Raw genomic sequence first — 45,551 nt, forward strand, 5'->3', positions numbered from 1 at the left:
TTCTAAATAAATGCCGGTTAACTTGACCGTAATGGGCATCAGAATAGCAAAGATCAGATAAAAACCACTACCGCGCATAAACGCAGGTTTTAACCAAACTAATAGCAACATCGCAGTGGTAATGAGTGCCAAAGGCCAAACGTCTGCCCAAGTCGCCCATAACAGTTGCCCATTAAGAATGCCTTGAATAAAGTCTCCGCCGTGTGGGTCTTTACTCACCAGCAGGATCGCCAGCGATGCAGACACAACAAACAAGCTGCCAATCATGGGCTCTAAATGCTGCTGGTATCGTTTCTCCATTAAAGCAATCAAACCGCAAAGCATCAAAGACATCACCCAAGGGCCAATCATTTCGCCAAAGAATGAACCTGAGAACAGCGCGTATTGGCTCAACCAGTAGTGGCTTAGTGCTGCCCCCAATGCCGCGACTTGCGCCACCGCCAAATCAATAAAGATGATCTGACGATTAAGAACTTGCTGCCCCAGTACGATGTTGCCAACCAACGCAATTAAACCACAAAAAACCGCAGGTAAAAGCCATGCATAATCCGCCATGACTTAGATCTTCACAGGAACGGGTGGCACTAACACATCCAGTAAATCATCAATGACCTGATCGTACATCTCATCTAAGCTTTCACCCTCAGAAACGGTCAATGGCAGTTGAATCACAGGTTTGTCAGTATGATCTTGCAACCAGTTCGCTGGACGCTGATCCTGATGAGAAGAGTAAACAATCGCATCAAAACTGTCAGCATCTAACTTGGTAAGTGATTGCAGGTGAGATGTGGTCGGTGAAATGCCCGGTTTAGGTTCGAGATCGGCAATCTGCTTCATTCCGAGCCAATCGTACAAATAACGATACGTCGCGTGATAACCGACAACTTGCTTACCCTTTAAAGCAGCCCCTTTCTCATTCCATTCTTTAAGCTTTTTACGCCAATGAGCACGAAACTTCATACCATTCACTTGGTAACTTGGTGCGTTGTCGGGATCAATCGCTTTTAGGCGCTCCGTGACTTTACGAGATAATGGAATCATGTCATTTGCCGCAAATTGAACATGTGGGTTACCGTGAGCGTGTATATCTCCCATGCTACGGTCAACGTGAGCATGAGTATCTAACATGCGCACGAAGTCCGTCGCGTAGATCATGCTCGGCGCACCATTTTGCACCGCCGCATTGCTGCTACGAACTTGCAGCATAGGTAACCACCCCACCTCTAGCTCTGCGCCCGAACACATTGCCATGTCCGCTTGGCGCATCTTCGCAATCAAAGAAGGACGAGCTTGTACGTAATGTGGGTCTTGCTTAGCCGTTGTCGCTGAATAAATACTGGCATCTGGCGCGTGGCTTTCAAGAAAGGCTTTCCATTCTGGCTCACAAACGAAAATGTTTAGAGCCGAAGCAGGCGAAGCAATGATGGCAGCTCCTGCCGCCATCATCACCAAACTGCATTTATTTAATGTCAGCTTAGAACGCATGAGCACCGTGCGCTCCAAATGTCATCACGTATTGCAGAGTGAACACGTTGTCTGTCTCACTGTCTTGGTTATCAATGCGAGTGTATTGCGCACGGATAGTACCGAAGTGAGAAGAATCCCATGCGATCATCGCATCCATTTCTTTATCATTCAGCTCAGTAAAATGCATGTGGTCGCCATGTGCATGACCATCGTAGCTTTCTGCTTCGCCGTAACGTAGACCTGCTGACCAGCTTGGGTTGAAGCGATAAACACCCGAAACATAGTAAGCGCTTAAGTTGTCTGGTGACTCTGCATCGTTTTTATATTTGCTATCTACCACACCGTCTAACAGCATGTATTCAGCCGATAGCGTGAAGTTGCTGTATTTGTAATTACCGTCTGGTGCCCATTTCCAAACAAAATCAGCACCGTAAAGGTTCGCACCTGTCACTGCTGCGCCATGATGGTGATCGTGCTCATGCTCTTCTTCATGACCGTGGTCGTGATCTTCGAATTCTTTAACCTTGCCGTTTTCGTTACGCAGGTAACTTAAACCAAACTGCCAACTTGAAGATTCGGAGAAGTCACTACCAAGCTTCAGCGTCGTGGTGTACACGCCAACTTCAGAACCATCTTCGACAGAAGACATTTTGCTACCACTGAGCGCTTCTACACCAAGTTTTACATAAAGGTCGGTTGGCAACACGATGTTTGCACGTACACCATCATCGTAGTAGTGCGAGCCAAGGAAAGTACGATAAGCAATTGGACGCTCAACAAAGCTATCGGTGTGCATGTGTTGGTTGTTCAGGTAACCAAAGTCAGATAGGAATCGGCCAGCGCGCACGTTTACACCATATGGCAATGCCAAAGTTTCGATGAATGCCTCTTCAAGCTCTAATTCTGTCTCATCACCATGACTTTCAAGAACCGCGGTCAATGCGCCGTAAAACTTGTCGTCGATATTTGATGAGAAGTTTAATTCCGTATGGCCTAGACCAAAGCCTTCTTCGCGCTCAGAATTATGACGTTGGCCATCTTGGTAGTAGCCATCAACAACAACACCAATCTGTGGGTTCGATAGTGTGTCGGCAAAAACAGGGGATGCAAAAATGCTACCGATCACGAGAGACACCAATTTCTTATTCACTACTATTTCCTTTTTGTTATGTTATAACATTTAATTTTGCGATGTTATAATATAACAATTCTCATTACACAAGCAGAAATTTAAATTAGGCTCCGATTTCATGTTCGTACTCAATCCATGAATTGGGCTATCAACAAATGAATCAATTGATGTTTTTTATACGTATACTAATGAGAATTAGTAATTAAATAAGTAACGGAATTTCAATATGTTGAATATGGATTTTTCAAAAAGAATCGTGATAGATACTGCTCAACAGGAGTGGATCGCCAGCCCTTCCAAAGGTGTGTGGCGCAAACCTTTGGAACGAGAAGCCAAAGAATCAGGGCATACCACCAGCGTCGTTAAGTACGAGCCAAATTCGCAGTTTTCGACTCATCCTCACCCTCAAGGAGAAGAAATATTGGTGCTCGAGGGGGTATTCTCTGACGAATACGGTGACTATCCTGCCGGCACTTACCTTCGTAACCCTCCAGGAAGTCAACACGCACCATTTAGCAAAGAAGGCTGTGTGATTTTAGTTAAACTAAATCAGTTCGAATCTGAGGATCTTGAAACAGTTCGCATTAATACAAACCAAGCGAGCTGGCAGAGTGGTGTCGGTGGGTTGCAAGTCATGCCGCTGCATAATTTTGAGCACGAACATGTCGCATTGGTTAAATGGCCAAAAGGTAAGAAGTTTCAACCACACCGTCACTTTGGTGGTGAAGAAATTTTCGTATTGTCAGGAGAGTTTAGAGACGAGCTAGGTACCTATCCCGCTCTCTCTTGGATTCGAAGCCCACATATGAGTGAGCATTTTCCTTTTGTAGAGCAAGATACGATCATTTGGGTAAAAACTGGTCACCTGCCGCTCCAAGCTCCTGCTCAGCACTCCTAGTGTTTGCACACTTGGCATCGTCCATTGGAACTAAAATCGGCCCGCAATTTACGAGCCGATGATCATTTCGTCACTAAGAACCCATTATTCGCGAGTGGAGCCAGTCTTTGAGCTCAGCCCGGTTATGTTTTAACACGTTCATTTCGTGATCATCAATCGGGCTTCCTTGAAGTTCTAGTACGCGGATTTCCTTATCTAAAGCATTGTAGTTTTTAACGGTTTCAGCAAATGATGCATCGTTTTCGGTAAGCTGAGTAATGGTATCCAAATGTTCTGGGAATTCATGAGTTAATGAGTGATTTTCACCTAACATAGAGACCTCTTGGCTATTATTTGAGTACAAAATAGTGCCTAATTTTTGAGCACCACATGTATAACCGTAGCATCTAATGAGACGTTAATTCGTCGCACCGTCCACAAAAAGAACAACAAAGTTATTTTCAATTTTTCCTAGAAAGTGTTTTCTTTTTAGTCTCAATAGTCGAATGCAAAAGATGCCACTATGATCGTTCTATATTAACCTTCAACAATGAGAGCGATCATGCGAAAGACAATTCTAGTTACTGGATCTACTGACGGTATTGGTTTAGAAACCGCGAAAATGTTAATTAACCGTGAACAACACGTAATAATCCATGGCCGGAATATAGAGAAAGTTCAACAAGTTGAGCAAAGTTTGAGGGAGATGAAAAGTGGTAAAGTTGAAAGCCTTGTTGCTGATTTATCCTCTCCCAATGCGGTAAAACAGATAGTGATGGAGATAACAGAACGGTTCAATCATTTAGACGTCATCATTAACAATGCTGGTGTGTACGCAACACCAAATCCAAGAACTAAAGAGGGTCTTGATGTACGCTTCGCAGTCAACACCATTGCTCCCTACTTACTCACTAGAGAGCTATTGCCGTTGCTCGGAGATACGGGTCGTGTGGTTAATTTGTCTTCAGCTGCACAAACAACAGTAAACACTAGCGCTTTACTCGGTAACAAACCATTGTCAGATGGCGAAGCATATGCCCAAAGCAAATTGGCATTAACGATGTGGTCACGAGCAATCGGACTAAAGCTTAAGAACACTGGCCCTATGTTGGTATCAGTAAACCCAAAATCATTCCTAGGTAGTAAGATGGTTAAAGATGCTTATGGGGTTGCTGGTGGTGATATCCGCTTAGGAGCAGATATTCTAACTCGCGCTGCGCTATCAGAAGAGTTTGCTCAAGCGCATGGTATGTACTTCGATAATGACATTGAAGCATTCGCGCCCCCACACCCTGATGCATTAGATCAAAGCAAAACACAGCAGATAATTGATACTATTGAATTAATCTTAAGCAAACTCTATTAATAACAATTAAGAATTATCTTGAGGTTCGTTTTTATTCGGACCTTAAAAACAATGTATTCGATAAGTGAAACTTGTTATCACTTTTCCGCAAACTCCCAATAAGGTGGCGTGCCATAGTATTCAGCAAAGTAATCAATAAAGGCACGCACCTTAGGCGCAATTAAACGAGAGCTTGGGTACACAGCCCAAATCCCAGCATCCATCGCTAAAGGGTGATCTTCGAGTACTTCCACTAGCTGACCACTTTGTAATTCTTGATAAACACTCCAAACCGAGTTGATAGAAATACCTAACCCGTTTACCGTCGCGTCTCTCATCGCATCACCATTATCGGTTTTAAAACGACCAGAAGTTCTTACATTGACCATTCCATCTTTTGTATTGAATGACCAATTATTCATTCCAACTAAGTTAATACATTGATGATTCGTCAAGTCTTGGGGCTTGTTAGGTCTCCCAAATTGTTCAATATAATCTGGTGATGCAACGATAATACGACGATCTGGCGCAAGCTTTCTTGCGACCAATGAAGAATCTTTCAACTCAGCGACACGAATGGCGACATCGAAACCTCCCTCAACCAGATCAATAATGGAATCAGAAAATCGGCAGTCCACGGTTAACCCTGGGTAACGCGCCATAAAACCTTTTAATGCGGGCACAATATGCAAGCGACCAAAAGTTGCAGAGGCGGTTATACGTAATACTCCCGTTGGCGCGCTCTGCCCTGAGCCAACAGCTCCCCTTGCTGCCTCCACTGTTGCAAGGACCTCCTCCGCGTGAGGTAAAAATGCCTGCCCCTCTTCAGTTAAGGAAACTTTGCGTGTGGTGCGATGAACTAAACGAACTCCTAAGCTGTCCTCAAGTTTATTGATGTGTGCGCTAGCGACAGCAGGAGAAAGTCCAAGCTCCTGACCAGCCATGCTGATGTTGTGTGTCGAAGCCAAACGGACAAATAGCTTTACATGATCGATGTTCATTTAATTTTCAATTATTTGTAAAAAATCACCATATAGAGCTTAGCATTTTCTTCCTTACGGATAGTAAATAAATACTCCAGTTAGAAAAAGCTGATGGGCAGATAGAAGTCCAGCTCAAACGCCTCATCATGGCTGAGGAAATGGTTTTTATGATAGTGAACATAAGCGGGAGTAGAACGCTGCTTAAAGCCTGAATTCGGCAACCACTTCTCTAACACCATACTCAATTGAGGAAGAAGCTCTCCATATACCCCTGTTAAGCGAAAAACAGCATGCAAACCACCCGGAATCGTCATTTGATTCACGACACCGCGTACTTTAAGCGGCTTATCAATCGCCATACAAGCCACATAGCGACACTTATCGAGCTCGACCCAAGCGGGGTTGGAGTGATGCAAACCGTATTGAACCGAAAAGTCCCGATTCTCAGAGCTTGCCCACGCCTTCAAAATCAGCCACGCATTGCGAATGGAACGGCTATAACCCTCATGCCGCACATAAGCCGCAAAGCGTTGTGGAACCTCCATAATTTTAGGTTCTGGCAACTCGCGTTTCGCAACCCGATGATAACCCGCAGCCACTTCCGGATCTTTTAGATACGGCTTTTCTGCGACTTGTAAATCATGCTTTCGCCACGCACCAGGAGACATAGCGAACGTTGCTTTAAACGCTCGGCTAAAAGAAGATACCGAGCTAAAGCCGCACTTGTTAGCAATGTCTAACACCGATGAGCTGGTATCAAACATCAGTTGATTGGCGGCGTATTCCATTCTTGTGCGACGGATATATTGATGGACAGACTCCCCTACCACATCTTTAAAAATACGATGGAAGTGCTGTTCAGAATAGGCTGCTACATCTGCTAGCTCTTTAGCCGATAAATCTCTGCTAATGTCCTGGTGAATGTAAAACAGCACGTCATTGATTCTGGAAACTTGTTGATGGCTCACGGAGTAAACTTTCGCTTAAATAGCATAAATGGACATATTTAACAGCATAAATGGACACACCAAGCTTGGCAATTTACCTATACTATTTCTGACATAAAAAAAGACAATTACGAGAAGCACAGCACATGGAAATCGCACAGTCATTACAACAAACTAAGTCATCCTACATCCGAGAGATCCTCGCAGCAGCGAGCGATAAGAACGTCATTTCTCTTGCAGGTGGCTTGCCGGACGAAAAAACCTTCCCGATCGACTTAATGAAACCGACGCTCGAAAACCTCGCTAATATGCCAGAGGTGTTTCAATATGGCGCAACAGCAGGCTACGCCCCGCTACTTAACTTTTTGACCGATTATTACCAGCTGCCGGAATCTCATTTGGCGATGATCACAACGGGCTCTCAGCAAGGGCTAGATTTGATTGCGCGTGCGTACGTAAATCCGGGCGATAAAGTGGTGATGGAAGCACCGAGCTACCTTGGTGCTATGCAAGTATTCGGTCTAGTGCAAGCCAACATCGTGACCGTTTCACAAACCGAGTGTGGCCCAAACCTTGAAGAACTCGAACAGTGCTTTGCCACGCAGCAACCAAAAATGTTCTACGCCGTACCCGATTTTCACAACCCAACGGGCGTATGCTGGGCGCTAGAGACTCGCCAAAAAGTTGCCGAGCTTTGTATACAATACGACGTGGCGTTCATTGAAGACGCACCATACCGCGAGCTGCGTTTTTCTGGTGAAGCGCTTCCACTGGTTTCGGACTTCTGCCCACAGCACTCCATCGTATTGCGCTCTTTCTCCAAAATAGCTTCACCAGGCTTGCGTATTGGTGTAGTTACGGGCAAGAGTAGCTACCTTGAGCCACTCATCAAAATTAAACAAGGTGCCGATCTGCACTCTAGTATTCCTATGCAAGCTTTGCTGCATGGTCTACTTCAACATGACAACTTCGAAACGCACATTTCAACCATCTGTGCGCTTTACAAATCACGTTACGATGTCATGTTTGCTGAACTGCAAAAACAGCTGCCAGAAAGTTGCGTACTCAAACCCGTCGATGGTGGTATGTTCGTTTGGGTCGAGATTCCAGAATGCGACACCTTCGAACTGGCGAAAAACCTTCTCGCAAACTGGGTTGCTGTAGTGCCTAGCCCGGTCTTTTATCCAGAAGGTTCAAAGGTAAAAGCCGCTCTGCGTCTTAACTTTACCAATGCTACACCAGAAGAACTGACGACAGCTGTCTCTCGACTCGCGGATGTCCTCAACACGTTGTAATTGAACGCGAGTGTAAGAACCTGCCTTTGAGATTCAAAAAAAAGTCTCAAAGGCAGCATCAAAAAAGTTCCCAAAAAAATTTATATTTTTCCTTCAAATCAACTCTCTACAGTAAGTGCCTGTTTTCTCTTGAACCTCTCACTCATATAAAAATGAGAACTCAATCACGTATTTGATGGTTAGAAAAGTTACGTCTATCTTTCAGTCAAAGACATCAACTTCGCAGCGTTAATGCTCTCAATTTCAGACACTTTATCAATCGTGGCTTAGCGGTTGATAAACGACTAAATAAGCATCTGTGGGCATACCCACTACGAAGGGTTGACCAGAACCATTCTGAATGTCGCGAGCCAATCTTTTGATTGGCTATTACGTCAGTGAATCGCACCAAATGACAGAGGGGTTATCAGGATGAATACTCGAACCACGACAGGACTCGTCACCATCGGCTGGTCCGTTACACTTTCACTTTTTACCGCATTCGCCGTGTATGCCAATACGTCGCCAAACTGTAGTGACGTATTAGCGGGCAACACAACCGCCGCATCGCAAAAAATGATGGTTTTATTGGGCGAAGACATCACCAAATCCAACCGTATCACTACGGTGATTCCTGCCGAAAACAATCCATTTGTGACCGAAGAACTGGTTTCGGTTTCTAACGACGTATCGCCAAACGGTCGTCTTTCACAAAAGAGTTTGGAAGAGATTCGGAAAGTCCGCTCAAATCTAGAGAAAGCAGCACAGGAAGTAAGCCGATTACAGGGCACTTTTGAAGTGGCTTTAATCAGTTTGATTGATGGTTACTGCCAATTTTCTAATCATAAACGTACTCAACATGCCAAAATCGACTTTGACCATTTGGAAGGCCTCACTTTGTATTCAATCCCCGCTTTAATAGCAATGGTCGATCAGTCGTACTACATGGCAAAGAATCGAATCGCTAATGAGCAGAAACAGTTAAGCGACATTGAAAAAGAGAAACAGAGGCAGAAACAGCAAGCAACTGCGGCGGCAGCCGCTCGTTACCAAGACAGTAACGTACTTGTAAGAGTCGAGAACTTTGATGGCGCTAATGTGACATTTTCCGTTACTAACATTGGTTCACAAGGATCATTGCAACCAAATTTCAACTCGTTTAATGCATATCGCACAGAAAGTGGAGAATTAATCTACAAGTCAGAGTCTTTATTACACCTGGCGGATACTGCAGGTAACACACTTGAAACAATGGGTATCGCTGAGCTCTCATCACAAGGTGGAAGTGACATATCGATCTCTCCTGGAGAAACCCGAAAATTCGTTACTAGCATTGCTTCAGAAGTCGCGCCACATACGCAGTTGAGCTTAGAGTTTCCAGCCAAAGTGCTTAATACCGAGCGAGACTTTACATTGTCGTTTTCTGATACATCAGCGGTGGCGACAGCAAACGTTAATTAACGCAAAGTCTCCAGTATTTGTAGAACGCATCAAAGACAGGCGAGCAGCGCCTGTCTTTCAATTATGAGCAAGAAAATCGCTACTGTTTGCACTTGTAAGCATTTGCAAACATCGTCACTGACGTAGAAAAGCTCAACGGTTGATACAAGTACAAGGTATCTGCGCCTAAATCCACCGCCTTGATGCGCATTTGGTTTAGCGTCCCCCAAACCATGTCTTTATCTGCGTGAAACCAGTAATCGTAAAAGTGTCCTTCTGAGCCGATCACGGTACCCATTAGTTCACAGTTTTCAATCGCATTCACATTGTCCCAAAGCACCTGTACTTGCTCAGATTCTTGAGTTGGGAACGTCACACATCCCGTTAATGATGCCGCTAACGCGAGAGTCATCACTCGCTTTTTCATACTTATATCGCCAAAATTTTTCATAGATGGCAGATTTTATGAATGGCTGATGTGATGACTAGCAAAAACTTTTTATCGCGTGTTCAAGCAGAATTAATGGACAACGGAAAAGATCCAAAAGGTGATCATGCAGCTAGCGAGCAAAAGCCTAATCACTCAGACCTAGCAATAAAGCTGTATCTGAGATACAACAGTAACGATTAAATAGCCGCGAGGGATAGAGTTTGGTTGCTAAAAATAAGCTAATTCGCTACACAGCTACGGAAGTCGCTGATGCATTTGACAAAGAAGATGAGCTCATTAAACAAGTTCAGTCCAACCAACTCTCGCAAGTGCTATTGCTTTGGCAAGTAAAAAGTCCAACGCTCGTGCTTCCCGCGGGTAAGAAATGGCCAGTGTCTAATGAGTTAGAACATGCGTTAAATACGTCTGGCTGGAAGCTCTTTTCTCGTAAAACCGGTGGTGCCCCAGTCCCTCAGGTGCCAGGTATTATCAATCTATCCCACATTTACCACTGGCCAGAAGGCGAGCCTTACAACATCAAAAAAGCGTATCTCGATTTATGTGCGATATTAACGGTTTTCTTTAAACAGCTCGGCGTGAAAGTGGATGTTCATGCTACGCCTTATTCCTACTGCGATGGCGAGTACAACCTCAACATTGGCGGGCAAAAAGTCGTGGGAACCGCGCAGCGTGTTTTACTTAAAAAAGGCGGCGGACAAGTGGTATTGTCACAAGCATGCATTCTGATTGATGCCGACGTCGAGAAGATTGTCGAACCAGTACGAATGTGTAATCAGCTTTGCGGTCACAGCGATGATATTCGTGGTGATGTCCACACACCGCTCTTCCATCATGTATCCGACCGCCCATCGGTAGATTCGCTCTTTCAGCAATTGACGAGTGCGTTTTTAACGCATGCAAAAGCGGAGTAATGAAAGGAGCAAGCCTCCCCCACACTCCGAACAGCATTTGATAAACTAAAACTGCATACCGTGATAGCGATGTAAGAATGGGCATCGCCAACGTAAAACCATTCAATCGATCGACCAAACCAGTTATCAGTTTTGCCTGCCAAAAAGAAATGAGATCCAGTTCAAATATTTATCCATGACGGAATTAGTTGAAGCCTGCGCGTAAAAGCCTCAGAATGTCGCACTTTTCGCACCGATTTGTTTTCGGCGCGTTGTTATCTAACTCTACAATTGAGAATCATACATATGGGTTTTACCTCGTTAGGTCTATCTGCTCCAATCCTTAAAGCTATTCAAGAGAAAGGCTACGACACCCCTTCGCCAGTTCAGGCAAAAGCAATTCCTGCTATTTTGGAAGGGAAAGACGTAATGGCAGCAGCGCAGACTGGTACAGGTAAAACCGCAGGCTTTACGCTACCGATTCTTGAGCGTTTATCGAACGGCCCTCGCGTTCGTGCTAACCAAGTTCGTGCACTTATCCTGACGCCAACGCGTGAACTGGCGGCTCAGGTGCAAGAAAACGTGTTTATGTACGGCCGTCATCTTCCACTAAGCAGTGCGGTTGTTTTTGGTGGTGTGAAGATCAACCCGCAAATGCTGCGTCTTCGCAAAGGTGCGGATGTGTTGGTTGCGACACCAGGCCGCCTGATGGATTTGTACAACCAAAATGCAGTGAAGTTCGACCAACTAGAAGTTCTGGTACTGGATGAAGCAGACCGCATGTTGGATATGGGCTTTATCCGTGACATTCGTAAGATCCTAGCTCTGCTACCAAAACAGCGTCAGAACCTACTGTTCTCGGCGACTTTCTCGGATGAGATCCGCGATCTTGCGAAAGGCTTGGTGAACAACCCAGTTGAGATTTCAGTGAATCCGGCAAACTCGACAGCGAGAACGGTTGAGCAAAGCATCTACCCAGCAGACGTTAAGAAGAAAGCACCGATGTTGGTTAAATTGATCAAAGACGGCGATTGGAAGCAAGTGCTGGTGTTTACGAAAACGAAACACGGCGCAAACCGTCTGGCGAAGTTCCTGATCGAACAAAACCTACCGGCTGCTGCCATCCACGGCAACAAGAGCCAAGGTGCGCGTACCAAAGCACTGGCGGATTTTAAATCGGGTGAAATTCGTGTGTTGGTCGCGACGGACATTGCTGCGCGCGGTATCGATATTCCGCAATTACCGCAAGTGGTGAACTTTGAGCTACCGAAAGTGGCAGAAGACTACGTTCACCGTATTGGTCGTACTGGCCGCGCGGGCGAAGTAGGTAAAGCGATTTCACTGGTGTGTGCGCTAGAAGCATCTGAGTTGTTTGCGATTGAACGTTTGATTCGAGAAGTACTACCACGTAAAGAGTTGGAAGGTTTTGCGCCAACCAATGTGGTGCCAGAATCTAAACTGGATACGCGCCCAATCAAACCGAAAAAACCTAAGAAGCCGAAAAAACCAAAAGCGCCAAATGCTGCAAGTGAAAACGCCCCAGCAGCCGAAAAGAAAGCAGGCAATGGTGCAAACAAACCTAAACGTCTCTTCAACGGTGGTAACAACGGCAACAAAAACAGCACCAACCAAGGCGGTGCAGACAAGCCTAAAGGTAACCGTGAAAACCAAGGCCGTGCACACAGCAAACCAGATGACCGCAAACCTAACGGCAACAAGCCAAATGGCAATAAACCGAATGGAAATAAACCAAACGGTAATAAGAGTGGCAACGCTGGTAAACCGTCTGGTAACCGCAAGCCAAACAATGCTAAGCCTGCAGGAAACAAACCATCAGGCCAACGCCGTAAGCCTCGTCCGCAAGCTGCAAACTAACCTGTAAACGGCCCCCGATAGCAAATACAACAAAGCCGCTGATAATCTCAGCGGCTTTGTTTTTCTTAGAACACAGTTTTTTATAACACAGCTTTGTTAAAACAGCCTACATTAAAGGTGTGATTCGAATATCTGCGATTTGCGCTTCGTTCTTTTCACCCTCAATACCACCAGCGTAGATGTAGGTTTCATTCGATGTGAGGTAACTCATATTGAAGTGGTCCTTCAGCGCGATCTGATAGGTTTTCCCCTGCTCCAACGCTACTTCAATTGGCGTCGAGTAACGCATACCTTGGTTTTCACCAATATGGCCCATCTGCAAGTAACCTTGGCCAACCACTTTACCTGCATCATCCAATACCTCTAACAATTTCACGGTGTTCGTGATACCAGTATTAAGTTGCCCTAGGTTATTGTTGTACCAAGCATCGAACTGGTAAGTGCCCGTTACAGGAGCTGTAAACGACTCTGCACCTTTTACGACGCCGCTGTCTTTGCCCACCGTAACCACTGAGACATTGTCTTTGAGTGGCTGATATTCGCCATCAAGTTTGATGCGGATCTCTTCACCGACACAAACTGGCTGGCTTGGGTTAGAACGGAAGCCTTTATCGTTAATGCTTTCAGCCAAATAACAAGCAAAACCTGTTGGCGTATCGGAATAAGATTGAGCAATCACGTTCTTTTGAATCAGCTCGCCATTGCGATACAAGTTCACGTTGTACTTGCTCGTCACGTCAATCGAAACCGAATTATCAACGCTTTTTACCACCAATGTTGGCTCTTGCGGAGAATAAACGCGACTGTCTTCACTCACATACGGTTTCACACCAGAAACCAAAGTAATGCTGCTATCTACATTCACAAGCGCACCCAGTGTCACGTGGAAATGCCCCTCTTCGTCCATCGTGACATTTTCAACTGGGTAGTAGCCCGTTTCATCTTTGCTTACTTCAGGCAAATCAATGGTTACCGAGTAGTTCTTTCCTTTGAAGGCAAAGTTTTCCAACTTGATTTGTTCAGACTGAGCCAACAAGTTATTGCGCACCCAACTTGTGATAAATGGCTTCACTTCCAACTTACCCGTTTCGGTATGGATGCCGAATAGGGTCTCTACCACCATGTTCAAGTAGCCACCCACAGACCAAAGCTGACGCTGAGAGTTAATCACTGGGCCATCCAAGCTCGGATCTTCGCCATGATCACTATGGATGATGAATGACTTACCAGAAAGCCACTCTAAGTTTTCCATGTTGGATAAATTGGTTGCCGTACCACGAACCAACGATTGAATGGCATTGTTCGCTGCTGCCACGTTTTGTGTTTGATGCGCGGCACGCAAGCTGTACGCGGTAACAAATGGCCAAATTGCGCGGTTATGGTACACAGGCACGTCTGGTTGTTGAGGGAAATAAACCGGCACGCCAAACTCACTGTGTGGGTAATTGGCCATGATTTGTTTCGCCTGCGCATCACTTGCCACACCACTGATGATCGCAAGTGCTTCGCCCAACATGTCGTATTTGTCGACCGCGATGTCTTTGCCATTATCAAACAAATAGCTTACGTACATACCGCGTTCGGCATTCCAAAACTGCTCGTTGATAGCGTTTTTTAACTGAGCAGCCCATTCAGTGTATTTGACCGCGTTGGTTGAGTCGTACTTCTCTGCCAACTTAGCCGCGAGCTGAATCGCGCGGTAGTGAACCACGTTTGTCGATAACGCTTTGCTGCTACCAATCGCATTGACATCGTTTGGCGTCCACGTTGAATACGTTTGCTCACGCCAATCAAGGAATGATTGCTCACCAGTGTATAAACCAGATTTCGCATCAAAAGCCGCCAGGCGATCGGCTTCAAGTGTATTACTGATCGCTTTGTAAGCGCGCTCGGCAAACTGGTTGTACTCTTCTCCATCCAATGCCGAAAGTAAGCGTTCTGCACCAAGCGCCCAAGTCGTGCGGTCGGTACTAATTGGCCAGCTACCGCCCGTGCCCGTATCTTGCACAATCTGCTCGCCATCGTATTGCTGATCGGTCGTATCGCGGAAAGCGGACAATTTGAAATTCAAACCATTTTGCACGCGAGTTGGATTCATCAATGCAAGCGAAAGGTCTGCTGCGTACGCCAAATCACGCGTCCATACGTAATGCCACTTCGCGCCCGTCTCAAAAACTTCCGCTTTGATTGGGTTGTTGTAGTTGTAATTGCCGTCTTTGATTTCAGAAACGGCAAGCTGGTCTAGCTCTTTCATCGTCAACGCAAACAACGCATCAAACGCGACATCGCCCGACACCACTCGCGGCCCTGTTTGTTCATTAATCACTAAGCCCTGGTCGAGCGCATCACGCAATTCTGTCGTCGTTGAAATACCAAATTCACGCAGCTCAGCTTTAGGATCTTTCACCGAGAAAATCACGGTATCACTCGAGTCATCGTAATTGGCGAACAGTTTCACTTCTTTATTCTGATGCCCTTCATGCACCATTGCAGGGTCGAGAATCGCATCAGAGTAGTATTTTTCCGCTTCTTCTTGCGTTGCTTTCGTCACAGTCATTGTCGCACGACTTTCATCGGCAAAGCTCACAGAAAACTTGTAATACCCTTTGTCTTCAAACGTGATCTCAGAGTTGCAATCATCGTTCATACACGCTTCATTCGTGTCTGGTTTTGGCAGGTACTCTTGAGCTTTATCGAACGCCGCGGGCTCCTCAAAATAGGTGTATTGGATCTGCCAACCCGGATCAGCAATCTTGAACTGATTGCTACCTCGAGCGACGCGCAGTACGGTTTCGTACTCGTTATTACCCAAATAGTTTAGCTTGGCATGCTCTGCCGTGCCCCAATCCCCATTTAAACCACGTAAATATAAGTCGGCTGAAATAATTGGTTTGTCGACCGGCACAGGCGCATCAGAAGAATCTGACCCACACCCAGCAAGACCAATACAAGACGCGACGGCAAGCGCAATAAAACTCGGTTTCATGTTCATCCCTTAGATTGTTGTTTTGGCGACAGTCTAAAGAACACCCTTTTGAGGGGAAAATAGGAAGTCAGGAGCGAGCTATAGATAACATCTATACGTCAGACCCCAACAGTGATGTAGATCTATGAAATGCGCATAATTTCAATCAAATGAGATTCCAGATTTGTGATTTATAAATGAAATTGTGCAAAATACCCCTCGTTCTTAAAGGGGAAAGAAAATGGACAAATCTCTGCAGCAATTTTTACTGGTTGCACGCTGCCAAAGCATCAGCGCTGCGGCAAGAATGGCAGGGTTAAGCCAGCCAACGGTAACAAGCAATTTAAAGAAGCTGGAAGAGAATCTCGGCGTGACGCTGTTTGAACGTCATCCTAATGGCATGGTGTTGACCGAATACGGACGCATCCTCTATCGCCATAGCAACGCGATGCAGCATGAATACAACCAAATGATGCAAAGCATTGATGAACGGAAACAGTACCAAGTCGGAAAAATTAAAATGGGCACTGGCGATGCGTGGTGGCCGCTATTCGTCAAACAAGCACTCAATGAACATCTGACCAAGCAGCCATCGGCATCTACGCACGTCGAATTTGGCAACCACTTAGGCTTGATGGATTCATTAATCAGCGAACAGATTGAATTCTTCATCGGTCACGAGATTGTCGGCTTGTCGTCTAAATGCGATGTTACGTTTATTCCACTATTTCAAACGGTTGATGCCTATTTTGTTTCCCCAAGCCACCCACTTCTAGGGAAAACCGTCACCGAAGAGATGCTGCACGAATACCCCGCTCTTTCGGTCACTTATGACGCTAAGAAATTCGCTCACGTCATCGACAACCCAATCCCGAAACAAAATGAACGCGAAAGGCAGCAACTGGATGACAGACCGACTTACGAAGTGGATTCTCTGCTCGCCAGTATTGATGTACTGAAAGAAAGCGTCGCGGTGATGTCTTATACCCGCCATCTGCAACCGTATTTGGAATCCTTTGGCTTACGATGCTTAACTATGGAAAACGAACCAAACCCTGGCACCGTCGGGATTTATCGCCACCGCCGAGAAACCTCTGAATCGCATCTAGATCTGATTGCTGGCATCACTCAGCGCGCTAAATTGCTCAACTAGAAAGTCCAAAAACAGGCGAACTCTTTTCGGTTGATATTGACGGCTTTGATAAATGACATGCAGATCCGCTTCAGCGCCTTGCGAGAAGGCGCTGAAGTTTTTCATATACCCATCCAAAACCGTTACTAAACGTTGCTGTTTGAGGTCTTGCTGAATATCTAAAATCGATTTCAACGCAATCCCCGCCCCCTCCAACGCCCATTGTCGAATCACTTCACCATCATCAGAAAAGCGCTTTGGCGTGACCGTGATCGTTTGGTGAGACTCTTCATCTTTAAAGTGCCACGTTTTTAATTCTTCATTGCTGCGCACCATGGCTAAGCAGCGATGATCCGCGAGATCTTGTGGACAGTTTGGGACACCTTGCTTCGCCAAATAATCAGGTGACGCGCACAGCACGCGTTGACTCGACGCCAGCCTGCGCGAAATGAGATTACTGTCCGCTAACTCACCGTAACGAATCACTAAATCGAGCCCCGATTCAGCCAAGTTCGATAAATTGTCATTAAGGTAAAGATAAGGCGTCACATCCGGATATTGCTCAGAAAAAGCCGACACCATCGGCGAAATAATTTGTTTGCCAATATCTCGTGGAGCTGAAATTTTCAACGTTCCGCGCACTTGCGAAATACCCGTTTGCAGCAAGTTTTCCGTCTCTTTCACGCTATCAATGATGTTCAGACAAGCTTGATGGTACATTGCCCCTGCGTCCGTAAGTGATACGTGGCGTGTGCTTCGGTTGAGCAGCTTTACGCCATAGCGTTCTTCTATCGCTTGCAGCCTTGCCGTTACCGTCGCCGGAGACAAACCCAACTCCCTTCCCGCCGCTGCCAGACCTTGATGTTTAACGATGCTGACAAACAACGTCATATCCGAAAACTTATCCACCTTCGCGCCCTTATTATTTGGAAAAACTGAATAATCAATTCAGATATAACCCAATTATCAAATTAAGTCGAATCCATATACTGACCCTATCAACATTGTTTAGACCCAGAACGTTATGTGACAGGGCAAAGTTAAACGCCGTAACGCTGTTCAACGCACAACAACACGCCCTGCCCAGCCAGAGATAGGAAACAAAAAATGAAACTGTACATTTATGAACATTGCCCCTTTAGCGCCCGCGTCCGTTTTGTTGCAGGCATACTGAATATTCAGCTCGACGTCATCAACATTGCTTATGACGACGAGAGCACCACCACAAACATCATCGGCGCAAAACAAGTTCCTCTTTTGATCAAAGACGATGGTGAAGCGATGGCGGAAAGCTTAGACATCATCAACTACTTCCTTGAATTGGCATCTTCCAATGAAAGCAGCCAACCCTCAGCACCGGTTTTAGACTGGCAAAAACAAGCGTTTTTACCGCTACAAAAAGTCGGGTATCCGCGTTGGTCAAACATGACGTTACCGGAATTTGCAACAGAAAGCGCTAAACAAGCATGGCGTGCAAAAAAAGAAACCGAAGCGTTAAATTTTGAAGCCTTGATTAACGATACACCAGCGATTGCGAAAGAAGTCGCCGCTTTGATAGAACAAACTAAACCCTTGCTCAACCTAAGTTCAGAAAAGCAAACGTCACTGGTTGATCAAGCCATTATGTTTTCCATTCTACGCGGTTTTTTCAGTGCGCCCGAAGTGCAATGGGATCCAGCCGTACTTCACTGGATGGCAACCGCTCGGAAAGCGACCAACGTGCCAGTACTTATCTAAGGAGCGCAACATGCAACAAAGAACAAATAAGCTGTTTGAACCAGCTCAACTAAAAGCGTTGTCACTACAAAACCGCATTGTCATGGCACCAATGACTCGCGCACGCACCACTCAGCCGGGCAACATCCCGAATGAGATGATGGCAACGTATTATCAACAACGCGCTTCTGCCGGGCTGATCATTTCCGAAGCCACACAAATTTCGGACGATTCTCAAGGCTATTCGTTCACCCCTGGCGTTTACACCGATACGCAAGTGGCGGGCTGGCAGGGTGTGACCCAAGCGGTCAAATCACAAGGCGCAGCGATGTTTTGTCAGCTATGGCATGTGGGCAGAGTGTCTCACCCAACATTCCAAAATGGTGAACAGCCTATCGCGCCATCTGCGCTCGCTCCGGTAGAGACGCAAGTTTGGATTGCAGATGAACAAGGCAACGGCAATATGGTCGATTGTGTTGAGCCACGCGCCATGACACAAGCGGATATCAACCGAGTTGTCGGTGATTTCGCGAACGCAGCCAAACGCGCTATTGAATCGGGTTTTGATGGTGTAGAAATCCACGGCGGGAATGGGTATCTGATCGATCAGTTCTTAAGAACCAACTCAAACCATCGAACAGACAACTACGGCGGTTCACGAGAAAATCGTATCCGTTTTCTTATCGAAGTGGTGGATGCAGTTATCGCCGCTGTTGGTGCGCATCGAGTTGGAGTGAGATTGGCACCATTCATTACGTTTAAAGATATGGACTGCCCAGATATCGTGCAAACGATCCTAGAGGCATCAAAACAGCTACAGGAGCGCGACATTGCCTACTTGCACTTGTCCGAGGCCGATTGGGCCGATGCACCAACGATTCCTGAGACGTTTCGAATCGAACTTAGAAAGCGCTTTCGCAACGCTATTATTGTTGCCGGTCGCTACGATCCTCAACGAGCAAACGAAGTATTAGAGAAAGGCTACGCGGATCTTGTCGCATTCGGACGGCCATTCGTAGCAAACCCAGACTTAGTCTCTCGCTTGCAACATCACCATCCGTTGGCAGAACTCGATGGCTCCACGTTGTTTGGCGGAAACGAACGAGGCTACACCGATTACCCTGCTCTGCAACAGGAATGCGCAGAACAGGCCTAACAAAAAAAGCCCCAACCTAGCTGCTACGGTTGGGGCTGTCACCAAACTAAAATTGGTTTTAGCTAGCTTAATCTGGCTAAGAGTTAAATCACTTCTAACGCGCCGCTGCGCCAAGGTTCGATAACGACTTTGATGTGATCATTTGGCGTCATTAACTTTGTAAATGCGTCTTCGACACCATCGATTCCCACTTTGGCGGTGAGCATTTTCTGCCAAGGCAACTTATGTTCGGCAATCGCTTGTAGGCATTGCTCAAACTCGTGCGGTTGGTAGTAGTAAGAGAATCTCAAGTCGAGCTCTTTTACCGTCGCGTACGCGTAGTTGATGATTGCAGGTGTAGTATGGATACCCGAGATGACGATTCGCGCTCGGGCAGGAGCACGGCGCAGAAAATCGTCAATCAAGGTATGCTTGCCCACACACTCATAAATGACCAGACGTGAGTTCATCGCGTACTGCTCACCAACGGCGATCTCGTCTTCCTTGGTCGGGTTGATCAATCGATTTGCGCCAAACTCACTAGCAAGTTGCAGTTTCTCTTCCTGAAGATCGACCGCAAGAATATTGCTCACGCCACGTTGTTTCAGTGCAGCAATCACCGCCAGCCCTATAGGGCCGCAACCGACAACCAGCGCGGTTTCTTCCGTTTCGATTTCACTGCGATTGACCGCGTGCAAACCGACCGCCAGCGGCTCGGTTAACGCCGCCGCCTCAGACGGCATTTCGTCTGGGACAGGCAGCAATAACGCTTCATCAAGCAGGAAGTACTCAGAGTAAGCACCATAAGTACCCGGAGTAACACCAACGCCTGCGCCATTTTGACTGAGCAACATCGGCACAGAGGTGACTCGGCTACCAACGGACAACGTTTGCTGCGTACCGGCACCGTATTCGACAATTTCCGCACAGAACTCGTGCCCTAACATCACTTGAGCGTGCTCACCGGATTCATCAGGTATCAACCCGAGCTGGTGGAATACATCAAATACCTCATCCGCGTGTCGAGTAATGTGAAGGTCGGAGCCACAAATGCCACAGGCAAGGCTGCGAACCAACACTTGTCCCGCTTCGGGTTGAGGGATTTCGACTTGCTGCAGGCGGACTCGGCCATCCTGCATTACAATACTGTTCATCTGTTGCATGGGGTTACTCCGCTAGCTCATCGCTTAGGCCAGCAATCGCACCCGGTTTGATATAGCGCGCAGTGAAGCCTTGCGCTTTGGCAGCGGCAACCACCACTTGCTCAATCCAACCTGCATCCATAATGTTGATGAAGTTACCCTCTTCGTCAAAGTTAATGTTCGCACCTTGGATCACCATAAAGCCATCAGCACCACCCGACTCTTCTGGACAGTGAAAGGTATGAATCGAACCACCTGGCTCATACAAATAACTACCAGCGGTTTGGACTTGGTCTGGGTATTCAATGTAGTGCCAAGCGCCACTCAGTGTATAGAAATGCACCACACCAGTATGGAAGTGCTTAGGTAAAGTCACGCCCGGTTTGAATTTGGCGCGAATCACCCACGTACCGTTTTCTGGATCAAGAAACAATGGGTAAACATCCACACCCGGTAGCGCGTCTTTGATGATCGACTCTTCATTGGTATTAAGAGTTAATAAGAAATCTTGGTGCTGAATAACTTCTGGTAATGACATAACTTACATCCTCGCTATTGCTGTAATGTGGCGTACTCGCCTATCCCATAAGTGGGTACTTAAAATTCTCGAAACCGTCAGATGCGCTGATGGTACAACCGTTGATACAGTTGGCTTTCTCGCTGACCAGAAACGCCACCACATCAGCAATCTCTTCTGGTTGTGTGAAGTTTTGACGCATCTGTTCTTTGCGGATGTGGTCCCACAGGCCAATCTCTTCGTATTGCCTTAACATCGGAGTATCAACGCGTCCCGGAGCGACAGCGCAAACACGAATACCCAATGGTGCGAGTTCTAATGCGGCGCATTTGGTCATCATATCGACTGCGGCTTTACTGACGTTGTAGGTAAAGGTCATTTCAGACGCCATTTGCGCATAAACCGACGATGTATTAAGAATTACGCCCGGCGTGCCTTGAGCTTGGAATTGTCTTCCAGAGGCAAGAATGCCGTAGTAAACGCCATTTTGGTTGACCTTAGAGATCGGCTCAAAATCGGCAATTGGGTCGTGGTCAAGCAGAGGTTTCGGCGCGCCAATGCCTGCGTTGTTGACCATGATGTCAAGCGAGCCAAACTGTTCAACCGCGCACTTCACCATAGCTTCAACTTGTTGGTAATCGGTGACGTCCGCGACAAAGGTTCCCAACTGCTTTGGGTCAAAACTTGTGTACATTTGCAATGATTGTTCTGAAATATCGACAGCAAGTACTTTCGCGCCTTGTTCCAGCAGTTTGTGAATAATGGCTTGGCCAATTCCACCTGCAGCGCCGGTGACAATCGCGGTTTTATTGATAAGTTCCATACGGCTTCTCGTCTATGTGTTTTTGTTATCAAAATGTAACTTAGATCAACTCGTTGACACTCACTTGACCTTTTGCGAAGTAAATTTGATACATTGCGATTTACAACCTGTTAACACTTAAAAATCGAGACATGTATATCGTACGAAGTGGCGCTGCCGATAAATTTGATAGCTTGGTTTCCGAACTAGGGCAGAATCCGGTTGAGATTATGGCTGCCGTCGGGCTGTCTGCTGCGCAGTTTCGCAATCCCGATACGTATCTCGCCTACCCTAGGTTGGCGGAATTGCTGGAGGAAGCGGCTGCTCGTTGTAAGCAACCGCTGTTTGGTGCGTTGCTCGCCGAGCGCCAAAACCTGCAAAGTTTAGGTGATTTGCCGATGTTGGTTTCCCGCGCAGAAACGGTCGGTGAAGCCTTGGTGCGGGTGAATGATTTTCTCTATCTGCATTCGTCAGGAGTCACTCTCAACATGACGCCACAAGATGATTGGGTACGGTTGTCGCTCAATATTGATGTGCACAGCGAACGCGGTATCGCGCAGTTGATGCAGTTGAGTGTGTCGCACTTAGCCATGTTTGTTACGAGCTTACTTGATATTGAAGCGAGCCACTTCTCTTTACACCTCAACCAACACGCCAGCTTCGAGGCAGAACAGAGCGCATTTGCCCAGCAGAACAAACTGCGTTTCGGTGATAAGTTTGACGGTATCCTACTTAAAGCGAGTCTACTTAACGCTAAGAACCACCAAGATGAAGACGCACTAGAGCGCCATTTTCAGCAACACCTCAAAGAGCTGCAGACCCGTTACCCTAATAATCTCAGTGACCAAGCGGCAAATATGATTGGCCGTCTGCTCTCAACCGGAGAATGCAGCGTTGAGCGCGTTGCAAGAGCATTGGACCTGCATCCGAGAATGCTGCAAAACAAGCTGAAACAACAGGGCACAAATTATCGGCAGCTTTTACAACAAGTGCGTCAGGATTTCGCCGAACAGCGATTGCATGAGAATATTCAGAGTATTACCGATATCGCGTTGCAACTGGGCTATGCAGAAACTGCGGTCTTCAGCCGCCACTTTCGCCGTTGGACGGGGAAATCGCCGAGGCAATGGCGACAAGAAAAAACTCAGTTACAAACGTTTAAGTCCATCAGATAAAAGCATAAATAACCTATCGCTCAAACCAAAAAATGTGAGGTGGGAGGGTTGGTATCGAGAATTTCAGCAATCACAGATAACCCGTGTTTGATGTAGCCTCGGTTTGTTTCTGCTCCCAAGCTGATTCGCACGTAAGGCATTGGCTGATTTGTATCGAGAACAAACGGTTTATATCCAGTGATCTGCACCCCTGAACGCTTTGCCGAAGCAACCAGGTCATCGCTATTCCACTGCTCGGGTAGTCTCAACCAAATGTGTTGTCCATTCGGGTGCGAGCTATAAACATGCCCTTCTAAAGCGGCTTTTGCTATTCGCTGTCGCTTAGCAAACTCATTGACTTGAAAGCGAATAAGTCGATTTAACGTACCGTTTTCGATCCACAAATGAGCGACTTCAAATGGTAATGGAGTCGCAGACCAACTCGTTGCCGCTAAACGACCAATCGCGTGCTGCAAAAAATGACGTGGGACCGTCAGATAGCCAGTGCGCATGCCTGGCGCTACAACTTTGGTTAAACTGGTGACATAGAAAGCTTGTTCGGGTAACAATGTGGCAAGGGGTGGGACACGGTTAGGTTCTAGTGCTCCATACACGTCATCTTCAATGACATAGATGTCGTATTTCTGCGCAATATTCGCTATCGCCTCTCGGCGTTCAATATCCATATGCGCACTAGTCGGGTTAGCCATGCTCGGTGTGCAACACAATACCTTGATTGGTTTGTGTTTACATGCCCATTCAAATGCATCCGGCGTTATACCAAACTCATCCATTTCAAGTGGTTGCAACTTAAATCCAAGCATTCTCGAGCGAGAGATCAAGCCATGATCAACCAAGTGACCACAAGCAACTAAATCACCGTGTTCAACAACTGTGCTTAAAGCCAACGTTAAACCATGGCATGCACCATTTGTGAGTAATATTTGATCGGCACCCACATCCAGCCCTTGGCTACTTAGAAATCGTGCTCCTGACTCAATATGATGAGGCTGACCTGTTACCGGCTTTGCTTTACTGATCAAACCACGATTGTTTGTTTGCCCAGCAATCTCCATTAACGCCTGATTAAAAAGCGTAATGTGGCGATCGGTCACCACCGGATGTGCAATCGACATATCAATTTCATCCGGCGTTTCTTTCATCTCTTGTGTCAGCATGAACTCCGTGTCCGTACTTTCATCCACAAAACCTGATTTGACAAAAGTACCATTCCCAACCCAAGACTCGATCGCCCCTTTTTTCTCTGCATAACCATATGCATGGCTCACCGTTTGTACGCTGACGCCAACTTGTTCTGCAAACTCACGATGTGTGGGTAATCGAGTCCCCGGTTTTAGATAACCACTGCGGACACATTCGACAAGATAGTTACCAATGGAGATGTATTTAGCGGTGCCTGGCCGAATGATCGGGTTCAAAGAAATTGTCATGACACAATATTTTAATTGATTCATTTTTAATGCTCATTGTAACTTCCATTTAACAAATGGCGAACTTTAACTCACAAAACGAGGTGAAATGCACAAAAATAAACCACAATTGTAATGATTGACATGAAATGTATGGGTTAAACAAACATGTTAAACAGCATCGTTTAATCCAAATACAACCCCAGAGGTAAATTGCAATCATTTTTAACGCAGATCTGGCTAGCTGGTAGAAGGTAGAAATACCTCAGCGTCTCCGAAGGCCCATAAGGCGTCGGATTTCTAACAAGGAGAAAATATGAGAGGCGTTGCTTTGCATTTTACACTGGATGAGTTCCAGGATCGGTTAACGAAAGTTCGGCAATCGATGGAAGAAAGAGAATTGGATGTCCTTATCATTCATGACCCTTCTAACATGGCGTGGCTGACAGGCTATGATGGGTGGTCTTTTTACGTGCCACAATGTGTCGTTGTTGGTCCATCTGATGAACCCGTTTGGTTTGGACGCTGCCAAGATGCCAACGGAGCATACAGGACTGCGTATATGTCGGCAGAAAACATCACCTACTATCCAGACCATTATGTAATGAATCCGCCGTTACACCCGATGGATTTCCTGGTCGAAGCCGTACTGGCTCCGCGCCTTTGGGATCGTGGTCGCATCGGCGTAGAAAAAGATAACTATTACTTTAGCGCCACCGCTTACGAATCACTCACTACGCACCTACCGAATGCTCAACTTCTCGATGCAACTGGACTAGTCAACTGGTGCCGCGCCGTTAAATCCGATCAAGAACTGGCGTACATGTACCGTGCCGCTCGCATTGTTGAAAATATGCACCGTGTCGCGTTCGACATGATTGAACCAGGATTACCGAAACACCACCTTGTTGCCGAGATTAACCGCCAAGCCGTGCTCGGGCATGAAGACCACTTTGGCGATTACACCGCGATTGTGCCGCTTTTGCCATCAGGTTCTGATGCTTCCGCACCTCACCTGACTTGGGATGACAGACCCTTCAAGAAAGGCGAAGGGACGTTTTTTGAAATCGCAGGGGCGCACCGCCGTTACCATTGCCCACTCTCACGCACTATTTTTCTTGGCGAGCCTGACGACAAGTTTAAACGAGCCGACGAAGCCCTAACTCTAGGACTTGAAGCGGGCTTGAAAGTGGCAAAGCCCGGAAATACCTGCGCCGACATCGCCAATGCACTAAACCAGGTTCTCGATAAAGCGGGATTCTCACGCGAAGGCGCCCGTTGTGGCTATCCAATAGGTTTGAGCTACCCGCCAGATTGGGGGGAACGAACCATGAGTTTGCGAGACACCGATAAAACCATCTTGAGAGAAGGTATGACATTCCATTTTATGCCGGGGCTGTGGTTCAAAGATTGGGGGTTAGAAACAACGGAAAGTATCGTCATTACCCATGATGGAGCAAAAACATTGTGTGATTTTCCACGCCACTTATTTGTTAAACACTAATTTTTCAAACCTTAAGCTCTGTTGAGCCAGGTCTGAGAACTAAAAGGACTTGATATGCAAAAAAGCTCGATCACAGCCACCATAGACTTTGACCGAGAAGGTGTACAGCACGGCTTCTTAACGCTGCCCTATTCACATGACGACTCCGCTTGGGGCAGTATTATGATACCTATCACCGTGATCAAAAATGGTCACGGACCAACCGCACTGCTTACTGGCGGTAATCACGGAGACGAATACGAAGGCATCACCAGCCTGCTAAAATTGACGAACTCGCTTCAGGCAGATCAAATCCAAGGTCGTGTCATTATTGTACCCATGATGAACTTACCTGCGGTACAAAATGCCTCACGTACGTCGTTTATCGATAAAGGGAATTTAAATCGCAGCTTTCCCGGCAACCCCATAGGCACAGTGACCGAGAAAATTGCGGATTATTTTACTCGTTACCTAGTTCCTAAGTGCGATTTTGCGTTAGACATTCACTCAGGTGGTAAAACGTTAGATATCGTGCCGTTCGCCGCTGCCCATCGTCTCGACAATCTCGATCAAGAAGAAGCCTGCATATTAGGTGCAAAACTGTTTGGCGCACCTTACACCATGATCTTGCTCGAAATGGACGCCACCAGCCTGTATGACACTGCCGTGGAGTCTCAGGGAAAAATCTTTGTTACCACCGAACTAAGAGGAGGCGGAACCAGCACTCCAGAAACCATCGCTTATTCCGACCGTGGCATTCGCAACTTCTTGCGCTTCTCAGGCAACTTGCCCGGTGACTACGAACAACCAACCCAACCAACTAAGTTATTAGATATGCCTGATGCAAGTTGTTATGTGCAAAGCCAACACCACGGCATCACAGAATACTTATGTGATCTTGGCGATACCGTCAAAAAGGGCGATGTATTAGTGAGAATCTTCTCGACCGAGCGCACAGGTACCGCCCCCGTTGAGTACAAGTCACAGCGCAATGGTATTTTCGCGGCGCGTCGTTTTCCTGCTATGGTGAATATCGGTGACACTATCGCAGTTATAGCCGAAGACTGCGGCGAGATAGGCTGATTGAAAAGCCAACTAAAGAAATCAAAACAAATGGCATACCAGAAGCAAACTGGAAAGCACCTTATAACAGCGACCAGTCATCAGCCTTTCATGAAATGATTAGTATTCTACAGGGAGACTCATTATGCGCCTCGATCGCTACGACGTAAAAATTCTACAAATACTTCATGATAATGGTCGTATCACCAAATCTCACCTTGCCGAGGCCATCAACCTATCCGTGAGCCCTTGCTGGGAGCGCGTCAAAAAACTGGAAGAAGCAGGCATCATTGAAGGCTACGGAGCAAGAGTAAATACCGATATTTTGTTCAAACGAACGTCGGTTATGGTTGAAGTTACGCTCAAAGAACACAACGCCCAAGCGTTCAAACGCTTCGAGCAACTGGTTCAACATTCACCAGAAGTCACTGATTGCTATGCCACGGGCGGTGGTGTCGATTACATCCTTAAAATTCAGTCAGAAGATATCGACCAATATCAGCGGCTTATCGACAACTGGTTAGACTCAGATGTGGGCATTGAGCGCTACTTTACTTACATTGTGACAAAAACAATCAAACGTGATGCGGGCACATTCGAAGTAAACCAAAACGCTTTGTTATAAAAGGGAAAATGCGCATCAGACGTGAACAGAAAAAACACCATATTTAACGGCACTAAAAAGAAAGTTCTGACGTTTTAAACCTCGGTATCAGAAATTATTTCGGTCACTTCTCCATTACAGTTTCATTATGGACAACGATGCTGGGAGAAGGACTCATGACAGCACTGCACAGCTTACATGCAGAGGAATTAAAAGCCTCGCACGACATGATGGCGATAATGAAAGACGTACGTTTGGTGAGAGGTTTAGCGTACGTAAATGGCAAATGGGTAAGTGGTGATCAATTTCATCCGGTGGATAATCCAGCAGATGGCACGGTCATCGGTTACATCACTAAGCTTTCTCAGCAACAACTCTATCAAGCGATTGATGAAGCCGACCAAGCCTTTCGTCAATGGCGAAAAATGCAAGCAGAAGAGCGCGCTGAAATTCTCATGCGTTGGCACGACCTGATTCTAGAATCAAAGCAAGATCTTGCTCATTTGATGGTGATGGAGCAAGGAAAAATACTAGGTGATGCTGTAGGTGAGATTGACTACGGCGCATCCTTTGTTCGTTGGTTTGCCGAAGAATCACGCCGCTGTTATGGCGAAACCATCCCAAGTCATATTCCGAATGCGCAGCTATCAACGGTGCGCGAGCCAATTGGTGTCGCAGCACTGATTACGCCATGGAACTTTCCTAATGCCATGATCACACGCAAAGCCGCAGCCGCACTAGCAATAGGCTGTCCGGTGCTCATTAAGCCCGCCAGTGAAACGCCTTTTTCTGCGTTAGCGTTGGCAGAGTTAGCAGACCGAGCTGGCTTTCCACCTGGTGTATTTAACGTGATCACTGGCGATGCGGTGATGGTGTCACAAACCTTGTGTCACTCCGATAAAGTCAAAGCGCTCTCGTTCACAGGCTCAACTCGAGTAGGCAAACTATTGCTACGCGACGCGGCACAAACCGTGAAGAAGTGCAGTATGGAGCTAGGTGGTAACGCCCCTTTCATCGTGCTGCCAGATATGGATGTCGAGCAAGCAACCAAAGCCGCCGTGGATGCGAAGTTTCAAACCGCAGGACAAGACTGCTTGGCCGCAAACCGTATTTTCGTCCCTGACGATAAGTACGAAGCGTTTTTGGAAGCGTTTGCCAAGGAAATGAGCCACATCGTTTTAGGCAATGGCTTAGATGAAAAAACCACCATGGGACCGCTTATTAATCGCACTGCGGTGGATAAAGCGCATGATTTGGTGCGTGACGCGCTCGACAAAGGCGCGCGATTGGTAGCGGGATACCACCAGCCCGTACCAGGCGAAAACTTCTTCGCGCCGACATTGCTAGCCGATGTCACCCCTGAAATGGCGGTGTATCGCGAAGAGAATTTTTGTCCTGTGGCAGGCGTATTGCCTTACCAAGACTTAGATACCGTGATTGAAATGAGCAACGACACTGAGTACGGCTTAGCTGCCTATGTTTATGGTCACGATATTCACCAAATTTGGCACTGCATGCGCGGTTTGGAGTTTGGCATGGTGAGCGTGAACTCCGTCAAAATGACAGGGCACCCTATCCCATTCGGCGGCGTGAAACAGTCTGGTCTTGGACGAGAAGGAAGCCGTCACGGATTTGAAGAATACAGCGAAATCAAATACTGCTGCTTAGGCGCTTTACCAACCGTCAGTGGCAGTTGAGACACGAAATATGGATATCCAATTATTCGAGGAGAAGGATCATGAGTAACAAAACCCAACAACTTTTAGAGATCGATCGTCAGAGAGTATTTCATGCCTCAACCCACCTGAAGCAGTATGCGGCCGGGGAGCTTCCGGGAAGAATTATCTCGAGCGGAAGCGGAATACGCATCATCGATTCAGAAGGCATCGAGCTGATAGACGGCTTTGCCGGGTTGTATTGTGTAAACATTGGCTATGGCAGGACCGAAATGGCCGATGCGATTTATGAGCAAGCCAAAGAACTGGCGTACTACCACACGTACGTCGGTCATACGAACGAAGCGCTCGTGACACTGTCAGATCGCATCATCAAAATGGCGCCTGAAGGCATGAGCAAAGTTTACTACGGCATGTCAGGCAGCGACGCGAACGAAACTCAACTTAAGTTGGTATGGTATTACAACAATGCTCGTGGTCTACCAGAGAAGAAAAAAATCATTTCGCGTGACCGCGGCTACCATGGTTCAAGTATCGCGTCCGGTTCAATGACAGGTTTGCCGCTGTTCCACGCCCATTTTGATTTACCACTTGAGCGTATCAAACACACCATCGCGCCATATTATTATCGCCGTGAAGACGAGAGTATGTCTGAGCTCGAATTCTCTCAATATTGCGCAGATCAACTCGAAGCGATGATCTTGGAAGAAGGCCCAGAAACGGTAGCAGCAATGATTGCAGAACCAGTGCTCGGTACTGGCGGTATTGTGCCACCACCAGCAGGGTACTGGCAGGCGATTCGCAAAGTGCTCGACAAATACGATGTACTCTTGATTGCGGATGAAGTGGTGTGTGGCTTTGGTCGCCTCGGCTCCGATTTTGGCTCACTGCACTACGACATGAAACCAGATCTCATCACGGTAGCGAAAGGGTTAACCTCAGCGTATCAACCGCTGTCTGGCGTGATCGTCGGTGAACGAGTTTGGAGTGTGCTAGAAAACGGCACCGACCAATGGGGCGCTATCGGACACGGTTATACCTACTCTGGTCACCCAATGGGAGCGGCAGCCGCGAACTGCAACCTCGATATCATTGAACGTGAAGGCTTGGTAAAAAACGCGGCCGAAGTCGGCGCTTACTTGCAGCAACGCATGGCGGAGACGTTTAGCGATCATCCATTGGTCGGTGATACTCGTGGCGTTGGCTTGTTGCATGCGTTGGAGTTTTCTTCAGACAAGCTCCGCCGTGCACACTTTGATCCAAACTTGAAAGTAGGCCCGCAAATCGCGGCGGCCTGTTTAGAGCGAGGCTTAATCGCTCGCGCTATGCCACATGGTGACATCCTCGGTTTTGCTCCACCGCTTATCGCGAATCGTAACGATATAGACACCATTGTCGACAAAGCGGATCAAGCGGTAAACAAAGTGATGGATAACCTCGTCACATCTAAACAGTGGCAGCTATAACCCACCTAGATTTCAGTAATGCTCGCGGGCTTTGGAGAAGGCCCGCTTTGCACTTTCCATTAAAGAGACAACAAGCCAACCAAACATTTTAGACCCATAGAAAGCACTATTATTTACTACAAGTGGCAATAGTGGGTAAAATGCCCAAAATTGCGCACTAACTGGATGAAACATGGCAAAACTTACCCTTCAAGAACAAATGCTGAAAGCTGGCTTAGTTAATGAAAAGAAACTAAAGAAAGCGAAGAAAGGCTCAAAAAAATCACGCGTTCAAGCACGCGAAGTAAAAGCGGCGGTTGAAGAGAATAAACGCCAACAGTTAGAGCGTGATAAACAATTGAGCGAGCAGCAAAATGCTGAGCGATTAAACAAAGAGATCAAAGCGCAGATCAATCAATTGATTGAGATGAACAAGATCGACTTAAAAGATGGCGACATCAAATACAACTTCACTCACGGTACGCTAGTGAAATCACTTTATGTAGATTCACTTATCCGCGAGCAGTTGATCAAAGGTATTTTGGCAATCGCAATTTTTGGTGAAAGCTATGTTGTCATTCCACGTGGAGTAGCGAATAAAATTGCTCAACGTGATGAGTCCGTCATCATCGAACAAAAAGAACCTGAATCGGACATTCCAGCAGAAGACGATCCATACGCAGATTTCGTCGTGCCTGACGATTTGATGTGGTAACAATAAATAATCGATGCATCAACTAAAAGAGCCGCTGATGTAACATCAGCGGCTCTTTTTATAGAAAAATAATCTACGGAGATGATGTGTTGTTATTGCTTACTTAGTAGCAAATTCGCACCTGATGCGGCTAAAAACAACGAACATCCGCGATTGAAACGTTTCGCCATTTTTGGATTTGAAAACCAGTGCCTCAAGTACAAACCAAAGATGGCATAGATTGAAATGGCGACCATTTCTAATATCAAAAACGTCGAGCCAAGGGCAAAAAACTGCTCTTGAACGTTGGCATTGGCATCAACAAATTGCGGCAAGAATGCAGTAAAAATAAGTATCGCTTTCGGGTTGCCAGCAGCAAGCGTAAATTCTTGCTTCGCAAGTCCTGCGTAATTGCGCGAATTGTCCAAGTCAGAGATCGGGCTGGACTCTGAACGCCAAAGGTTAAACGCAATCCACAGTAGATACAGCGCTCCTACCAACTTTATTGCCAAAAATAGCATTTCTGACGTATACAAAATCACAGCCAGACCTGATGCAGACAACGCAATCATCGCTGAAAAAGCAGCAATTCTGCCTAAACTGGCCGTAAACGCGGCCCTAAAGCCGTAACAACGCGCATTATTCATTGCCAATAAATTGTTTGGGCCTGGAGCCATATTTAGAGCGAAGCAAGCAGGAATAAAAAGGAGAAGCTGCCAAATATCCATAATAAAATGGTCTTAGTGAGTGATTTTGATCGGTACCCTAACATCTGTTAATAAAGTGAGTAAACCACAAACCGATCTTAAAGCAACTCAGCACCAAATCGTACCGTGCGAGCTTGAACTAACGTGCAGTTCGTTTCAGCCATCAGCTCCGCTAGGGTGATGTTTGGGTTTTGTCTCACCAAACGTATCAACTTCACGTCCAAAGGTTCCAATTTGTCTTGGTGAGCAAGTAGAGCTTGTTCGATCTTGTTGATCGCAAATCGCATCGTCTCTGCTTCTTCGTTTTTGAGATGCTCTAAAAACGCTTTTACATCCAAAGCCTCGCCCGAGATTTGCCAGTGACGAGATCGTCTAATTCGCTTAAGATCGCACTGTTTTTCTGCTGCGAGTGTTTTCGCTCGCTTGGCATGGTCGCCCCCAATACGGTGAATCAAGGGTGGGAGCGAAATCGTAATCTTCGTCTCTTTCATGGCCTTTTCTTTCATCGTCTTAGCCCTCAACCACCGACACATTCTCGCCAACCCATGCCAGCAACTGTTTTGCCGCTTTGGATAACACCTGATTTTGACGCACGATGTAGCCGAAATCAGTGTTTGGAAAACTTGGCAAAGGCGTAACTTCACGAGAAAGCTTTAATCTCGGATCGAGCGAGAAATCCGGCACAATAGCAGTCCCAAACCCCGCTTCCGCCCAGTCGATTTGTGCTTCCACACTGCCCACTTCCATCACGCGATGCTTAGGCAGATTTAGTTCAGGTAAAGACGAATCAATCAGCTCTCGGGTTCGAGTATCGTGCCCTAGCAGGATCAGCGTCTGGCTCTCTTTTCGATTGTCTTGCCACTCAAAAATGTTATCGCCAAACGCACACCAGTGAATCTGCGTGAGAGGCGTAAAATGCAGCGGTTGACTCTCTTTTTGTGCGATAACAAAGCCGATATCGGCACGCGCACTTTTCACCAAATCCACCGCTTGAGAAGATGTGGTATTGAACAATGCCAAGTCGATCCCCGGATATTCACTTTTGAATTGCTGAAATGGTTTGATAAGCAGTAAACGTGAAACAATATCGCTCGCCGCAATAGAAAGCGTCCCCTGCGTAAGATCGTTGATGGCATTGAGATCCGACTGACAAATTTGCAGCTCATTGAGCATCCGCTGCGCCGTAGCTAACAAACGCTTCCCCGCTTGCGTCAACTGCACAGGATTTCGCTCAATCAATTTCGTGCGCGTGGCTTGCTCCAACTGCTTGATATGCAAACTTACGTTCGGCTGTGTCATGTGGAGTTCCGTCGCTGTTTTACCAAAGTGTTTTACCTCTGCAAGAGTTACGAAGGTTCGCAGCCAGTTCAAATCTAACATTGCCAATTCCGATATGAGATTCTTATCAAGTTAATGAGTATAATTAATTTCTCTTATTATGGCGAACACCTTAAGATTTTTGCATCTGTTTTTGGAGATTAAATTATGTCGTCTATCGTTGTTGTGGGTGCAAACTGGGGTGATGAAGGCAAAGGCCGCATCGTTGACTTTTTGGCAGAGCAAGCTTCTGCGAGCATTCGTTTCCAAGGTGGTAACAACGCGGGTCACACCGTGGTTAACGATCTAGGTACGTTTAAGCTGCACCAGCTACCAAGTGGCGTATTCAACCCAGACTGTTTGGCAGTGTTAGGTCCGGGTATGGTTATCAGCCCTGCGTTGCTGTCTCAGGAGATTGCGGAAGTTGAAGAAGCAGGCGTAAAAGTGAATATGTGCATCTCAGATCGCGCAACACTGTGTCTACCTCTACACGCACTAGAAGATACGCTAGAAGAACAACGTTTAGGCGACAAAGCATACGGTTCAACTCGTCAAGGTATTGCACCTGCGTACGGTGACCGCGTAATGAAGAAAGGCATCCTAGTTGGTTGGTTGAAGCAACCAGAAGTATTGGTTGAACGCCTTCAATTCATGATGGATTGGAAACTGCCGCAACTGCGTGCACTTTACCCGACGTTCGAGTTTGAACAAACCGCTGAAGAACTGGCGAACTGGCTGCTAGAAGTCTCTGCACCTTGGCGCGATTCAATTTGCAACGTAACGCTTCCTCTAAAAGAACTACAAGCGAAAGACAAAACTCTATTGTTCGAAGCGCAGCTTGGCGCGGGTCGTGACCTTGTTTACGGTGAGTACCCTTGGACAACATCTTCTAACGTTGTATCAATGTACGCGGGTATCGGTAGTGGCCTTCCGGCACTTCGTCCTGAACGCGTTATTGCGGTTGCAAAAGCCTTCAGCTCATCAGTGGGTACTGGTACGTTGATCACTGCAATGGAAGAGCAAGACGCTTTCCGCGAACTTGCTGGCGAGTTCGGTGCAACTACGGGTCGTCCACGCGACATGGGCTACTTCGACGCAGTCGCTACGAAGAATGGCGTTGAACTGCAAGCCGCAACTGAAATTGCACTAACGAAAGTAGACTGTTTGACTGGCCTTAACGATCTGAAAATCTGTGTTGGCTACGAAGGCGACCACAGCGAAAACCCAATCTGGCCTCAAACTGCCTCTCTTGCGCCAATCTACGAGAAGATGGAAAGCTGGAGCGAGGACATCACAGGTTGTCGTAAGTTTGAAGAGCTTCCAGTAGCAGCACAGAAATACGTTCTACGCATTGAGGAACTCATGGGCGTACCAGTAAAAATGGTGTCTGTGGGTCCTGGTCGTGAACAAATGATTATGCGATAAGATGTGAATTAACACATCATTGGCAAGCGGCTTTTATCTGTTCCGGGGTAAAGCCGCTTTTTTTTACACTGTAAACTTTGAAAAATTGCACGGCTAAATTCATGTTTAGTAACCTCATCACGAGACTCCTACCTCCTTTATTTATAAATCAATAAATTATAGGGCTTAACACGTTGTGCACGTTACTAGCACATCTCACTTGTTAAAGAAGCACATCAATTAGGTTAACTGGTTGATTTGATATTCTTTAAGTGATTAGTTGATCACGATCTTCATCTGCAATTTGTTGAACTAGTACTCAAAAAATCTAACCCGCTGTTTTTAGGATAGATGAGTTCCCCAACATCCAACCTAACAGCAGGTGATTCCCATGACGAAAAATCTTTTCCGCCTCAGTACGATAACCCTTGGTTTGTGCCTTAGTTCTTTGTCTTTCGCGCAATCCGATCTTCCGAACATTAAAATTCTTGCCACTGGCGGCACCATAGCAGGCGCAGGTCAATCTGCAACCGAGTCAAACTACACAGCAGGTAAAGTCGGCGTTGAATCATTGATTTCTGCGGTGCCGAGTATGACCAACATTGCCGATATTTCTGGAGAGCAAGTGGTCAGTATCGGTTCACAAGATATGAATGATGAAGTGTGGCTAAAATTATCGAAAAGAGTTAATGAGCTACTCGCTCAAGATGATGTTGACGGCATCGTCATTACTCATGGTACGGATACGTTAGAGGAAACCGCTTACTTCCTTGATCTGACCGTCAAGAGCAAAAAGCCTGTCGTGATCGTCGGTGCAATGCGTCCTTCCACCGCAATGAGTGCTGATGGACCAGTCAACTTATACAATGCAGTCGTAACAGCCACCGATGAAGATTCAGAAGGACGTGGCGTGCTAGTCGCAATGAATGACACGATTTTCGATGCGCGAGATGTGACAAAAACCAATACAACCTCCGTCAGCACTTTCCAGTCACCCAACTTTGGTGCTATCGGCTACATTCATAATAGCGATGCCAAATATCAACGAAGCCCAGAGCGTAAACATACGACAGAAACCCCATTCGATGTATCAAAGCTTACTAAGTTGCCTAAGGTCGGTATTGTTTATAACTATGCAAATGCCTCCAATTTGCCAGTGAAAGCCTTTGTGGATGCGAAGTTTGACGGCATCGTAAGTGCTGGTGTCGGTAATGGTAACTTGTACCACACTGTGTTTGATGAGCTAGAGAAAGCGAGTAAAGATGGCGTTGTTGTTGTAAGAAGCTCCCGAACGCCTAGCGGCTCAACCACTTTGGATGCTGAAATTGATGACGAAAAATACGGCTTTGTTGCCGCTGGTACATTGAACCCACAAAAAGCACGTATCTTACTGATGCTGTCACTGACTCAGACCAAAAACTATCAAGACATCCAAAAGATGTTCCAATACTATTAATTCTGTCTAAGGTTCATTCGATAGAGGAGGTACACACCTTACCTCCTCTTACACATAGCGACATGAGCGTCTCTTGTTAGCCAAACAAGCGACGCTTCATTCCTGCTTTTTCCAGAATACGCGTAGTAATTTCCTCAACAGACAGAGAGGACGTATTGATATATGGGATCGCCTCTCTTCTAAACAACGCCTCAACAGTGTCTAGCTCCAGCTTGCACTGCTCTGTGCTAGCGTAATCACTTCCAGACAAACGATTTTCACGGATTTCAGTCAAGCGCTCGGGATCGATAGTCAGCCCAAACAACTTATGACGATGGATCTCAAACTCAGGCAACAAACGCATCATCTTCACATCTTCCGCAATGAACGGATAGTTCACAACACGTAAACCAAATTGCATCGCCATGTACAAGCTAGTCGGCGTTTTTCCGCTGCGCGATACTCCCAGCAGGATAATATCGGCTTGTTCCAACCCTTTTAGCGTGATGCCATCATCATGCGCCAATGTGTATTCAATAGCCGCAATACGGTCAAAATAGGTGTCGGAATCTTTCCCCACACTGCGAGAACGCTGCAACTTAGGCTTTGGTGCCATCTGAATGTCGTCTTGCACTTTCTGCACAATACTCTCCAACACATCGTAACTGTATGCCGGCGCTTCAAGCAGCATTTCACGTACTTCTGGAACGACAATTGAGAAAAAGACCAGAGGTTTGACGCCATTGCGCTGGTAGGAAGTTTCAATTTCTTTGACTACGTCAGTAGCTTTGTCCTGGCTTTCTACAAACGGAAAGGTTTTTTCGTTAGGAATGAACGGAAATTGACCGAGAACAACATGCCCTAATGTCTCACATGTTATCGCCGTACCGTCAGAAACATAGAACACATCACGACTTTGGTTATTTATTTGCATTTCTGTTTAATTTTTCAAAATCTTTTGAGTAGGATGGTACACATAATATTAATAAATCAGTTTGGCTTTCAGTTAGGTTCACCACAGCTTTAAAAATTCTTTTGAATTTTTTTCAGCCAGAACGTAATCGTTTGCCTTTGATATCAATCTGAATGAAGCAATGTATGGTCAACGTGTAATAACAGCCAACATGCGATTGTTTAGATCGATTTAAGTCCCCCTACTAAGCTGCAATGTTTCTGGAGAAAGACATGCAAAAGAACACCCTCTGGTTCAATGGCCTATCCATGGATGATGTCGACAAAGTCGGCGGTAAGAATGCTTCACTTGGCGAAATGGTATCTAACCTAGCAAACGCAGGCGTTTCTGTACCAAATGGTTTTGCGACAACCTCATACGCGTTTAACCAATTCCTTGACCACGAAGGTTTGGATGAGCGTATTCACCAATTACTCGATGAACTAGACGTTGAAGATGTAGAAGCTCTGCGTAAGACAGGTGCAAACATTCGTCAATGGGTATTAGAGGCCCCTTTCCCTGCGGACCTTGAACAAGAAATTCGTGAAAATTACCAAGAACTGATCGAAGGCAATCCTGAGCTTTCAGTCGCAGTTCGTTCATCTGCTACGGCAGAAGACCTACCTGATGCTTCTTTTGCTGGTCAGCAAGAAACGTTTTTGAACGTGAAAGGCATCGACGCAGTACTAGAAGCAACTAAGCACGTTTACGCTTCTCTATTTAACGACCGTGCGATTTCTTACCGCGTTCACCAAGGGTTCGACCACCGTGGCATCTCGCTATCTGCGGGTATCCAACGTATGGTGCGTTCAGATAAAGCCTCATCGGGTGTTATGTTTACACTAGACACTGAATCGGGTTTCGACCAAGTTGTCTTCATCACCTCTTCATGGGGTCTAGGCGAGATGGTCGTTCAAGGTGCAGTAAACCCTGACGAGTTCTACGTTCACAAGCCAATGCTTGAAGCAGGCGAACACCCAATCGTTAAGAAAACATTTGGTTCTAAGTTGATCAAAATGATCTACTCAGATAACCAAGAAATCGGCAAACAAGTTGATATCGTTGATACTTCTGATGAAGAGCGCAACACGTTCTCATTGAACGACGACGAGATCAAAGAGCTCGCAAAACAAGCAATGATCATCGAAAAGCACTATCAGCGTCCAATGGACATTGAATGGGCAAAAGATGGCATTGATGGCAAGCTGTACATTGTTCAAGCGCGTCCTGAAACCGTATGTTCACAAACGGAACAAAACGTGATTGAGCGCTACGAGCTACAAAACAAAGCGGATGTTTTGGTTGAAGGTCGTGCAATCGGTCAGCGCATCGGTAAAGGCGTGGTTCGCTTGGTTGACTCTCTGGACCAAATGTCTTTAGTCCAAGAAGGTGACGTGCTAGTTACAGACATGACTGACCCAGATTGGGAACCAGTGATGAAAAAAGCATCTGCAATCGTAACCAACCGTGGTGGCCGTACGTGTCACGCTGCCATCATCGCTCGTGAGCTTGGTATTCCTGCAATCGTTGGCTGTGGCGATGCGACAAGCAAGTTAACCGATGGTGCAACCGTGACCGTATCTTGTTCAGAAGGTGAAACGGGCTACGTTTACCAAGGTGAACTTGAGTTTGATGTAAAACGCTCTTCTGTTGATGAACTGCCACTGCTACCAACAAAAGTGATGATGAACGTGGGTAACCCTGATCGCGCGTTTGACTTCGCACAAATTCCAAATGAAGGTGTTGGTCTTGCGCGTCTTGAATTCATCATCAATAAGATGATTGGTATCCACCCGAAAGCATTACTTAACTTTGATGCACAAAGCGATGAGCTAAAAGCAGAAATCACTCAGCGTATTCGTGGTTACAAAGATCCTATCGATTTCTACGTAAGCAAACTGACAGAAGGTATCGCAACCATTGCTGCGGCATTTTGGCCGAAACGCGTTATTGTTCGTATGTCTGACTTTAAGTCTAACGAATACAGCAACTTGGTTGGCGGTAAAGCCTACGAACCGCATGAAGAAAACCCAATGCTTGGCTTCCGTGGCGCGTCTCGTTACATTTCTCCAGTGTTTGAAGACTGCTTCGAGCTAGAAACTCAAGCAATTAAACGCGTTCGTAACGAAATGGGTCTGAAAAACGTTGAAATCATGATCCCATTTGTGCGTACACCAAGCGAAGCAGCATCAGTGATTGATTTGCTAGCGAAGTTTGATCTGCGCCGTGGCGATCAGGGTCTTAAAGTCATCATGATGTGCGAACTGCCATCCAACGCGGTCCTTGCCGATGAGTTCTTGAAGTACTTTGATGGCTTCTCGATTGGCTCAAACGACATGACTCAGCTAACGCTTGGACTTGATCGTGACTCTGGCGATGTTGCACATCTATTTGATGAGCGCAACCCAGCGGTTAAGGTGATGCTTCAGATGGCGATTGACGCGGCAACAAAAGCAGGCAAATACGTTGGTATTTGTGGTCAAGGCCCATCAGACCACGACGACCTAGCGGAATGGCTAATGGATCAAGGAATTAGCTCTGTATCACTAAACCCAGATACGGTTATCGATACTTGGTTAAAACTCGGTAAAGTTAGCAGCAAGTAACACACGATAAACTCTAGCCCTCACACTCCCCTTGTGAGGGCTTTGTTATTCACACGTCATTTCACAATCAGTTCGTGATTCCTCTCTCAAGTTCGTCATTTAGTCAATTTCATTATCAAAGTCTGATGACCTAAAATGAATGGTATATTGATAACTCCAGAGAGAATTTGATGAAAAAGCCTATCGCACTCCTTACTACTTTGATGCTCCTGGCATCCCCTGCTTATGCCGATTGGGATGAAATTTCCAATAAAATGTCTGAGCTTGGCGACGCAGTTTCTGATACTGCACAAGATGCTTGGGACGATACCAAAGCGTTTTCAAAACAAGCGTGGCAAGATTTCACGAACTGGTCCGAGGAAGCGATCAATACCGCAGGCGAATGGACAGAAGCCAGCATCGAGAAAAGCAAAGAATGGATAGATGCTGCCGACAAAAAAATTGATGAGCTGATGGAAGGCGATACGCCAGAAGAAGCTCGCCAAGCCGTGGACTTAATGGCAGATAGCGCTTTGCTCAAGTTATTTAATGAAAAGCCGGAGGCAAAAGCTATTTACGACAACGCGTACGGCTACGCGGTCTTTGATTCTCGTAAATTATCTTTGCTGTTTCACACCAACTCAGGGTCAGGAGTCGCAGTGAATAAGGAAACAGAAGAACGCACTTATATGAATATGTTTGGTTTGGGCGTTGCACTTGGGGCTGGCGGCAAATTTTACCAACAAGTGGTTCTGTTTGAGAGCAAAGAAGACTTTGATACGTTCGTCAACGAAGGATGGGAGGCCACAAGTGAAGCCTCTGCTGTTGCGGGCGAAGATTCAGAGCAACTTTCAAAACAATTTAACAGCGGCGTCGCCGTCTATCAGTTGAACGCTAAAGGTTTGCTCATCGATGCTAACGTGTCTGGTTCTAAATATTGGGTTAACGAAGAGCTCACTAACTCGCAGTAATGCATAGCAACTAATCGCTTAAATAAAACCGTTGTTATGCACCCTTATCAATAAGTTAACGGGGATATGATTCCTCAAAACTGAGCACTTACGCAACTTTCTCTATGGAAGTCACCAGAAGATGGCGACTTCCCTTTCTCGTTGGATTGCTTTTGGTTATGCTTGCGCAAAACCACCTGCAATTCGGTATCCCATGCCTGACAATAACTTTAATAATCTGCTAGCAGAAGCAATTTCTGCTCTTAACACGCCTAACTTTACTCCTAAACTTATGCGTGTCATTCGCACTCTTTTTCATTTTGATTGCGCAGTTATTTTAGGTTACCGAGAAGGTAAACATCCTATTTATCTCTACGACTCAATTGAGAACGAGCGAGAGTTACTTTTTCAACGCTACCTTACTGACTCATTTCAAAATGACCCTTTTTTTCTCAAACTAAACGAGACAAAGCAACAAGGCGTATTTACGCTCAAAGACGTGGCGCGTAAAGGCGTTGACTTCACCTCATACTGCGAGCAGTTCTATCATCAAACAGGGTGGAAAGACGAACTTAGCATGCTAGTCGAAGTTGAATCTGGCCGTTGGGTCATGCTGTACTTCGGATATATGACTGATGGAAAATACTTTTCTCAGCAACAAATCAATAAGCTAAAGCCCTATTTCCCGATAATTCAGTCGCTTTGTCAGCAGCATTGGAAACAAACGGAATTTACCTTTTCTGAGCCTGTTTTTGCACAGAGTGCTTATTCTGGCAGTATGCGATTAGCCATTGAGCAAGCTTTAGCAACGTTTGGCGTAGAATCACTCACCCGTCGCGAACAAGAGGTGGCTTCGCTTCTCGCTCAAGGGTTTGACACCAAAGAAATTGCCGCGCGGTTACACTTAGTTCAAGGCACGGTCAAAAATCATCGAAAGCGAATTTACTCGCAATTAAATGTGTCTTCATTGAGTGAGTTATTCCAGCTTTTCCTCAATCACCTCATTCTCCATTCAAGATAAAAAACTGTCCCTTAAGGGATATATCGAGAAAAGGTGTCGCGTTTTAGTCTGAATGTAACAACCACTAAAACAGACAAAAAGAATGACGACACCATTACTGCAAGATTTACAAGATCGCGGCTTGATTGCACAAGCCAGCGATTTGGAAGAAATTCAGACACTTCTCTCACAGCCACAAACCGTTTACTGCGGCTTCGATCCTACAGCTGGCAGCTTACATATCGGCCACCTCGTGCCTTTGATTATGCTTAAGCGCTTTCAAGATGCCGGACACCAAGCTGTTGCCTTGATTGGCGGTGCAACGGGCATGATTGGCGACCCAAGCTTTAAAGCGACTGAGCGCAGTCTGAACTCAGAGGAAATCGTCTCAGGCTGGGTTAACGATCTTTCTAATCAAATTCAGCAGTTGATGAATCACCAACTGGCCAAGCCGATGATCATGGTAAACAACGCTGACTGGATGAAAGCGATCAATGTGATCGACTTCTTCCGCGATGTGGGTAAGCACTTCTCAATCAATACTATGGTAAACCGAGAATCGGTAAAACAACGCCTGCAACGACCTGACCAAGGTATCTCCTTCACCGAATTTAGCTACGCCCTACTGCAATCGTACGATTTTGCCGAGCTAAACCGTCGATACGGTTGCCGTTTGCAAATCGGTGGCAATGACCAATGGGGAAACATCGTCAGCGGGATCGATTTAACTCGCCGTCAAAATGGTGAGCAAGTATTTGGCTTAACTCTGCCGCTGATCACCAAATCCGATGGTACCAAATTTGGCAAAACCGAAGGCGGTGCAGTATGGCTAGATCCTAGCAAAACCTCTCCTTACGCGTTCTACCAGTTCTGGCTTGGCGCAGAAGACGCCGACGTTTACCACTTCTTGCGTTACTACACATTCTTGAGCTGCGAAGAAATTGCCAGCATTGAAGCGCAAGACCAAGCAAGCCAAGGTAAGCCACAAGCACAACGTATTCTCGCTGAAGAAATGACGCGATTTGTTCATGGCGAAGAAGGCCTAGCCAGTGCCGAGCGTATCACTCAAGCTTTATTCAGCGGTAATGTGCAACAACTGAGTTTGGGTGAATTAAAACAGTTGGAGTTGGATGGTTTACCAAGCATTGAGAGCACACAACAAGATTTGGTTGAGCTGTTGATTGAGTCGGGCTTAGCAAGTTCGAAGCGTGTTGCACGCGAACACATCAGCAACAACGCCATCAGTGTAAACGGTGAAAGAGTGGCGGCTGATAACCCGAGTTTAAGCTTCCCACTGTTTGATCAATATTGGTTACTGCAACGCGGTAAAAAGCACTTCTGCCTCGTAAAGCGTGCCGCGTAGCAACACTCGCAGTACAAAACTTATAAAAAAATTCCCCTCACCACTTTCGTGATGAGGGGAATCCAAATTTGAACGATTTTAAGCCTAACAATAGGCAAAGACGTTGCTTATTGCGTTCTTAAACGTTGCCAGTACTTTTCGTAAATCGCTAACGTTTCTGCGCCAACATCATTAATAAACTCGCCTTTTTTCAAGTCTTCTGATGAAGGGAAAATAGTACGGTTGTTTTTCAACTCTTCTGGCAATTTGTCACGCCCAGCGTTCGTTGCCGACGCATAACCCAAACTGGTCACGATTTCCGCTTGGTTCTCTGATTGGTACATGAAGTTAATAAATTTATGCGCCAATGCTTTGTTTTTACTGCCAGACGGAATAGTGAAGTTGTCCATCCACAATACCGCGCCCTCTTCCGGCATCACGAACTTCAGCTCAGGCATTTCAACCTGCCCTTGGAATGCGTTGCCGTTCCATTGCATGCCGACCGATGTTTCACCGGACACGTAAGGGACTTGCGGCGCATCTGAGTTATACAGTAATACGTTGTTTTTCAGCGCAACTAGAGAATCAAAAGCCTGTTCGATTTCAGCTTCGTCTTTTGTATTCACGCTATGGCCATTTTTCTTAAGCGCCATACCAAACACATCGCGCACGTCATCAATCAACATGACTTGTTGTTCGTATTGAGACTCCCATAAGTCTGCCCATTTTGTCACTGGTTGCTCAACCATGGATTCGTTGTAGCTAATCCCGGTAATGCCCCAAATATAAGGCAGCGAGTAATCATTTTTAGGATCGTGCGCTTGGCCAAGTAAACCGTCCATTGTGTCTTGCATGTTTGGCACTTGAGCGTGATCTATTTTCGAAAGCAGCCCTTCTCGCCCCATTTTTTCAATGAAGTACGCAGAAGCAAAAACCACATCGTAACCAGAACCTTTTAGCAATTTTAGCTTGGTGTACATTGATTCATTATTCTCAAAGGTCGAATAATTAATCGTAACGCCTTCTTGTTTTTCAAACGCTTTTAACGATGCTTCCGGCAAATAGCCACCCCATGCATAAACGTTCAACGTTTTGCTATCTGCATGAGCAAACATGCTGAGCACAAGAGCACTCAGCCCCAATCCTTTGATGATTAATTTCATGGTATGCAATCCAACCAGTCCAGCGACGCGCTGGGATTCGGGTGCATAATTAGGTAATTGTTACCCAATTGAAAGAAAATTTAATTAATCTTTAACAGCAAAAATATTTATCGAATTTATAAAATTAACGCATGTTTTTAATAGCGACTGTGCATACCAAAATGATGAGACATTCCATCTTCCATTCGGCCGCCTTTCCAGCCACCAGAGCCGAGTAAATTAAGCACATCTTGAGCGGTATAGTCGGCACCAGAAAAGAAATCATGCGCCACGTCTGAGCGTATTGCTTGCAACTCTGGTTGATTTTCCAAATCAAGATCTTGCGGATCCGCATATAATGCCAACGCAATTTTTTGTTGGCACGCGCTTAACTCACTGGTGCTCGTCTTTACCTGATCAACCGAAAAATACTCACGACTGCCGTATCCCACCACCAATCTAGTACTCATTAGTTTAATCACTTTCTTAATGCGACGACGTTGTATAAATCTCAACATGTTTTGTTATTCCTGTATTAAGTTGGCTATGGTCGTATTCTTTTGTTCGAATTAAAACACTCTGTTTTATCCGCGAAATTTCTCTAGCGCTTTTCGCGATGATCGGTTGTATAATACGATCCTGAAATATTTTGTTACGTTACCTCGGTAACCCCTGAGACTGCAACATGAACAACAGCAGATGGGTCGGCTTTATAGGCGGCACGATTGTCTTACTTAGTACCTTTATCCTATTCGGATCTTCCGTCCACGCTGCTTGGTACCGAATCCCTGCGGAAGCCATTCATGGTATCGCCTTCACTTTGGCTTTTGGTTTAGGGTTAAACAGCCTGCTGGCGTACGCGACGGCAGTGATTACTCTTGCTGCACTATTCTACATTGGCTTTGTCGTTAGCTATCGGGTCCATCAGAAACTTAAATAGTCTTCTGTCTCAACCTGAGCTTAATAACGGATACTTGGTAACTAAAAAGGGAGCAAACGCTCTAATGCCGTTCACTTAAGGTGAGCGGCATTGTTTTTTCTAGGGTATCGGCTTGGTTTTTTCTTAACGACTCTAGGGA

General features: G+C 46.2%; 42 protein-coding genes and 1 pseudogene (1 of these 43 only partly in view). 23 read left to right on the plus strand and 20 right to left on the minus strand.

Annotated elements, in window-relative coordinates; genetic code table 11:
• The 3 genes in view from R8N49_RS17195 to R8N49_RS17205 are tightly spaced (at most 3 nt apart) and all read right to left on the minus strand, a layout consistent with a single transcriptional unit that may run on beyond the window.
• Positions 1-555, minus strand: the 5' portion of a protein-coding gene (locus R8N49_RS17195) for a metal ABC transporter permease (RefSeq protein ID WP_167416166.1). 240 nt of this gene lie to the left of the window's left edge; the window shows 555 of its 795 coding nt (coding positions 1-555); the start codon lies at positions 553-555; its stop codon lies off the left edge, out of view.
• Positions 556-558: 3 nt separating this feature from the next.
• Entirely contained in the window at positions 559-1,485 is a 927-nt protein-coding gene (locus tag R8N49_RS17200) for a metal ABC transporter solute-binding protein, Zn/Mn family (protein WP_186585473.1), read from the minus strand.
• The gene (locus R8N49_RS17205) at positions 1,475-2,617 is read right to left on the minus strand and encodes a hypothetical protein (protein WP_017633595.1); all 1,143 of its coding nucleotides are present in this window, start codon (positions 2,615-2,617) and stop codon (positions 1,475-1,477) included. The genes R8N49_RS17200 and R8N49_RS17205 overlap by 11 nt, the downstream gene beginning before the upstream one ends.
• Before the next feature lie 208 nt (positions 2,618-2,825).
• On the opposite strand from R8N49_RS17205, the gene R8N49_RS17210 reads away from it, so the two are divergent.
• Positions 2,826-3,497 (plus strand): cupin domain-containing protein, encoded by a 672-nt coding sequence (locus R8N49_RS17210; RefSeq protein ID WP_186585475.1) that lies wholly within the window; start codon positions 2,826-2,828, stop codon positions 3,495-3,497.
• 73 nt (positions 3,498-3,570) lie between these two features.
• Here the strand turns inward: R8N49_RS17210 and R8N49_RS17215 are convergent, their stop codons facing one another.
• A complete protein-coding gene (locus R8N49_RS17215; protein WP_005373737.1) occupies positions 3,571-3,810 on the minus strand; it encodes a YdcH family protein in 240 nt (79 codons plus the stop codon).
• Between the two features lie 228 nt (positions 3,811-4,038).
• On the opposite strand from R8N49_RS17215, the gene R8N49_RS17220 reads away from it, so the two are divergent.
• Positions 4,039-4,842: an SDR family NAD(P)-dependent oxidoreductase gene (locus R8N49_RS17220; protein WP_025767963.1), complete on the plus strand. Its 804-nt coding sequence runs from the start codon at positions 4,039-4,041 to the stop codon at positions 4,840-4,842.
• Between the two features lie 77 nt (positions 4,843-4,919).
• Here R8N49_RS17220 and R8N49_RS17225 read toward each other — a convergent pair whose 3' ends face one another.
• Entirely contained in the window at positions 4,920-5,822 is a 903-nt protein-coding gene (locus R8N49_RS17225; RefSeq protein ID WP_017633593.1) for a LysR family transcriptional regulator, read from the minus strand.
• A gap of 80 nt (positions 5,823-5,902) precedes the next feature.
• On the minus strand, positions 5,903-6,772 hold the full coding sequence (locus R8N49_RS17230; protein ID WP_005387011.1) for an AraC family transcriptional regulator: 870 nt from the start codon (positions 6,770-6,772) through the stop codon (positions 5,903-5,905).
• Between the two features lie 125 nt (positions 6,773-6,897).
• Here R8N49_RS17230 and R8N49_RS17235 point away from each other — a divergent pair, with 125 nt between their 5' ends.
• Positions 6,898-8,046 carry a PLP-dependent aminotransferase family protein gene (locus R8N49_RS17235; RefSeq protein ID WP_017819834.1) on the plus strand — a complete coding sequence of 383 codons (1,149 nt, stop codon included), beginning with the start codon at positions 6,898-6,900 and terminating at the stop codon, positions 8,044-8,046.
• A 411-nt stretch (positions 8,047-8,457) separates the two neighbouring features.
• Complete coding sequence (locus R8N49_RS17240) at positions 8,458-9,486, plus strand: hypothetical protein (RefSeq protein ID WP_186585477.1); 1,029 nt, start codon at positions 8,458-8,460, stop codon at positions 9,484-9,486.
• A 79-nt stretch (positions 9,487-9,565) separates the two neighbouring features.
• On the opposite strand, the gene R8N49_RS17245 is transcribed toward R8N49_RS17240, so the two are convergent.
• Entirely contained in the window at positions 9,566-9,892 is a 327-nt protein-coding gene (locus tag R8N49_RS17245) for a DUF4156 domain-containing protein (RefSeq protein WP_017633591.1), read from the minus strand.
• A gap of 224 nt (positions 9,893-10,116) precedes the next feature.
• On the opposite strand from R8N49_RS17245, the gene R8N49_RS17250 reads away from it, so the two are divergent.
• The gene (locus R8N49_RS17250) at positions 10,117-10,827 is read left to right on the plus strand and encodes a biotin/lipoate A/B protein ligase family protein (protein ID WP_005373753.1); all 711 of its coding nucleotides are present in this window, start codon (positions 10,117-10,119) and stop codon (positions 10,825-10,827) included.
• A 59-nt stretch (positions 10,828-10,886) separates the two neighbouring features.
• On the opposite strand, the pseudogene R8N49_RS31030 reads toward R8N49_RS17250, so the two are convergent.
• Positions 10,887-10,964, minus strand: a pseudogene (locus R8N49_RS31030) (VOC family protein); the annotation flags it as partial.
• A 148-nt stretch (positions 10,965-11,112) separates the two neighbouring features.
• Here R8N49_RS31030 and R8N49_RS17255 point away from each other — a divergent pair.
• Positions 11,113-12,681 (plus strand): DEAD/DEAH box helicase, encoded by a 1,569-nt coding sequence (locus R8N49_RS17255; protein WP_258489123.1) that lies wholly within the window; start codon positions 11,113-11,115, stop codon positions 12,679-12,681.
• A gap of 106 nt (positions 12,682-12,787) precedes the next feature.
• On the opposite strand, the gene R8N49_RS17260 is transcribed toward R8N49_RS17255, so the two are convergent.
• Positions 12,788-15,667 carry an MGH1-like glycoside hydrolase domain-containing protein gene (locus tag R8N49_RS17260; protein ID WP_062854892.1) on the minus strand — a complete coding sequence of 960 codons (2,880 nt, stop codon included), beginning with the start codon at positions 15,665-15,667 and terminating at the stop codon, positions 12,788-12,790.
• Positions 15,668-15,887: 220 nt separating this feature from the next.
• Between R8N49_RS17260 and R8N49_RS17265 the strand changes: the two genes are divergently transcribed.
• Positions 15,888-16,799 carry a LysR family transcriptional regulator gene (locus R8N49_RS17265; protein WP_213910121.1) on the plus strand — a complete coding sequence of 304 codons (912 nt, stop codon included), beginning with the start codon at positions 15,888-15,890 and terminating at the stop codon, positions 16,797-16,799.
• Here the strand turns inward: R8N49_RS17265 and R8N49_RS17270 are convergent.
• Positions 16,752-17,687, minus strand: coding sequence for a LysR family transcriptional regulator (locus R8N49_RS17270; RefSeq protein WP_138940061.1), 936 nt, complete (start codon positions 17,685-17,687; stop codon positions 16,752-16,754). The genes R8N49_RS17265 and R8N49_RS17270 overlap by 48 nt on opposite strands.
• A 198-nt stretch (positions 17,688-17,885) precedes the next feature.
• Here R8N49_RS17270 and grxB point away from each other — a divergent pair, with 198 nt between their 5' ends.
• Together grxB and R8N49_RS17280 are read left to right on the plus strand one after the other, a co-directional pair.
• Positions 17,886-18,515: a glutaredoxin 2 gene (grxB, locus tag R8N49_RS17275; RefSeq protein WP_213891498.1), complete on the plus strand. Its 630-nt coding sequence runs from the start codon at positions 17,886-17,888 to the stop codon at positions 18,513-18,515.
• Between the two features lie 10 nt (positions 18,516-18,525).
• Complete coding sequence (locus R8N49_RS17280; RefSeq protein WP_213891500.1) at positions 18,526-19,650, plus strand: alkene reductase; 1,125 nt, start codon at positions 18,526-18,528, stop codon at positions 19,648-19,650.
• Positions 19,651-19,733: 83 nt separating this feature from the next.
• Here R8N49_RS17280 and R8N49_RS17285 read toward each other — a convergent pair whose 3' ends face one another.
• The 3 genes from R8N49_RS17285 to R8N49_RS17295 are packed head-to-tail and all read right to left on the minus strand — an operon-like array spanning position 19,734 to position 22,111.
• Positions 19,734-20,792 carry a zinc-binding dehydrogenase gene (locus R8N49_RS17285; RefSeq protein ID WP_170893100.1) on the minus strand — a complete coding sequence of 353 codons (1,059 nt, stop codon included), beginning with the start codon at positions 20,790-20,792 and terminating at the stop codon, positions 19,734-19,736.
• Between the two features lie 4 nt (positions 20,793-20,796).
• Positions 20,797-21,309: a 2,4'-dihydroxyacetophenone dioxygenase family protein gene (locus tag R8N49_RS17290; protein ID WP_064376198.1), complete on the minus strand. Its 513-nt coding sequence runs from the start codon at positions 21,307-21,309 to the stop codon at positions 20,797-20,799.
• A gap of 40 nt (positions 21,310-21,349) precedes the next feature.
• Positions 21,350-22,111 carry an SDR family NAD(P)-dependent oxidoreductase gene (locus tag R8N49_RS17295; RefSeq protein WP_258489124.1) on the minus strand — a complete coding sequence of 254 codons (762 nt, stop codon included), beginning with the start codon at positions 22,109-22,111 and terminating at the stop codon, positions 21,350-21,352.
• Between the two features lie 131 nt (positions 22,112-22,242).
• Here R8N49_RS17295 and R8N49_RS17300 point away from each other — a divergent pair, with 131 nt between their 5' ends.
• Complete coding sequence (locus tag R8N49_RS17300; RefSeq protein WP_170890203.1) at positions 22,243-23,265, plus strand: helix-turn-helix domain-containing protein; 1,023 nt, start codon at positions 22,243-22,245, stop codon at positions 23,263-23,265.
• A 20-nt stretch (positions 23,266-23,285) separates the two neighbouring features.
• Here the strand turns inward: R8N49_RS17300 and R8N49_RS17305 are convergent, their stop codons facing one another.
• On the minus strand, positions 23,286-24,719 hold the full coding sequence (locus R8N49_RS17305) for a PLP-dependent aminotransferase family protein (RefSeq protein ID WP_171345905.1): 1,434 nt from the start codon (positions 24,717-24,719) through the stop codon (positions 23,286-23,288).
• 271 nt (positions 24,720-24,990) lie between these two features.
• Here R8N49_RS17305 and doeA point away from each other — a divergent pair, with 271 nt between their 5' ends.
• From doeA to R8N49_RS17335, 6 genes are all read left to right on the plus strand, one after another.
• On the plus strand, positions 24,991-26,178 hold the full coding sequence (gene doeA, locus R8N49_RS17310) for an ectoine hydrolase DoeA (protein WP_005373780.1): 1,188 nt from the start codon (positions 24,991-24,993) through the stop codon (positions 26,176-26,178).
• A 54-nt stretch (positions 26,179-26,232) separates the two neighbouring features.
• Positions 26,233-27,240 carry a N(2)-acetyl-L-2,4-diaminobutanoate deacetylase DoeB gene (doeB, locus tag R8N49_RS17315; RefSeq protein ID WP_169628778.1) on the plus strand — a complete coding sequence of 336 codons (1,008 nt, stop codon included), beginning with the start codon at positions 26,233-26,235 and terminating at the stop codon, positions 27,238-27,240.
• Between the two features lie 124 nt (positions 27,241-27,364).
• Entirely contained in the window at positions 27,365-27,844 is a 480-nt protein-coding gene (locus R8N49_RS17320; protein WP_054576150.1) for an Lrp/AsnC family transcriptional regulator, read from the plus strand.
• A gap of 155 nt (positions 27,845-27,999) precedes the next feature.
• Entirely contained in the window at positions 28,000-29,520 is a 1,521-nt protein-coding gene (locus R8N49_RS17325; RefSeq protein ID WP_258489126.1) for an NAD-dependent succinate-semialdehyde dehydrogenase, read from the plus strand.
• A 41-nt stretch (positions 29,521-29,561) separates the two neighbouring features.
• Positions 29,562-30,965: an aspartate aminotransferase family protein gene (locus R8N49_RS17330; protein WP_258489127.1), complete on the plus strand. Its 1,404-nt coding sequence runs from the start codon at positions 29,562-29,564 to the stop codon at positions 30,963-30,965.
• Between the two features lie 172 nt (positions 30,966-31,137).
• Positions 31,138-31,659 carry a DUF2058 domain-containing protein gene (locus tag R8N49_RS17335; RefSeq protein ID WP_033906326.1) on the plus strand — a complete coding sequence of 174 codons (522 nt, stop codon included), beginning with the start codon at positions 31,138-31,140 and terminating at the stop codon, positions 31,657-31,659.
• Between the two features lie 92 nt (positions 31,660-31,751).
• On the opposite strand, the gene R8N49_RS17340 is transcribed toward R8N49_RS17335, so the two are convergent.
• The 3 genes from R8N49_RS17340 to R8N49_RS17350 form a co-directional block, all read right to left on the minus strand.
• The gene (locus tag R8N49_RS17340; RefSeq protein WP_017633575.1) at positions 31,752-32,366 is read right to left on the minus strand and encodes a LysE family translocator; all 615 of its coding nucleotides are present in this window, start codon (positions 32,364-32,366) and stop codon (positions 31,752-31,754) included.
• Between the two features lie 77 nt (positions 32,367-32,443).
• On the minus strand, positions 32,444-32,836 hold the full coding sequence (locus R8N49_RS17345; RefSeq protein ID WP_318190024.1) for a ribosome recycling factor family protein: 393 nt from the start codon (positions 32,834-32,836) through the stop codon (positions 32,444-32,446).
• A gap of 19 nt (positions 32,837-32,855) precedes the next feature.
• Entirely contained in the window at positions 32,856-33,725 is an 870-nt protein-coding gene (locus tag R8N49_RS17350; protein ID WP_186585494.1) for a LysR family transcriptional regulator, read from the minus strand.
• 105 nt (positions 33,726-33,830) lie between these two features.
• On the opposite strand from R8N49_RS17350, the gene R8N49_RS17355 reads away from it, so the two are divergent.
• Both R8N49_RS17355 and ansB read left to right on the plus strand, forming a co-directional pair.
• Positions 33,831-35,087, plus strand: a complete 1,257-nt coding sequence (locus R8N49_RS17355; protein ID WP_005373814.1) for an adenylosuccinate synthase — start codon at positions 33,831-33,833, stop codon at positions 35,085-35,087.
• Positions 35,088-35,457: 370 nt separating this feature from the next.
• Complete coding sequence (ansB, locus tag R8N49_RS17360; RefSeq protein ID WP_053304594.1) at positions 35,458-36,522, plus strand: L-asparaginase 2; 1,065 nt, start codon at positions 35,458-35,460, stop codon at positions 36,520-36,522.
• 76 nt (positions 36,523-36,598) lie between these two features.
• Here ansB and R8N49_RS17365 read toward each other — a convergent pair whose 3' ends face one another.
• Complete coding sequence (locus tag R8N49_RS17365) at positions 36,599-37,435, minus strand: pyruvate, water dikinase regulatory protein (protein ID WP_005373820.1); 837 nt, start codon at positions 37,433-37,435, stop codon at positions 36,599-36,601.
• Between the two features lie 251 nt (positions 37,436-37,686).
• On the opposite strand from R8N49_RS17365, the gene ppsA reads away from it, so the two are divergent.
• The 4 genes from ppsA to tyrS all read left to right on the plus strand — a co-directional run bounded on the left by ppsA (position 37,687) and on the right by tyrS (position 43,351).
• Entirely contained in the window at positions 37,687-40,059 is a 2,373-nt protein-coding gene (ppsA, locus tag R8N49_RS17370; RefSeq protein ID WP_005373822.1) for a phosphoenolpyruvate synthase, read from the plus strand.
• 170 nt (positions 40,060-40,229) lie between these two features.
• Entirely contained in the window at positions 40,230-41,009 is a 780-nt protein-coding gene (locus R8N49_RS17375; protein ID WP_005373824.1) for a hypothetical protein, read from the plus strand.
• Positions 41,010-41,202: 193 nt separating this feature from the next.
• A complete protein-coding gene (locus R8N49_RS17380) occupies positions 41,203-42,009 on the plus strand; it encodes a response regulator transcription factor (protein ID WP_021707696.1) in 807 nt (268 codons plus the stop codon).
• 82 nt (positions 42,010-42,091) lie between these two features.
• Positions 42,092-43,351: a tyrosine--tRNA ligase gene (gene tyrS / locus R8N49_RS17385; RefSeq protein ID WP_017633572.1), complete on the plus strand. Its 1,260-nt coding sequence runs from the start codon at positions 42,092-42,094 to the stop codon at positions 43,349-43,351.
• A 107-nt stretch (positions 43,352-43,458) separates the two neighbouring features.
• On the opposite strand, the gene R8N49_RS17390 is transcribed toward tyrS, so the two are convergent.
• A complete protein-coding gene (locus tag R8N49_RS17390) occupies positions 43,459-44,493 on the minus strand; it encodes an ABC transporter substrate-binding protein (RefSeq protein ID WP_017633571.1) in 1,035 nt (344 codons plus the stop codon).
• Between the two features lie 137 nt (positions 44,494-44,630).
• Positions 44,631-44,990, minus strand: a complete 360-nt coding sequence (locus R8N49_RS17395; protein ID WP_017633570.1) for a DUF6559 family protein — start codon at positions 44,988-44,990, stop codon at positions 44,631-44,633.
• A gap of 167 nt (positions 44,991-45,157) precedes the next feature.
• Between R8N49_RS17395 and R8N49_RS17400 the strand changes: the two genes are divergently transcribed.
• Entirely contained in the window at positions 45,158-45,412 is a 255-nt protein-coding gene (locus tag R8N49_RS17400; protein ID WP_005387084.1) for a hypothetical protein, read from the plus strand.
• Positions 45,413-45,551 lie beyond the last annotated feature (139 nt).

The sequence above is a fragment of the Vibrio sp. 1978 genome (assembly GCF_033344345.1).

What these genes read in the sequence shown, in the direction of transcription:
- R8N49_RS17300 (WP_170890203.1), top strand. Translation starts at nt 22,243, where the DNA reads ATGTATATCGTACGAAGTGGCGCTGCCGATAAATTTGATAGCTTGGTT.
- R8N49_RS17320 (WP_054576150.1), top strand. Translation starts at nt 27,365, where the DNA reads ATGCGCCTCGATCGCTACGACGTAAAAATTCTACAAATACTTCATGAT.
- R8N49_RS17295 (WP_258489124.1), bottom strand. Translation starts at nt 22,111, where the DNA reads ATGGAACTTATCAATAAAACCGCGATTGTCACCGGCGCTGCAGGTGGA.
- R8N49_RS17240 (WP_186585477.1), top strand. Translation starts at nt 8,458, where the DNA reads ATGAATACTCGAACCACGACAGGACTCGTCACCATCGGCTGGTCCGTT.
- R8N49_RS17380 (WP_021707696.1), top strand. Translation starts at nt 41,203, where the DNA reads ATGCCTGACAATAACTTTAATAATCTGCTAGCAGAAGCAATTTCTGCT.
- R8N49_RS17350 (WP_186585494.1), bottom strand. Translation starts at nt 33,725, where the DNA reads ATGTTAGATTTGAACTGGCTGCGAACCTTCGTAACTCTTGCAGAGGTA.
- R8N49_RS17365 (WP_005373820.1), bottom strand. Translation starts at nt 37,435, where the DNA reads ATGCAAATAAATAACCAAAGTCGTGATGTGTTCTATGTTTCTGACGGT.
- R8N49_RS17285 (WP_170893100.1), bottom strand. Translation starts at nt 20,792, where the DNA reads ATGCAACAGATGAACAGTATTGTAATGCAGGATGGCCGAGTCCGCCTG.
- R8N49_RS17280 (WP_213891500.1), top strand. Translation starts at nt 18,526, where the DNA reads ATGCAACAAAGAACAAATAAGCTGTTTGAACCAGCTCAACTAAAAGCG.
- R8N49_RS17210 (WP_186585475.1), top strand. Translation starts at nt 2,826, where the DNA reads ATGTTGAATATGGATTTTTCAAAAAGAATCGTGATAGATACTGCTCAA.
- ppsA (WP_005373822.1), top strand. Translation starts at nt 37,687, where the DNA reads ATGCAAAAGAACACCCTCTGGTTCAATGGCCTATCCATGGATGATGTC.
- R8N49_RS17255 (WP_258489123.1), top strand. Translation starts at nt 11,113, where the DNA reads ATGGGTTTTACCTCGTTAGGTCTATCTGCTCCAATCCTTAAAGCTATT.
- R8N49_RS17390 (WP_017633571.1), bottom strand. Translation starts at nt 44,493, where the DNA reads ATGAAATTAATCATCAAAGGATTGGGGCTGAGTGCTCTTGTGCTCAGC.
- R8N49_RS17225 (WP_017633593.1), bottom strand. Translation starts at nt 5,822, where the DNA reads ATGAACATCGATCATGTAAAGCTATTTGTCCGTTTGGCTTCGACACAC.
- doeA (WP_005373780.1), top strand. Translation starts at nt 24,991, where the DNA reads ATGAGAGGCGTTGCTTTGCATTTTACACTGGATGAGTTCCAGGATCGG.
- grxB (WP_213891498.1), top strand. Translation starts at nt 17,886, where the DNA reads ATGAAACTGTACATTTATGAACATTGCCCCTTTAGCGCCCGCGTCCGT.
- R8N49_RS17245 (WP_017633591.1), bottom strand. Translation starts at nt 9,892, where the DNA reads ATGAAAAAGCGAGTGATGACTCTCGCGTTAGCGGCATCATTAACGGGA.
- R8N49_RS17400 (WP_005387084.1), top strand. Translation starts at nt 45,158, where the DNA reads ATGAACAACAGCAGATGGGTCGGCTTTATAGGCGGCACGATTGTCTTA.
- R8N49_RS17340 (WP_017633575.1), bottom strand. Translation starts at nt 32,366, where the DNA reads ATGGATATTTGGCAGCTTCTCCTTTTTATTCCTGCTTGCTTCGCTCTA.
- tyrS (WP_017633572.1), top strand. Translation starts at nt 42,092, where the DNA reads ATGACGACACCATTACTGCAAGATTTACAAGATCGCGGCTTGATTGCA.
- R8N49_RS17200 (WP_186585473.1), bottom strand. Translation starts at nt 1,485, where the DNA reads ATGCGTTCTAAGCTGACATTAAATAAATGCAGTTTGGTGATGATGGCG.
- R8N49_RS17335 (WP_033906326.1), top strand. Translation starts at nt 31,138, where the DNA reads ATGGCAAAACTTACCCTTCAAGAACAAATGCTGAAAGCTGGCTTAGTT.
- R8N49_RS17375 (WP_005373824.1), top strand. Translation starts at nt 40,230, where the DNA reads ATGAAAAAGCCTATCGCACTCCTTACTACTTTGATGCTCCTGGCATCC.
- R8N49_RS17260 (WP_062854892.1), bottom strand. Translation starts at nt 15,667, where the DNA reads ATGAAACCGAGTTTTATTGCGCTTGCCGTCGCGTCTTGTATTGGTCTT.
- R8N49_RS17395 (WP_017633570.1), bottom strand. Translation starts at nt 44,990, where the DNA reads ATGTTGAGATTTATACAACGTCGTCGCATTAAGAAAGTGATTAAACTA.
- R8N49_RS17235 (WP_017819834.1), top strand. Translation starts at nt 6,898, where the DNA reads ATGGAAATCGCACAGTCATTACAACAAACTAAGTCATCCTACATCCGA.
- doeB (WP_169628778.1), top strand. Translation starts at nt 26,233, where the DNA reads ATGCAAAAAAGCTCGATCACAGCCACCATAGACTTTGACCGAGAAGGT.
- R8N49_RS17215 (WP_005373737.1), bottom strand. Translation starts at nt 3,810, where the DNA reads ATGTTAGGTGAAAATCACTCATTAACTCATGAATTCCCAGAACATTTG.
- R8N49_RS17325 (WP_258489126.1), top strand. Translation starts at nt 28,000, where the DNA reads ATGACAGCACTGCACAGCTTACATGCAGAGGAATTAAAAGCCTCGCAC.
- R8N49_RS17355 (WP_005373814.1), top strand. Translation starts at nt 33,831, where the DNA reads ATGTCGTCTATCGTTGTTGTGGGTGCAAACTGGGGTGATGAAGGCAAA.
- R8N49_RS17345 (WP_318190024.1), bottom strand. Translation starts at nt 32,836, where the DNA reads ATGAAAGAGACGAAGATTACGATTTCGCTCCCACCCTTGATTCACCGT.
- R8N49_RS17330 (WP_258489127.1), top strand. Translation starts at nt 29,562, where the DNA reads ATGAGTAACAAAACCCAACAACTTTTAGAGATCGATCGTCAGAGAGTA.
- R8N49_RS17305 (WP_171345905.1), bottom strand. Translation starts at nt 24,719, where the DNA reads ATGAATCAATTAAAATATTGTGTCATGACAATTTCTTTGAACCCGATC.
- R8N49_RS17290 (WP_064376198.1), bottom strand. Translation starts at nt 21,309, where the DNA reads ATGTCATTACCAGAAGTTATTCAGCACCAAGATTTCTTATTAACTCTT.
- R8N49_RS17220 (WP_025767963.1), top strand. Translation starts at nt 4,039, where the DNA reads ATGCGAAAGACAATTCTAGTTACTGGATCTACTGACGGTATTGGTTTA.
- ansB (WP_053304594.1), top strand. Translation starts at nt 35,458, where the DNA reads ATGACGAAAAATCTTTTCCGCCTCAGTACGATAACCCTTGGTTTGTGC.
- R8N49_RS17265 (WP_213910121.1), top strand. Translation starts at nt 15,888, where the DNA reads ATGGACAAATCTCTGCAGCAATTTTTACTGGTTGCACGCTGCCAAAGC.